At 50.6% G+C, this 54,938-nt stretch carries 62 protein-coding genes and 7 tRNA genes (1 of these 69 cut by a window edge); 52 read left to right on the plus strand and 17 right to left on the minus strand.

Going from position 1 to position 54,938, the window contains the following annotated elements:
- Positions 1 to 19: 19 nt before the first annotated feature.
- From HY455_01305 to HY455_01335, 7 genes are all read right to left on the minus strand, one after another.
- A complete protein-coding gene (locus HY455_01305; protein MBI4118163.1) occupies positions 20 to 463 on the minus strand; it encodes a hypothetical protein in 444 nt (147 codons plus the stop codon).
- A 104-nt stretch (positions 464 to 567) separates the two neighbouring features.
- Positions 568 to 849 carry a hypothetical protein gene (locus tag HY455_01310; protein ID MBI4118164.1) on the minus strand — a complete coding sequence of 94 codons (282 nt, stop codon included), beginning with the start codon at positions 847 to 849 and terminating at the stop codon, positions 568 to 570.
- Between the two features lie 173 nt (positions 850 to 1,022).
- The gene (locus tag HY455_01315) at positions 1,023 to 1,292 is read right to left on the minus strand and encodes a hypothetical protein (GenBank protein MBI4118165.1); all 270 of its coding nucleotides are present in this window, start codon (positions 1,290 to 1,292) and stop codon (positions 1,023 to 1,025) included.
- 389 nt (positions 1,293 to 1,681) lie between these two features.
- A complete protein-coding gene (locus HY455_01320) occupies positions 1,682 to 2,218 on the minus strand; it encodes a hypothetical protein (GenBank protein MBI4118166.1) in 537 nt (178 codons plus the stop codon).
- 49 nt (positions 2,219 to 2,267) lie between these two features.
- Positions 2,268 to 2,783 carry a VOC family protein gene (locus HY455_01325; GenBank protein MBI4118167.1) on the minus strand — a complete coding sequence of 172 codons (516 nt, stop codon included), beginning with the start codon at positions 2,781 to 2,783 and terminating at the stop codon, positions 2,268 to 2,270.
- A gap of 114 nt (positions 2,784 to 2,897) precedes the next feature.
- Positions 2,898 to 3,347, minus strand: coding sequence for an SET domain-containing protein-lysine N-methyltransferase (locus HY455_01330; protein MBI4118168.1), 450 nt, complete (start codon positions 3,345 to 3,347; stop codon positions 2,898 to 2,900).
- A 41-nt stretch (positions 3,348 to 3,388) separates the two neighbouring features.
- Positions 3,389 to 3,480: transfer RNA gene (locus HY455_01335), tRNA-Ser, on the minus strand.
- A 480-nt stretch (positions 3,481 to 3,960) separates the two neighbouring features.
- Between HY455_01335 and HY455_01340 the strand changes: the two genes are divergently transcribed.
- Both HY455_01340 and HY455_01345 read left to right on the plus strand, forming a co-directional pair.
- A complete protein-coding gene (locus HY455_01340) occupies positions 3,961 to 5,043 on the plus strand; it encodes an amidohydrolase family protein (GenBank protein MBI4118169.1) in 1,083 nt (360 codons plus the stop codon).
- Between the two features lie 199 nt (positions 5,044 to 5,242).
- Positions 5,243 to 6,082 (plus strand): AAA family ATPase, encoded by an 840-nt coding sequence (locus HY455_01345; GenBank protein MBI4118170.1) that lies wholly within the window; start codon positions 5,243 to 5,245, stop codon positions 6,080 to 6,082.
- Here the strand turns inward: HY455_01345 and HY455_01350 are convergent.
- Positions 6,079 to 6,738: a ComF family protein gene (locus HY455_01350; GenBank protein ID MBI4118171.1), complete on the minus strand. Its 660-nt coding sequence runs from the start codon at positions 6,736 to 6,738 to the stop codon at positions 6,079 to 6,081. The two genes, HY455_01345 and HY455_01350, sit on opposite strands and share 4 nt — an antisense overlap.
- Positions 6,739 to 6,935: 197 nt before the next feature.
- Between HY455_01350 and pilM the strand changes: the two genes are divergently transcribed.
- The 16 genes from pilM (at position 6,936) to HY455_01430 (ending at position 21,580) form a co-directional block, all read left to right on the plus strand.
- Complete coding sequence (pilM, locus tag HY455_01355; GenBank protein MBI4118172.1) at positions 6,936 to 8,102, plus strand: type IV pilus assembly protein PilM; 1,167 nt, start codon at positions 6,936 to 6,938, stop codon at positions 8,100 to 8,102.
- A gap of 3 nt (positions 8,103 to 8,105) precedes the next feature.
- On the plus strand, positions 8,106 to 8,702 hold the full coding sequence (locus HY455_01360) for a hypothetical protein (GenBank protein ID MBI4118173.1): 597 nt from the start codon (positions 8,106 to 8,108) through the stop codon (positions 8,700 to 8,702).
- Between the two features lie 16 nt (positions 8,703 to 8,718).
- Positions 8,719 to 9,258, plus strand: coding sequence for a hypothetical protein (locus tag HY455_01365; GenBank protein MBI4118174.1), 540 nt, complete (start codon positions 8,719 to 8,721; stop codon positions 9,256 to 9,258).
- 1 nt (position 9,259) lies between these two features.
- A complete protein-coding gene (locus HY455_01370; protein ID MBI4118175.1) occupies positions 9,260 to 9,559 on the plus strand; it encodes a hypothetical protein in 300 nt (99 codons plus the stop codon).
- Between the two features lie 84 nt (positions 9,560 to 9,643).
- Positions 9,644 to 11,353, plus strand: coding sequence for a Flp pilus assembly complex ATPase component TadA (gene tadA, locus HY455_01375; protein MBI4118176.1), 1,710 nt, complete (start codon positions 9,644 to 9,646; stop codon positions 11,351 to 11,353).
- Positions 11,354 to 11,474: 121 nt separating this feature from the next.
- Positions 11,475 to 11,870 (plus strand): response regulator, encoded by a 396-nt coding sequence (locus tag HY455_01380; GenBank protein ID MBI4118177.1) that lies wholly within the window; start codon positions 11,475 to 11,477, stop codon positions 11,868 to 11,870.
- 7 nt (positions 11,871 to 11,877) lie between these two features.
- Entirely contained in the window at positions 11,878 to 12,957 is a 1,080-nt protein-coding gene (locus HY455_01385) for a PilT/PilU family type 4a pilus ATPase (GenBank protein ID MBI4118178.1), read from the plus strand.
- Between the two features lie 4 nt (positions 12,958 to 12,961).
- A complete protein-coding gene (locus HY455_01390) occupies positions 12,962 to 14,167 on the plus strand; it encodes a type II secretion system F family protein (protein MBI4118179.1) in 1,206 nt (401 codons plus the stop codon).
- A 116-nt stretch (positions 14,168 to 14,283) separates the two neighbouring features.
- Positions 14,284 to 14,772 carry a prepilin-type N-terminal cleavage/methylation domain-containing protein gene (locus HY455_01395; GenBank protein ID MBI4118180.1) on the plus strand — a complete coding sequence of 163 codons (489 nt, stop codon included), beginning with the start codon at positions 14,284 to 14,286 and terminating at the stop codon, positions 14,770 to 14,772.
- 67 nt (positions 14,773 to 14,839) lie between these two features.
- Entirely contained in the window at positions 14,840 to 15,682 is an 843-nt protein-coding gene (locus HY455_01400) for a prepilin peptidase (protein MBI4118181.1), read from the plus strand.
- Entirely contained in the window at positions 15,672 to 16,301 is a 630-nt protein-coding gene (locus HY455_01405) for a type II secretion system protein (GenBank protein MBI4118182.1), read from the plus strand. The genes HY455_01400 and HY455_01405 overlap by 11 nt, the downstream gene beginning before the upstream one ends.
- A gap of 14 nt (positions 16,302 to 16,315) precedes the next feature.
- The gene (locus tag HY455_01410; GenBank protein MBI4118183.1) at positions 16,316 to 16,885 is read left to right on the plus strand and encodes a prepilin-type N-terminal cleavage/methylation domain-containing protein; all 570 of its coding nucleotides are present in this window, start codon (positions 16,316 to 16,318) and stop codon (positions 16,883 to 16,885) included.
- An 8-nt stretch (positions 16,886 to 16,893) separates the two neighbouring features.
- Positions 16,894 to 17,412, plus strand: a complete 519-nt coding sequence (locus tag HY455_01415; protein MBI4118184.1) for a hypothetical protein — start codon at positions 16,894 to 16,896, stop codon at positions 17,410 to 17,412.
- Positions 17,413 to 17,469: 57 nt separating this feature from the next.
- Complete coding sequence (locus HY455_01420; protein ID MBI4118185.1) at positions 17,470 to 17,979, plus strand: hypothetical protein; 510 nt, start codon at positions 17,470 to 17,472, stop codon at positions 17,977 to 17,979.
- Positions 17,980 to 17,983: 4 nt separating this feature from the next.
- Entirely contained in the window at positions 17,984 to 20,005 is a 2,022-nt protein-coding gene (gene ligA, locus HY455_01425) for an NAD-dependent DNA ligase LigA (GenBank protein ID MBI4118186.1), read from the plus strand.
- 69 nt (positions 20,006 to 20,074) lie between these two features.
- A complete protein-coding gene (locus HY455_01430; GenBank protein ID MBI4118187.1) occupies positions 20,075 to 21,580 on the plus strand; it encodes an aldehyde dehydrogenase family protein in 1,506 nt (501 codons plus the stop codon).
- Between the two features lie 56 nt (positions 21,581 to 21,636).
- Here HY455_01430 and HY455_01435 read toward each other — a convergent pair whose 3' ends face one another.
- From HY455_01435 to HY455_01445, 3 genes are all read right to left on the minus strand, one after another.
- Entirely contained in the window at positions 21,637 to 22,551 is a 915-nt protein-coding gene (locus HY455_01435; protein ID MBI4118188.1) for a dihydrodipicolinate synthase family protein, read from the minus strand.
- A gap of 83 nt (positions 22,552 to 22,634) precedes the next feature.
- A complete protein-coding gene (locus tag HY455_01440; protein MBI4118189.1) occupies positions 22,635 to 23,504 on the minus strand; it encodes a catechol 1,2-dioxygenase in 870 nt (289 codons plus the stop codon).
- A gap of 72 nt (positions 23,505 to 23,576) precedes the next feature.
- Positions 23,577 to 24,197, minus strand: a complete 621-nt coding sequence (locus HY455_01445; protein ID MBI4118190.1) for a hypothetical protein — start codon at positions 24,195 to 24,197, stop codon at positions 23,577 to 23,579.
- Positions 24,198 to 24,322: 125 nt separating this feature from the next.
- Here HY455_01445 and gatC point away from each other — a divergent pair, with 125 nt between their 5' ends.
- From gatC to HY455_01460, 3 genes are read left to right on the plus strand one after another with little or no spacing between them, the layout of a single operon-like run.
- The gene (gene gatC, locus HY455_01450; GenBank protein MBI4118191.1) at positions 24,323 to 24,604 is read left to right on the plus strand and encodes an Asp-tRNA(Asn)/Glu-tRNA(Gln) amidotransferase subunit GatC; all 282 of its coding nucleotides are present in this window, start codon (positions 24,323 to 24,325) and stop codon (positions 24,602 to 24,604) included.
- 13 nt (positions 24,605 to 24,617) lie between these two features.
- A complete protein-coding gene (gene gatA / locus HY455_01455; protein ID MBI4118192.1) occupies positions 24,618 to 26,060 on the plus strand; it encodes an Asp-tRNA(Asn)/Glu-tRNA(Gln) amidotransferase subunit GatA in 1,443 nt (480 codons plus the stop codon).
- 6 nt (positions 26,061 to 26,066) lie between these two features.
- On the plus strand, positions 26,067 to 26,657 hold the full coding sequence (locus HY455_01460) for a hypothetical protein (protein MBI4118193.1): 591 nt from the start codon (positions 26,067 to 26,069) through the stop codon (positions 26,655 to 26,657).
- Between the two features lie 43 nt (positions 26,658 to 26,700).
- Here the strand turns inward: HY455_01460 and HY455_01465 are convergent, their stop codons facing one another.
- Complete coding sequence (locus HY455_01465) at positions 26,701 to 27,465, minus strand: phosphoribosyltransferase (GenBank protein ID MBI4118194.1); 765 nt, start codon at positions 27,463 to 27,465, stop codon at positions 26,701 to 26,703.
- A gap of 67 nt (positions 27,466 to 27,532) precedes the next feature.
- Positions 27,533 to 27,604, minus strand: a tRNA-Met gene (locus HY455_01470).
- A gap of 124 nt (positions 27,605 to 27,728) precedes the next feature.
- On the opposite strand from HY455_01470, the gene HY455_01475 reads away from it, so the two are divergent.
- The 18 genes from HY455_01475 (at position 27,729) to HY455_01560 (ending at position 41,233) form a co-directional block, all read left to right on the plus strand.
- Positions 27,729 to 29,582, plus strand: coding sequence for a hypothetical protein (locus HY455_01475; GenBank protein ID MBI4118195.1), 1,854 nt, complete (start codon positions 27,729 to 27,731; stop codon positions 29,580 to 29,582).
- 158 nt (positions 29,583 to 29,740) lie between these two features.
- A tRNA-Met gene (locus tag HY455_01480) sits at positions 29,741 to 29,812 on the plus strand.
- Between the two features lie 119 nt (positions 29,813 to 29,931).
- Positions 29,932 to 30,006: transfer RNA gene (locus HY455_01485), tRNA-Asp, on the plus strand.
- A gap of 81 nt (positions 30,007 to 30,087) precedes the next feature.
- Positions 30,088 to 30,159: transfer RNA gene (locus HY455_01490), tRNA-Thr, on the plus strand.
- An 82-nt stretch (positions 30,160 to 30,241) separates the two neighbouring features.
- Complete coding sequence (locus HY455_01495) at positions 30,242 to 30,664, plus strand: HNH endonuclease (protein ID MBI4118196.1); 423 nt, start codon at positions 30,242 to 30,244, stop codon at positions 30,662 to 30,664.
- 52 nt (positions 30,665 to 30,716) lie between these two features.
- Positions 30,717 to 30,789: transfer RNA gene (locus HY455_01500), tRNA-Thr, on the plus strand.
- Positions 30,790 to 30,823: 34 nt separating this feature from the next.
- Positions 30,824 to 31,273, plus strand: coding sequence for a hypothetical protein (locus tag HY455_01505; GenBank protein ID MBI4118197.1), 450 nt, complete (start codon positions 30,824 to 30,826; stop codon positions 31,271 to 31,273).
- A 42-nt stretch (positions 31,274 to 31,315) separates the two neighbouring features.
- The gene (locus tag HY455_01510) at positions 31,316 to 32,197 is read left to right on the plus strand and encodes a PCRF domain-containing protein (protein ID MBI4118198.1); all 882 of its coding nucleotides are present in this window, start codon (positions 31,316 to 31,318) and stop codon (positions 32,195 to 32,197) included.
- A gap of 4 nt (positions 32,198 to 32,201) precedes the next feature.
- A complete protein-coding gene (ftsE, locus tag HY455_01515; protein MBI4118199.1) occupies positions 32,202 to 32,882 on the plus strand; it encodes a cell division ATP-binding protein FtsE in 681 nt (226 codons plus the stop codon).
- A gap of 36 nt (positions 32,883 to 32,918) precedes the next feature.
- Positions 32,919 to 33,857 carry an ABC transporter permease gene (locus HY455_01520; protein ID MBI4118200.1) on the plus strand — a complete coding sequence of 313 codons (939 nt, stop codon included), beginning with the start codon at positions 32,919 to 32,921 and terminating at the stop codon, positions 33,855 to 33,857.
- A gap of 30 nt (positions 33,858 to 33,887) precedes the next feature.
- Positions 33,888 to 35,534 carry a CTP synthase gene (locus HY455_01525; protein ID MBI4118201.1) on the plus strand — a complete coding sequence of 549 codons (1,647 nt, stop codon included), beginning with the start codon at positions 33,888 to 33,890 and terminating at the stop codon, positions 35,532 to 35,534.
- Positions 35,535 to 36,078: 544 nt separating this feature from the next.
- Positions 36,079 to 36,576, plus strand: a complete 498-nt coding sequence (locus HY455_01530) for a tellurite resistance TerB family protein (GenBank protein MBI4118202.1) — start codon at positions 36,079 to 36,081, stop codon at positions 36,574 to 36,576.
- A gap of 218 nt (positions 36,577 to 36,794) precedes the next feature.
- Entirely contained in the window at positions 36,795 to 37,220 is a 426-nt protein-coding gene (locus HY455_01535) for a hypothetical protein (protein MBI4118203.1), read from the plus strand.
- Positions 37,221 to 37,408: 188 nt separating this feature from the next.
- A complete protein-coding gene (locus HY455_01540; protein ID MBI4118204.1) occupies positions 37,409 to 37,804 on the plus strand; it encodes a DUF1523 family protein in 396 nt (131 codons plus the stop codon).
- 217 nt (positions 37,805 to 38,021) lie between these two features.
- Positions 38,022 to 39,050: a TerC/Alx family metal homeostasis membrane protein gene (locus HY455_01545; protein MBI4118205.1), complete on the plus strand. Its 1,029-nt coding sequence runs from the start codon at positions 38,022 to 38,024 to the stop codon at positions 39,048 to 39,050.
- A gap of 385 nt (positions 39,051 to 39,435) precedes the next feature.
- Positions 39,436 to 40,041: a hypothetical protein gene (locus HY455_01550; GenBank protein ID MBI4118206.1), complete on the plus strand. Its 606-nt coding sequence runs from the start codon at positions 39,436 to 39,438 to the stop codon at positions 40,039 to 40,041.
- A 68-nt stretch (positions 40,042 to 40,109) separates the two neighbouring features.
- Positions 40,110 to 40,928, plus strand: coding sequence for a VWA domain-containing protein (locus tag HY455_01555; protein ID MBI4118207.1), 819 nt, complete (start codon positions 40,110 to 40,112; stop codon positions 40,926 to 40,928).
- Positions 40,929 to 41,065: 137 nt separating this feature from the next.
- A complete protein-coding gene (locus HY455_01560) occupies positions 41,066 to 41,233 on the plus strand; it encodes a hypothetical protein (protein MBI4118208.1) in 168 nt (55 codons plus the stop codon).
- 107 nt (positions 41,234 to 41,340) lie between these two features.
- On the opposite strand, the gene HY455_01565 is transcribed toward HY455_01560, so the two are convergent.
- Positions 41,341 to 41,658: a hypothetical protein gene (locus HY455_01565; protein ID MBI4118209.1), complete on the minus strand. Its 318-nt coding sequence runs from the start codon at positions 41,656 to 41,658 to the stop codon at positions 41,341 to 41,343.
- A gap of 118 nt (positions 41,659 to 41,776) precedes the next feature.
- Here HY455_01565 and HY455_01570 point away from each other — a divergent pair.
- The 4 genes from HY455_01570 to HY455_01585 all read left to right on the plus strand — a co-directional run bounded on the left by HY455_01570 (position 41,777) and on the right by HY455_01585 (position 43,819).
- Positions 41,777 to 41,847 (plus strand) — tRNA-Gln (locus tag HY455_01570).
- Positions 41,824 to 42,660, plus strand: coding sequence for a hypothetical protein (locus tag HY455_01575; GenBank protein ID MBI4118210.1), 837 nt, complete (start codon positions 41,824 to 41,826; stop codon positions 42,658 to 42,660). Before HY455_01570 ends, HY455_01575 begins: the two co-directional genes overlap by 24 nt.
- Before the next feature lie 42 nt (positions 42,661 to 42,702).
- On the plus strand, positions 42,703 to 43,149 hold the full coding sequence (locus tag HY455_01580; protein ID MBI4118211.1) for a hypothetical protein: 447 nt from the start codon (positions 42,703 to 42,705) through the stop codon (positions 43,147 to 43,149).
- Between the two features lie 88 nt (positions 43,150 to 43,237).
- Positions 43,238 to 43,819: a hypothetical protein gene (locus HY455_01585; GenBank protein ID MBI4118212.1), complete on the plus strand. Its 582-nt coding sequence runs from the start codon at positions 43,238 to 43,240 to the stop codon at positions 43,817 to 43,819.
- Positions 43,820 to 43,835: 16 nt separating this feature from the next.
- Here the strand turns inward: HY455_01585 and HY455_01590 are convergent, their stop codons facing one another.
- Both HY455_01590 and HY455_01595 read right to left on the minus strand, forming a co-directional pair.
- Positions 43,836 to 44,888 carry an acyl-CoA desaturase gene (locus HY455_01590; GenBank protein MBI4118213.1) on the minus strand — a complete coding sequence of 351 codons (1,053 nt, stop codon included), beginning with the start codon at positions 44,886 to 44,888 and terminating at the stop codon, positions 43,836 to 43,838.
- A 61-nt stretch (positions 44,889 to 44,949) separates the two neighbouring features.
- Positions 44,950 to 45,780 (minus strand): histidine phosphatase family protein, encoded by an 831-nt coding sequence (locus tag HY455_01595; GenBank protein MBI4118214.1) that lies wholly within the window; start codon positions 45,778 to 45,780, stop codon positions 44,950 to 44,952.
- A gap of 67 nt (positions 45,781 to 45,847) precedes the next feature.
- On the opposite strand from HY455_01595, the gene HY455_01600 reads away from it, so the two are divergent.
- The 9 genes from HY455_01600 to HY455_01640 all read left to right on the plus strand — a co-directional run bounded on the left by HY455_01600 (position 45,848) and on the right by HY455_01640 (position 54,478).
- The gene (locus HY455_01600; protein MBI4118215.1) at positions 45,848 to 46,450 is read left to right on the plus strand and encodes an alpha/beta hydrolase; all 603 of its coding nucleotides are present in this window, start codon (positions 45,848 to 45,850) and stop codon (positions 46,448 to 46,450) included.
- A 90-nt stretch (positions 46,451 to 46,540) separates the two neighbouring features.
- Entirely contained in the window at positions 46,541 to 47,083 is a 543-nt protein-coding gene (locus HY455_01605) for a hypothetical protein (protein MBI4118216.1), read from the plus strand.
- Positions 47,073 to 47,750 (plus strand): NUDIX hydrolase, encoded by a 678-nt coding sequence (locus HY455_01610; GenBank protein MBI4118217.1) that lies wholly within the window; start codon positions 47,073 to 47,075, stop codon positions 47,748 to 47,750. The genes HY455_01605 and HY455_01610 overlap by 11 nt, the downstream gene beginning before the upstream one ends.
- A gap of 221 nt (positions 47,751 to 47,971) precedes the next feature.
- Positions 47,972 to 48,529, plus strand: a complete 558-nt coding sequence (locus tag HY455_01615; protein ID MBI4118218.1) for an isochorismatase family protein — start codon at positions 47,972 to 47,974, stop codon at positions 48,527 to 48,529.
- A 205-nt stretch (positions 48,530 to 48,734) separates the two neighbouring features.
- Positions 48,735 to 50,036 carry a nicotinate phosphoribosyltransferase gene (locus HY455_01620; protein MBI4118219.1) on the plus strand — a complete coding sequence of 434 codons (1,302 nt, stop codon included), beginning with the start codon at positions 48,735 to 48,737 and terminating at the stop codon, positions 50,034 to 50,036.
- Between the two features lie 110 nt (positions 50,037 to 50,146).
- Entirely contained in the window at positions 50,147 to 52,105 is a 1,959-nt protein-coding gene (gene nadE, locus HY455_01625; protein ID MBI4118220.1) for an NAD(+) synthase, read from the plus strand.
- 54 nt (positions 52,106 to 52,159) lie between these two features.
- The gene (locus tag HY455_01630) at positions 52,160 to 52,768 is read left to right on the plus strand and encodes a peptidylprolyl isomerase (GenBank protein MBI4118221.1); all 609 of its coding nucleotides are present in this window, start codon (positions 52,160 to 52,162) and stop codon (positions 52,766 to 52,768) included.
- A gap of 160 nt (positions 52,769 to 52,928) precedes the next feature.
- Complete coding sequence (locus HY455_01635) at positions 52,929 to 53,312, plus strand: hypothetical protein (protein MBI4118222.1); 384 nt, start codon at positions 52,929 to 52,931, stop codon at positions 53,310 to 53,312.
- 71 nt (positions 53,313 to 53,383) lie between these two features.
- Complete coding sequence (locus HY455_01640) at positions 53,384 to 54,478, plus strand: hypothetical protein (GenBank protein MBI4118223.1); 1,095 nt, start codon at positions 53,384 to 53,386, stop codon at positions 54,476 to 54,478.
- A 78-nt stretch (positions 54,479 to 54,556) separates the two neighbouring features.
- Here the strand turns inward: HY455_01640 and HY455_01645 are convergent, their stop codons facing one another.
- A protein-coding gene (locus HY455_01645; protein ID MBI4118224.1) for a hypothetical protein crosses the window boundary here: on the minus strand, positions 54,557 to 54,938 show its 3' portion. Its footprint extends 92 nt past the window's final position; only the last 382 of its 474 coding nucleotides appear in the window; the start codon falls outside the window, past its right edge — the gene reads right to left on this strand; it ends in the stop codon at positions 54,557 to 54,559.

Genomic DNA, 54,938 nt, shown 5'->3' on the forward strand with positions numbered 1-54,938 from the left:
TTAGCTAAGTATCGCTGGACTAAGAACCGGGAAGGTTCTTCGATATTTCCTTGTGCTCACTTATTCCCTTGGGTATATAATTACCCACTCTAAGAACATGTCCGACCGCAGAAATGAAATTATATTTTCTTGCATATTTTATAAATTTTTTATTTTCCTCAATCATATTTTGTGCTTCAACGACTTTCCTAAAATTATCAGCACCTTCGCCAAGAGTTTGGGGGGTTATGGATTTTTCAACCAATTGAACCATCTTTTCAAGTAATTTTTCTAGAAGTGGCAACGAGCGTTCTACTTCATCGGCATGTGCATTTAATAATCTTTTTTCTTTCTTTGAAAATATATATATAAGAGTGGCGATTGGTGTTGCGCCACCTACCACAGTAAAAAATGAGAACACGAAAGGTACTGCAATATTATCCGCAACAAACCGTATTAACAGATTTAAGAAATTGGCCAGCATGTTTATAAAATTTGATTAAGTTCACAATTTGCCCGGTCTCTCGGACGAGCGTTCAATCCTGCGGAGCGAGTGGAATTCAATTGCCTTTCGGGAATCCACTGATATTAAGAGAAGTCAATAACCACTAGAACCACAGTGGCAACTGCTAAAATTATAGTGGCAACAGCTAAAGCCCTTGTCCATACCACTAATCTAGAAGATAGCTCAGATGAGGTTTGATTGAATTTTTCCATGTTCTTATTTAGTTGTTTTGCTTGATTTTCAACTTGTTGTATTGAAATAGTAAGAGCTATCATCGCGTTTGTAGTACCCGTTGTATCAGGGTGTGTACGTATATAGTTCCCGGCGGCAGTTATATAATTATCTATTTTCTTTTCCTTATCCATACAAATATAGTTTACTAATTGATTATGACAAAGCAACCCCGGTCTCTCGAGCGCGAAGTTACGATTTGCGGAGACGGGAGGGATAGAACTCTTTGAGAACCCACGGTTCTCAACGTGGGGCTCCAGTCGGAAGATGCCCTCATCAGGTGAGCCCCCCTCTTTATCTGGGCACATCAGGGAGTCTGTAAAATTACATCGCTACAGCTCCTCTCACTAAACCCCACCATTTCCAAATTTGAGGCGATCGTTTTTGAGATGTCGGTGAGGTCTTTGAATACTTGATTTTTTAGTTGGTCTACTGCACGCTGTCCTCCATCAATGCCGACAAAAGGCTCTTGATATTCAAGTCTCCCAAGTATTCTATTTGCGGCCTCCATGTTGTGTATTGTTGCAATTAAACTCTGCCTCGCAGAAACATCTTTCGCGTATTCGTTATTTATCATACTACCCCAATTAGAGAAATATTCATCTGTCCGATATCGCGTGTTCCAATTCCATGTTTGTCCCTCACTTTTTGTAAATAACGTGGCGACTCTGTGATTATAGCAAAATGTGGTTCGCAATGTATCATCGATTAAGTTTTCGTGCCCCAGATATTGCCACAGAGTAAGGGCTATTCCAACGACCACCAGAGTCGGTCCCCAATGTCGGAAGACAGAGTTTAAGTTTTCTGCAATAGAGCCCTCAGAATCAATTGGTTCCATATAGGTTCATGACCTTATTTACAATTTTTGTAGAGACAAAAGAGATAGAACTGAACCACATAATATTTAAGAGTTTCTTGGGCCGCTTGCCATGTCTCGTTTTGGTGCGGCTCACTCGGCTATTTTAGTTACAAGTTTAAATTTAGAAGCGCCTCCTCGATCGTTGGTAATAATTTTAAGAAAGATTGAGGATTATTTGGGTCGACCCCAGACAAACTAATTGCCTGATTAACAGCGCCCTGAATGTTTCCTTGCAATATCGTGTCTGGGTACTTAGACGCAAAATAGACATCGAATAAGCGAAACAACGGGACATTGTGTTTAGTGAGAAGTAGATACATGCGCGTTGAATCCATCATGTAATATTCTGTTGCCCCGAAGTTGAATTTAATTATTCCATCCGGATCTTTATCGGCGTGTTTAAAAAAGTTTTTGGCTGCATTTATTGCTTTGAATACTTCATCCTTTTTTTCTGGCTTTACCCAATCGAGCAACTGGCCATGAACACTCTTTATCTTCTGTTTTTCTCCGATATCGTTCAAAATTTGAAAAGCTGCACCCGCGAGTGTGTGTATCGCAATAGGGTCTCCGCCCCTAAAAAATAAATTTATAGCTGTTTCGAGCTGACGCTTGGCGGCGTCCAATTTTGAAATATGTAATTCCATGATTTTTTTGTAGAAATCTTTGTTTGCGGGGACGTGAGGATGCGAACCTTTAATGTGGGACAGGAAGGAATACGTGCCCCTCTTTTTCAACAACATCTTTCAATGAAAGATCGTAAAACTTGACTCGTTTCCCATTGTCGAAGGTAATAAAGTATGGCTGACAGTACGGACCTTGGTCTTGTCTCCCCGACATCGCATCTTTGTGAATCCGAGCGAATTCTTCGAGCGTATCGCCAATGACGATACCGCAGTGCTCAAGACCGGGAGGGTATGGCACGTTTGGTTTCGGCGGCATGAGTTCGATCAAATCAACCCTGAAGCCGTTGAGCAAAGAAAGAGGTTCTCTGAGTAGCAACTTTGAGATTGGTCGTCCGTTGTGCTCATTTTCTACATATGAAACGCAATGCTTTTTTATATCCTCACGTAGTCGCTCGTATGCTTCAAAGGTTGTGGTACGGACGCCGAGATGACTTATGGCATAGCCGGCAATATCAATCCCAAGCCCTTTGAGTCGACTGACTATATCTTGGAAAAACGATTTGTAGTCTCCGATGAGTTCTTCCATAGTAAGTTTATTCTATCTGCGGTGAGGGTTGGTTTAGAACCTTGCTCGTACAAGTATTGTAAGGGTTTTTTGAGCTTTTTCCTAGAGTGCAGCTTGACTGGAGTCGATCGCAACTTAAAATAAGCGTTTGCATCTTCGAGATCCGCAGCCGCATTTAATCACTCCGCCACCTTTATATGAAAAATCAGCAGTTAGTTCCTCTCCCCCAAGGATTTTCTTCTTTGCGATCATCACTAATTTATCTAGTATCGTACAATTTGGGGTGCATGAATGATTTACAAAATCACCGGAGTCTAACTCCGTTGTACTCTTTTCAGCTAACCAAAAACCTGGGTAAACTTCGATAGCATAATTTGAGGAAATACGTCTGGGTAAACTCTCCAGCTCTTTCGATGTCATCGCGTGGCCACCCCAAACAGCAACTACAGTACCTTTTTGCAACTCACTCGTAGCGAATAAACCTATCCCATGGATCGAGCTCGGTCGAACTTCTGTATTTGGAGATACATAGTTATTTCTTCTGGGCTTTTCATTTATTCGTTTGATAATTCTTTTATAGTCCATGCACGAGAATCACGCTTCGTAGAAGCTTCGAATGTAAAACTTGGCGGAGACGGGAGGATTCGAACCTCCGAGGGGGTTTAATCCCCCTAACTCCTTAGCACGGAGCCGGTTTCAACCACTCACCCACGTCTCCAATCCACACAAAATAGCACATTTTTCTGGCGATTTAAACCTTGCGCCCAGAGCCTGACCGTGTAGAGTGCAAAGTAGAAGGATCGTCACTGTGTACAGGAGATTCGTCGTGACCAAGAGAAACACACCGCTGTTTGCCATGTTTGCCGGATTTACCCCCACAGGTAGCACAGACGGCGTCTCTCATGCGTTACATTCCGGTTCCCCGAATTGTCCGAGTTGTGGCGCTCCACCGAGTGAACATGAAGTGAGGAATCACGATCTTGCGGCTCACGACGGCGATGTACACTGCAAGCGGTGTGGTGCGTACGTGAGGATGTATGACGCTGGCTAGGTTCGATAACGAGGTTTTCGCGCAAAGCGAAGACCTCTTTTAATTAATGCGTCTGTGTACGCCGCCGCTTACTTCGCGCCAACTGTGCAAGAGATGCGGTGAAAGTGGCTATCACAAAAAAATAAGACCTGCGTTATAATAGATTCTATGACCCCGCGTAATGTTTTTGTAGGCGCAGCCCTCATTTTTGTGATTGCAGCAGGAGTTTTGTGGAGTGAAAACTCTGGCACAACGCAAGCGCAGCTTGGAAGTTTGAGCAAAATCAAAGATCACAAGAACTGCGATCTGGTACCGCACAAGAGACAGTTTTCACATCAGCCATATTATACGGGGCCATTGATTGACGCCCACCTGCACATGCCGGTTTCTTCTAAAATTGTAAGCGCTGTAGGGAAAAAGATTGGCTTCAGTCAAATGACAGCTTTTGGCGGCAAGGTGACACTCGATTATATAATGTGTCTCTTTCAGAGCGAGGGGATAACACAGACAATAGGGTTTTTTATGACCACTCCTTTTTCTTCTTCGGCAGAGCTTGGTACGGCAAAAAGAGCGGAAAAAACATATCCCAAGAGAATAGCCGTTTTCTATATGCCGGGGCCATATGAAACGCTTAGGGTAGCTCCCGAGAAAGTGAGAAGTGTCATTGAAAAAAACAAAGCCCTTTTCAGGGGCATCGGTGAGTTAAAGAGTTTTGATGGCTCCTCCCTCGACAATCCCTATTTTTCAGAGATGTTCAAAATTGCAAACGATAACAACTTGGTGATAATGATGCATCCGTATCACAACCACAAGGCAGTTGTGGAAAAGATAGTGAAAGAATATCCAAAGGTTACGTTCCTGTTACATGGCGGGCATGATAGTGAGTGGATCACTGATGTGATGAGGAAGTATAACAATGTGTACTATTCAATCGATGCCGATATCGCTGCTCTTTACGGTTGGGAGCGTCAACACAAGGACAAAGAACCCACCAAAGAAGAATTTCTCGCCTATCTCCATGACAATTTTGATGCACAGCTCAATGAACAAATAAGGTACTGGGGGCCCAAGATTGCGTCTTACCCAGACAAGTTTATGTGGGGGACGGATCGTTGGTACGGCTGGCATTTTGATTATGAGGTTGGGGGGCTTATAGAAGAGTTTGGCAGAACATTTATCGGAAGACTGGATCCTTCTATTCGCGAAAGATTTGCTTATAAAAACGCAGAGAGGTTGTTGCAATCGAGGTAAAATAAGTGTTTAAGGCAATTGCAGATATGTGTTTAGTTGTACATCATTCGTCTTTTGGTATGATTCATGTATGAGTATCGAAAGGCCACGACGTGGAGAAAAAGCGCCGAGTCAGGAAAAGCTTCCCGAAGCGAAGTTTGCTGTCGGCATAGATAAGGGAAAACTTCGCGCCACAGACATTGATGCCATCGTTGCTACGATGCACTTCCCGATGGGAGAAGAAGGTGAGCGCGAAGCGAAAACCCAGGAGTTGCGCAAGCTCGTAGAAACCTTTGCCCAACTACCTGAACATCTGGAGTTTAAACCGGGAACCACAATCATTGTCGGACCAAACGGGGCTGGCAAGACAACACTCGCGAAAGCTGTTCTCTACAGTATTATCATGGAGCAAAGGATTGCACAGGAACAAGATTCTGGCAGACCTTTTACGAGAGCTGACGCAGAGAAGGAGATTTTTGAGCCAAAGGGCATGGCATCTTTGTTTTTTGGGAATAGAGTAAAAAGTGACGGACCAATAGTTGGTCATATTGCCCAAGCGCTCCACACGGAGAAATACAATAATATTTCGGACGGAACCCCACAGTATTGGGATCTTGCGCAAGAAGCGGGAGTGACAGCAATGCTACATAACCACAGGACCTCAAGTCTTCTCGAAGAGAGCGAGGGAGGCTATACCTCGAATTTCAAGGGAGAGATGAAACGTACAAGAGGTACCGGTTCGAAGGCAATACATGTAGCGAGGAACTCAAATCGTCAGACACTCGACAGAGGCATGATGCTTAAAATTCGTTACATGAAAGAACAAGCTGAAGGCAAGCCACAAGTAGGATTCTTTGATGAACCAGAAGCGGGCATGGACCCGCGTCGCCACATGGGGCTGCTTGCAGAAGTCGATGACTTTTCAGGGCCAGAATCTATACGGATCGTCGTCACCAACTCCCCAGTGCTTTTTGCTGACCCAAACGTGGCAAGGATTGACCTCGCCTTTCCAGAGCGCGGCATTTTCTACCCAAGAGATTATCCTGAAGACAAGAACTAGTGCGCCACGGTGTAGGCAAGAACTTTCTTCGCGCCTGCGGCACGAAGGGTTTTTGCCGCTTCCTCGAGTGTTGCGCCGGTGGTGTAGACATCGTCGAGCAGAATGACAGTCTTGCCCGCAACAATCTCCGGGTTTGAAACAAGAAAACAATCTTTGATATTTCGTAGACGCGCAGCGCGTTCTCGCAGCTTTGTCTGCGGGAGGGTAGCCCGCGTCTTTTTCAATACCTTCGGGATATAGACGAACGAAACGCCACGGTCGAGGGCAGAGAGTTCGAGAGCAAGCATCTCTGTTTGGTTAAACCCACGCATGCGTTCGCGCCAGAAGGCGAGTGGTAATGGAACAAGGAGGGGCGATTCACTCCCCGTAAACAACAACTCGTCACCAATGTCTTCAAGGAGGCGGTCATACAGTGCTTGTGCAAAGATTTTTAAAATAGTGCGTCTACCCCTATATTTCCAGAGCCATATACCGCGCCGCACGGTTGGGTCGCGGTAATCAAAGATGGCTTCGATGTGGAGGCCGCTTTGCCGCCGGCTCCACGTTTGCGGGGCCGGCGGCAGTTCTTGCAAGCACCCTTCACAGAACACGGCGCCTTCTTCGTTGCACCGAATGCATTTTTGAGGGAAAAGGAGGTCGAAGAGATAGGAAAACATAGCGTATGTTGCCTGCACCGTTAGAAGTTTCCAAAGAGGATGCTCTGTGCGGTGCCTGCAACGTACGAAGCAGGAAAACCGTGTTTTCCGCAGCTTCGTACGTTGTGGATAAGTATCCCACGCCTTAATACATAAGGCAAAACGGGTGTGATACAATAAGAGGGAAGTAATAATGTTGGGTAACATGGCGCTTGACTATGGCAGAGTCTCTTCCTTTCGGCACATCAAACACGCTTGGACGTGCGAGGGGTTTCGTACTTGATTTTATTGATGACCTCTTAAAGAGGAAAGACAAAAGCGTGGTTGGTGTCGACATCGGCTCTTCGTCAATTAAAGTCGTCCAGCTAAAGAAAAGGGGCGGCAAGGCCGTTCTCGAGACCTATGGTGAACTGTCCCTCGGACCTTACGCGAATCTTGAGGTTGGGCAAGCGACAAAGCTCCCACAGGAGAAGGTGAGCGAGGCTCTTATCGACCTCATGCGCGAAGCAAATGTCGATGCCGTCGCCGGAGGCCTCGCTATACCGCTTTCGCAGAGTCTACTTTCTATCATCGAAATTCCGCTCGTTTCAGAACGGAAGATTGCTGACATGGTCCCACTTGAGGCACGCCGCTATATTCCTGTACCCATTTCTGAAGTCACGCTTGACTGGAGGATTGTACCAGAGCTCGACAGCACGTCGAGGGTGGCGGAGGGCGAAGGGGACAAGGCGGCTCTTAAGAAAGTGAAAGTGCAGATTGCCGCCATTCACAATGAAGTCATCAGCCGCTATTCGAACATTGCAGCGACCAGCGGACTCGCGATTGATTTTCTGGAAATCGAAGCATTCAGTCTGATACGCGCGCTTGATATTCGAGCGCGAGAGGCCGTCCTCATCATTGACATTGGCGCCGGCTCGACAAAGGTGGTCATCGCGGAAGGGGAGTTGCCGTTTCGATCGCACATCATTAATCGCGGCGCGCAAGATATTACACAAGCACTTTCAAAATCCCTTGGCGTCTCGGTCCTTAAGGCCGAGGAGATGAAACGCACGGTCGGGCTTACGGATGGTGTAGAGAATCAGAATACTCGCGACGTGATACGGCTTATCATGCAAGGTATCTTCTCTGAAGCGAATCGGATTCTCCTCGACTATGAGCGTTCATATAGTGTCGCCGTTAGCAAGGTTATCTTGTCCGGAGGAGGAGCACTTCTCCGTGGCACGCTCGAACTCGCAAAAGAGAATTTCGAAGTCGAGGTTGCTTTGGCGCATCCATTTGCAAACATCAACATCCCAGCATTTATGGAGGGGACACTCAAAGAAGCAGGTCCAAGCTTTTCTGTTGCACTTGGCATTGCGATGAGAAAGCTTCAAGAAATCGAATAAATTATGGTAGACGTAAAAACAGCTTTTATACCAAAAAAGACGCTTCCCACAATCGGCACTCGCCGAAGCGAGCCGGTTGGCTTGTTCATGGTCGGCGGTCTTGTCATCTTCTTCTCCTCACTTCTCATTGCCGGAGGGCTGTATTTCTATCGCGCGCTCCTCACCACTCAAATTGAGGATATGAGCGAAGACGTGGTGATCGCAAAAGAAGAAATCCAGCCCAAGCTCATCGAAAGCATCACGCGTTTCGATAAGCGTGTCACCATCGCTGAAACATTGATAGGGAAGCACCTTGTCGCAACCCCCCTCTTCTTCCTTTTGGAGGACGCAACGCTTCCCACGGTTAGGTACGATCGTTTCTCTGCAAATGTTGATGACGACGGCAGCATTCTTCTCACCCTCACGGGCGAGGCGCGCACGTACAAGGATCTTGCGGTACAAGCAGACATCTTTGGTCGCGACGAAAACATTACCGAACCCATTTTTTCGGGGCTCCGTCTCAACAATACAGGAAATGTGGCATTTCAGTTCACAGGGAGACTGAAGCCGGCATTCTTGCTTCTCGAAAGCAACCTAACTCCAACTCCCGCAACCCCCTAGTTGTTAAACAAACTACATGGCACGCTATTTTTTCCCCATCATTCTCGTCTTAATCGCTGTCGGCGTTTATCTCGCCGCCATTGATCCTATGTATACTGATATCAAGGACCTTTCCGAAAAACGACGCCTCCTGAGTGGGGCACTGGCAAACTCTCGGCAGATTGCCGAGAGACGTGACGAGCTTCTCGGAGCGTTTAATAGTGTTGCGTCGGCAGCCATCGAACGCCTTCGTAGAGTTTTGCCCGACAACGTAGATAACGTTCGGCTCATTCTCGAGATAGACAGCATCGCCGCGCGATACGGCATGGCGCTCCAAGATGTTGTTATTGATACAGACACACGAGCGCTTGAGGGGGCGCTTGGGCCCGACATGCATCCCTACGGGACGCTCGGTCTCCACTTCACGGTTACGGGTTCCTATGCCGCGTACATGCAATTCCTCGCGGATTTGGAGCGAAGTTTGCGCTTGGTAGATATCACGGAGCTTTCATTTGTCGCAGGGAGTACCGACTTCCACCAATATGAGGTCGGAGTTAAGACGTATTGGCTTAAATAATATGTCAAAAACAGTCATCAACATTGTCCTCATTGTACTTGTCGCGACGGGGCTTTTCTTTGGTTACAACTTTTTCTTTGGCGGCGAGAGTGAAGGCGCACTCCTGACGACGGTTGGGCAAGCCTCGACCGAACAAAACGCCGCCGGCGAGCTCCTCGCCATATTAAAGACGCTTGAGCAGCTCACACTTGATGCGAGTTTTCTCGAGACAAGTGTTTTTAAAGCACTCCGCGATTTTAGCGTTGCTTTGCCCGAAAGTGTGCCGGGCCGGAGGAATCCGTTTGCTCCGCTAGGGCAATAGGTATAGGCGGGCGACCAGAAGTTATTTGACCAGACACATAACCCCAAGGATGTATGTGTTCGGTGCTTCGAATTTTAAATCACCATGCCATTTTTAGACTATCTCTTACAGAAAGGCGTCATAAAGGCGAAAGAAGTTGAAACCGTACGCAATGAAGCTGGCGAAAACAACGAGGCGCCAGAGAGTGTTTTGATGCGACGCGGCATGGGGAGGGATGAACTCCTGAAACTCAAGTCAGAATACTTTAGCGTGCCCTACAAGTCGGTTGACCCAAGCAAAGTGCCGCTCGATGTCATGAAGCTTATCCCCGAAGAGTCTGCGAAGCATTACAAGTTTGTACCGGTCGGAGTTGAAGAAGGGGTGCTACAAGTTGGAATGGTGGAGCCGGACAACATCGACGCCAAGGATGCGTTGCAGTTTATTTCTGCAAAAGTGGAGATGCCGTACAAGCTTTTCTTGATTGGTGAGGACGATTTTAACGCAGTCTTCGAGAACTATCAGAGCTTATCGGGCGAGGTTACCAAGGCACTCTCGCAGTTGGAGACAGACGAGCCCGTGCTGGGAAGTGTCGCAAAAGAAGAGCCTGAAAAAGCGAAACCAGGAGTCACCATCGTAGAGGAAGCGCCAATCTCGAAGATCGTTGCGGTTATTTTGAAACACGCCGTCGAAGGCGGTGCTTCTGACATTCATATCGAACCTACCGAAGAAAAAGTGCAGGTGCGCTTTCGTGTCGGCGGACTCCTCCAGACAAGCCTCCTCCTTCCTCGAGATGTGCTTCCGGCTGTTGTTGCCCGAATAAAAGTGTTGGCAGGGCTACGCCTCGATGAAAAAAGGAAGCCTCAAGACGGTAGTTTTGGCGCACGCATCGAAAAGAGAAAAATCGACTTCCGTGTTTCGACACTACCCACATACTATGGAGAAAAGGTAGTGATGCGTATTCTCGACCCAGGCATGGGTATTAAGAAACTTGAGGAAACTGGGCTCACTAAGGAGGGGATGGACATGATAAGAGCTGCGCTCCACCTACCTTTCGGACTCATTTTGCTTACTGGTCCCACCGGCTCTGGAAAGACGACCACACTCTACGCCATGTTGAACGAGCTCAATCGCGAGGTAGACAACGTCGTTTCACTCGAAGACCCAGTTGAGTACTTGATTAAGGGGGTTTCGCAGTCACAGGTGCGCCCGGAAATCGGTTACACGTTTGCAACCGGACTCCGATCTATCTTCCGCCAAGACCCAGACATTATTTTGGTTGGTGAGATCCGTGACAAGGAAACAGCAACGCTCGCTATTCAGGCCGCACTCACGGGACACCTCGTCTTGTCGACAATACACACAAACAATGCCGCCGGCGTGGTGCCCCGTCTCGTTGACATGGGGATAGACCCGTATCTCATCGCGCCCACATTGGTGCTTGCCGTTGCACAGCGACTGGTCCCTATACTTTGTGATGAAAAAAAAGCTATTCCCATTGAGGGCGCAATGAAAGAAATGATTGATCGGCAGTTTGCAGAGATTCCCGCAGAGTTTCGCAAGAATCTTCCGCATGGGACCCAAGTGTATGAGGCGGCGCCATCTTCTACGTGTCCGACGGGTACACGAGGGCGAGTGGGTGTCTATGAAATGTTTACCATCAACAAGGAAATGGAGCGCGTGATTCTCGAGAACCCTGTTGAAGAGGCGATTTTGAAAGTCGCGCGAAATAAGGGAATGCTTACCATGAAAGACGATGCGATGATTAAGGCCATTCAAGGTAAGATTTCGTTCCTCGAAGTGAATCGATTTGAGTAGTGTAGTATACTTGTATGTATGGACAAGACAGTTCTCATTGTTGACGACGACCCCGGTACCACGACGCCTCTGGTGTCGGCTACGGGGCGGGATGAAGTATCTCTAACCATGCACGCAGTATATGACCTCCGAAGCTAATTCCAACGTCCTTATAGTAGACGACGATAAATTTCTGCTCGACATGTATTCCCTCAAGTTTAAGGAAGCAGCGTTCCGGGTTGAGACGGCTGATTCGAGCGAGGCTGCGTATGAAGCCGTCAAAAAGGGAGGGCAAGACGTGGTCCTCTTGGACATCCTCATGCCTTCTATGGATGGGTTTGAACTCCTGAAACGTATTAAGGGCGAAGGATTAGGACAAACCACGAAGTTCATTGTACTTTCGAATCTTGGCGAACCGTCTGATATAGAAAAAGCGAGGGAGCTTGGCGCCGACGGCTATATTGTTAAAGCGACAGCAACGCCAACTGAAGTTGTCGAAGTGGTTCGCAAAGTGTTGCTGTCAGAAAACAAGAAATAAAATTTTTATGGATAACGCGCACGTGACAATCGAAAGGCTTGCCGACACTGTCTCCAAAGAGGGTGGTTCCGACCTGCACCTTCATGATGGTGGGCATCCCATTATTCGTGTTGCTGGTTCGCTCATTCCGCTAGTTAAGGAGCCGGTGCTTTCTGTGACGGACATGCAGGGCATCGCAGAGTACCTTTTGGGCAAGGAACGGTACGAACGCTTTCTTCTCGAGCGCGAAATCGACTTTTCCTATACTACGACCAAGGATGGAGGTGGAGAAAAGGCTCGTTTTCGTGGTAATGCCTATTTTGAGCGGGGGAGTATCTCCATCGCTCTTCGGCTTATTCCCGCGAAGATACAGACACTCGATGAATTGAACCTACCGAAGACACTTGAGATATTCGCGCGTCGAGAGCAAGGGTTTTTCTTGGTTGTCGGTCCTGTGGGTCACGGCAAGTCAACAACACTTGCCTCACTTGTCGATACCGTGAACCGCGAACGCGCAGCGCACATCTTGACCATCGAGGATCCGATTGAGTTCACCTACACTCCAGCGCAGTCCTTGATTGATCAGCGAGAGGTTGGTATAGATACGGCCGATTTTGCTACGGCGCTTCGGGCGATGTTTCGTCAAGACATTGACGTCGTCATGATTGGAGAAATGCGCGGACCGGCGACTATTTCTGCCGCGGTTACAGCCGCAGAGACAGGGCATCTTGTTTACTCAACACTTCACACCAACAACGCGGCACAGACAGTAGACCGTATTATCGACTCTTTCCCCGGAGAACAGCAAAACCAGATCAAAAGCCAGCTAGCGCAAAGCTTGGCGGGTATTTTCTCGCAACGCCTGATCCCACGCATTTCAGGCGGACTCATCCCAGCGTATGAGCTTCTCATCAATAACAGCGCGGTCTCAAACCTTATCCGTGAAGGCCGTGTATATGAACTCAATGTCGTTATAGAGACGGGCGCCGGAGAAGGTATGATTGATATGAATCGCACACTAGCCGAACTCGTACGCCGTGGTGAAATTACTGTAGAAAATGCGCAACTGTACTCGCCCAACCCGCAAGGGTTAGGCAGGCTAGTGTAATCCTATGCTTTTCGAATACAAGGCACTAACTAAAGAAGGCGAGGAGAGGGGCGGATCGATTGAAGCCCTGAACCGAGATGTCGCCATTCGCTCGCTACAGGAGCGAGGGCTTACTATTGTTTCTATTTCAGGAGGAGACAAACAACCCTTTTGGCAAATACGCCTTACGTGGTTTGATCGCGTACCCAACCGAGACGTAGTCATTCTCTCTCGCCAGATCGCCACACTTTTTCTTGCCGAAGTGTCTGCGCTTCGGGTGTTTCGCCTTCTTGCCGACGAATCAGAAAACGTACTCTTGCGAAGCATTCTTTCTGATGTTGCCCAAGAAATTCAAGGAGGTTCTGCCATATCCGATGCTATGGCAAAGCACCCGAGTGTCTTCTCGCATTTCTATGTGAACATGGTTCGCGCGGGTGAGGAGGCGGGGAAATTGAACGAAACATTTGCCTATTTGGCAGATTACCTTGACCGTTCCTACGCGCTCACCATAAAGACGAGGAATGCCCTTATCTATCCCGCCTTCGTACTCACAGTTTTTCTTGTCGTCATTGTGCTCCTCCTGACGTTGGTGTTCCCACGCCTCACCTCGATTTTGACCGAGGCAGGACAAGATATTCCTATTTACACGCAAATCGTTATCTCAATCAGCAATTTTCTCGTGAACTACGGCATCTTCCTCCTCGTTCTTTTGGCGGCAGGAGGCATCTGGGCATGGAAGTTTGGTGGGACCGAGCGGGGTAAGATGTATTTCAGTCGCCTTATTATCACGGTGCCTGTTTTGGGCGGCCTCACGCGAAAGCTTTATCTTTCGCGCATAGCTGACAACATGTACACCATGCTTACAAGCGGCATATCGATTGTCCGCGCGCTCGAGGTAACTTCGTCCGTGGTGGGGAACGCGGTCTATCGCGAGCTTCTTATTGAGGCCGCAGAAGGAGTCAAGACAGGGCGCTCGATTTCCGAAATGTTTACGGGACACAGGGAAATCCCGAATATCATGGTTCAGATTTTGAAAGTCGGAGAAGAAACGGGAGAGCTGGGTAATATTTTGAAAACCCTGTCTGGCTTTTACCAACGAGAAGTAAACGATTCGATCGACACCTTCATCGGGCTTATAGAGCCGGCATTAATCGTGGGACTTGCCGCCTGTGCGGGGCTTCTCCTCTCATCCGTCCTTTTGCCGATTTACAATCTCTCTTCAGGAATATAATCAAATGTTTTTCCACATTGCCTTTGCATTGAGAGGGCTCCTTGCTATACTATTACCTAGTGAAGGGATTCTATCTCTTTACCAGAAAACATGTTTTTTGGTCGAGAATGCAATTAATGGATAATTTTTACATTATGTTTTACTCACAACGAAAACAAGGAGAAACTCGCGGTTTTACATTGATTGAACTTTTGGTCGTCATCTCGATTATTGGGCTTCTTTCGGCAGTTGTGTTGGCATCTTTGAACACAGCCCGTCAAAAGTCACGTGACGCAAAGCGCGTTGCTGACATCAAACAGCTTCAATTGGCGCTCGAGCTTTACTTTGATGACGAGGGGAACTACCCGGCAAACATTACAGACGTTGGGAACTTGATAACCCCTGGTTATCTCCCAGCTCTTCCAAAGGATCCGACCGATGACGCTGTGTATCCTTACACCCAACTTTCAAGTGGTGCTGACTACCACCTCGGGGCGAGCTTAGAGGACGACCAGCATGTAGCCCTTGATGCAGATGTCGACGCTGACAGCACCAACGTTGACGGTGCAGACGCCGACGGCTGTGCGGATGAGGCAACTAGGTTTTGCTACGACGTAGCGCCGTAACATTAGCAGTAGTTAGTTTGTACATAACACACGCCCGCTTCAAGCGGGCGTGTGTTATTATAAAGGGATGGATAGCATCGTATTTTTCTATTTTGTACTCGGCCTCTTCGTGGGCAGCTTTCTCAATGTTGTCGTTCTGCGCCTCAACACAGGACGTGACATGGTGCACTCTCGGTCTAGCTGTTTTTCGTGCGGAAAAACACTTTCATGGTATGAGCTCATCCCGCTCGTCAGTTTCTTTGTACAGAACGGCCGCTGTCGGAGATGTAAAAGCAAAATATCATGGCAATACCCCATCGTAGAACTTACGAGTGGGTTCTTATTTGCATCTGTCGCGTGGCACGAGTTTGGGATTTGGAATGGCGATGTTTTAATAGGCCAGATTCTAGATTCTATATTCTACATACTTATTTTCTCTGTGCTTCTTGCCATTACCGTGTATGACGCCCGCCACAAAATCATCCCCAATATACTCGTCTATGTTTTCGATGCGCTCGCGTTCCTCACTGTTTTAGGCTTTGGAAATTGGAGCTTGCTTGGAGATTCGTCATTAAAAATTGAAAATTTCATCACAGGACTTATCTTTTTTTCTTTTTTTGCGGGTATTTGGTTTTTATCGCAAGGGCGGTGGATGGGTTTTGGCGACGCAAAGCTGGCACTAGGACTGGGCTGGCTCCTCGGACCGTCACTCGGCATTGCGGGGCTGGTCCTTTCCTTTTGGATAGGTGCCCTCTTCGGGCTTGCCGCGCTCTCAATCAGACGTTTGTTTTCGAGATGGGGGCGAGATACAATATCATTACAAAGTGAAATTCCGTTTGCGCCATTCCTCGTCGTTGGCGCCTTCCTCGCATTCTTGTTTGATATCGGCTTCTTTGATCTCCAGAATCTCTTTGTCCTGTATGTTTTTTAGTCCACCTACTCATTTTGCCGCAGGTGTGCCCGCACGGGGGCGCAACACACGCCGCTACGCGCAAGGCTTCACGTTGGTGGAACTCATTGTGACAATCTCCATCTTTGTCATCATCTCTGCCATTACCCTCTTCAACTATCCGAGCTTCTCTAGTCGCATTGCGTTGGACAACTTGGCTCACGAGATAGCTCTGACAGTACGTGAGGCGCAGGTGTTTGGCACCAGTGTTCGGGAATTCGGCGCGGGGAGCGGTACGTTCCCTGGACATGGGATTTACTTCGCGACGAGCGACAATACACACTTCACTCTTTTTGCCGATGTCGATTCAGATGGGTTTTACGGGGGGTGTGTAGGTGATGTCTGCGCTGAGCAGGTGGACGAGTACGCCATGCAACAAGGGCACACCCTGTCACAGTTGTGTGTTTACGCCTCTCCGGGAGGGGGGTGTATTTCGGTTCCCGCACTTCACATTACGTATGTGCGTCCCAATCCGGAAGCGCAGATCCGAGATAATGGTGGTTCTCTCTATGCGTATGCCGCGATCGCCGTGTCCTCTTCTCGCGGCGATACGCGAACGGTTGAAGTGTGGTCAAACGGGCAGATAACTGTCCGTCGATAGCTTTTTCTAACCAGATGCTAAAGTCTAAAAGTCAAAAGTCGCAAAAGGGGTTCACGGTGCTTGAGATGATCGTTGCGCTCGGGCTTTTTACCGTTGTCGTCACGGTCGCCGTCGGTGCATTAACTGCACTCGGTACCGCCTCAGGAAAGGCGCAGTCATCCCGCATCGTTATGGATAACTTGAATTTCACCGTTGAGAACATTGCGCGAAGTATGCGCGTGGGTACGAAGTATCATTGCGGATCAGGAGGAACTCTTACGGACCCACTACCTTGCCAGGTTAATGGAGAACAGTTCATAGCATTTTTGGATTCTCAATCAAGGACGGTCGCCTTCCGCCTCAACGCAGGTCGCATTGAGAAATCGACAAATTGTAGCCCTTTTTTGTGCAGTGACTGGCTCGGCATTACCGACCCTGCACTCACCATTACGGAATTTCGTTTCTTTGTCACTGGGGCATTCTCGGGGGACGGTGTTCAGCCGAAGGCGCTTTTAGTGGTAGTGGGCACTGCTGGCAGAAAAGACATTGAGGAGGCGACATTTAATCTGCAAACACTCATTACTCAGCGTCTCTTAGATTCATAACGTAACGTATGGCATACAGACAGGATCTAAAACTGCATGAAGGGTTCTCGCTTATCGAGGCGCTCGTTGCCATATCGGTTCTTGTGCTTGCGTTGACGGGTACCATGACCGTGGCGTCGAAGGGGCTAGTTTCCTCTGATGTCGCGCGTGACCAAATTGTGGCGTTCTATCTTGCCCAAGAAGCTGTGGAGTTTGTCCGCAACACTCGGGACAACAACTCTCTTGCGGAGAACGATTGGCTGAGCCGCCTTGAGCCAGCATGTACGGCTACAGATTGTCGCATTGACGTGAATGCCACTCCACCTAATGACATTGTTGGTTGCCCAACGACATGCCCTGTCCTAAGACTTTCGGCAAGTGGCATCTACAACCACGGGAGTGGTAATGATACGGTGTTTCGAAGGTCGGTGCGCATAGCCGAGACGGTTGCGGATCGTGAAGCAACTATTGATGTCACTATTGCGTGGGATCGTCGTGGGCACCCGCGCGACTTCACTATTCGCGAGCATATCTTTCATTGGAAATGATTCCGGTTGTTAACTTTCAGTTTTTAGCTGTTAGCAAAGCCTGTTCAATTTAAACGCATGAAACTTCTAAAAGCCATAAGCCATAAGCGACAAGCTAAGGAAGGGTACACGCTTTTGTTGGCGGTGCTTTTGTCGAGCATTCTTCTCACGGTTGCTCTCGGCCTCCTCTCAATCATTGAAAAGGGCATTACTCTTTCTTCCGCAGGACGAGATTCGCAGTTCGCCTTCTATGCCGCTGATGGGGGCGGCGAGTGCGCCCTTTTGTGGGACATTCGATACCCTGGTTTTGGAGAGAGTGTCTTTGCCACATCAACACTCTCGAGCCCACCATCTTCGGGGGTGCTTTGTAACGGGCAGGATATTGCGAGCTCTTGGACTATCTATGACGAGACAGCCAACTCCGCAAAGACACGGTTTAACCTAACACTCACAAATGATGCTTGTGCGATAGTTCTTGTCGAAAAGGAGGCGGAGGGGGCAGTGACGCAGATCACCACAAGCGGATTCAATACATGCGATGAGAACTATCCGCGCAGAGTGGAGAGAACGATACGGATTACATACTAATCTTATGGCAAAGCAGTTGAACAAAGAGATCAAAGAACGTGCGGCGTTGCTTAGGGAAACAATCCAGAAGCACCGATACGCGTATCACGTGCTCGACAAGGAGACGATTTCTCAATCTGCACTTGATTCACTCAAACATGAGCTCCGGAAGCTTGAAGAAGAATATCCGGAACTCGTAACACCCGACTCGCCGACCCAGCGTGTCGCAGGCAAGCCACTCCAGGGGTTTAAAAAGATTACGCACCAAGTGCGGCAATGGTCATTCCATGACGCGTTTTCTGAAGAGGAGATAAGGAGCTTTGATGAGCGAGTCAAGCGTCTTCTCAAGGAAGAGTATGGTCGCTCTATTGCGCCTAAGTATACCGCCGAGCTCAAAATTGACGGCCTCAAAATCATCCTGACGTATAAGAAGGGAGTTTTGGAGACAGCCGCAACGCGCGGCGACGGGAAGGTGGGCGAAGATGTCACCACAAATGTACGCACGATCGAATCGGTCCCGCTTAAGTTGCGCGAAGACATCGATCTTGTTGCCGAAGGAGAGGTGTGGCTCCCTTCGAAAGAGCTGAAACGTATTAACGAAAAACGCGAAAAAGCTGGGGAAGAAGTGTTCGCGAACCCAAGAAATGCCGCGGCGGGAGCCATTCGCCAGCTCGACCCCAAAGTCGTCGCCGAACGCAAACTCGACAATTTTATTTATGATCTCTCGCATACAGAGGGACATTTCCCAGAAACACAAGAAGAAGAGTTGCGGAGGCTTGCAGAGTTGGGGTTCAAGGTAAACAAGCATTTCGAGAAGTGCGCCGACATAGAGGGGGTGATTGCATTTTGGAAGAGATGGCAGAAACGCGCCGCAAAAGAGGCGTATTGGCTCGATGGGGTGGTCGTGAAGGTAAACAAAAAAGAATACCAAGACCGCCTTGGGTACACAGGGAAAGGCCCCCGATGGGCGATTGCCTTCAAGTTTCCTGCTGAACAGGTCACAACAATCGTCAATGATATTGTGCTTCAGGTTGGCCGGACTGGGGTGTTGACGCCCGTAGCAGAGCTCGAGCCTGTGCAAGTAGCTGGCACAACTGTCTCGCGGGCAACACTCCACAACGAAGATGAGATCAAACGTCTCGATGTGCGTATTGGAGACACGGTAATCCTCCAAAAAGCAGGCGACGTGATCCCAGATATTGTCCAAGTTGTCACGGATATGCGACCAAGGGGGGCAAGGGCCTATGAGTTTCCGAAACGCGTCGCCGAATGTGGCGGCGACGGCGCGGTTGAGCGTGTCCCCGGTGAGGCGGCGTGGCGTTGCGTCAACAAGAACTCATTCGCACAGAAGCAACGCAAGTTTTATTACTTTGTTTCCAAAAGAGCTTTTGATATCGGAGGCCTCGGTCCGAAGATTATTGATCTCTTGCTAGATCAGAGTCTTGTCTCGGACTACGATGACATCTTTACCCTTGAGAGGGGTGATCTTGAAGTACTCCCTGGTTTTGCAGAAAAGAAGGCAGAAAAGCTCTTTCTTGCCATTGAGAAGGCGCGGGTCATTGAGTTGCCAAAGTTTTTGGTTGCCCTTTCTATTCCACACGTAGGTGAGGAGACCGCCGAGGACGTTGCCTCCGAGTTTGAAACATTGGAGAACGTGCGCAAAGCAACGATAGGGCAAGCACAAAAAATCGAGGGTGTTGGCAGTATTGTCGGCGAGTCGCTCGTTCACTGGTTCGGTAAAGCAGAGAACAGAGAGCAAGTCACCCGCCTCTTGAAGTACGTCACCGTAAAGCCGTATCAGGTGCGTCGTCGTAAGGACACGCCGTTTTCGGGGAAGAATGTTGTATTAACCGGAGCGCTCCAGGCGCTCTCGCGCGATGAAGCTAAAGAAAAAATTAAACTGTTGGGGGGGCATGTCTCGAGCGCCGTTTCAAAAGAAACCGATTTCGTTATTGCCGGGGCAGATCCTGGTTCCAAGTTTGAAAAAGCAGAAAAACTCGGAGTAAAGGTTCTCACTGAAAAAGAGTTTCTAGCAATGACCAACTAATGCCACTTTGATTTGCAGGGGGCATTTTTTTGTTGTATAAGCTGGGGAGACTTGAGTGGAGAAAAACCAATGGATTGGCGGACGATTGTCGATCCCATGGCGTATCATACCCCGTCTTTTTTCCGAGAAGGTGTCTATGCTCACCCTTCGGGAGAGCGGTTCACTATTGTCCACCCTGCTACAGGTGAGCGAGTCTGCACCTTCCACGTCGGAGATGCCCACAATACGACATTTGCTGTGTCCGTTGCAGATCGTGCTTTTCGTGAAAGCGGGTGGGCAAAGGCATCGCGCTTCGAACGCGCGGGGGCACTGATTAAGCTAGCCCAGTTGCTACGAGCAAACAAGGAACGTCTCGGAACACTTGAGGCGCTCCAAACAGGCAAACTTCTTTCGGAGTGTGTTGGTCACGACGCAGATCGTGCGGCGCAGAACTTCGAGATGTTTGCTAAAGCAGTCGGAGGTGGCGACCTCAAGGAAGAAGTTCTCGAGCAAGAAACAGCATTTCTAGATCGGAAAGGTCGCGCTTCGACAACGGTCTACCGCAATGCGGTTGGAGTCGTGGGCATCATCATTCCATGGAATAGCCCGCTCATGCTTTCCTCATGGCATGTGGCGCCAGCTCTTGCTGTAGGAAACACGGTGGTCTTGAAACTTCCGTTGTGGGCGCCTCTCGCGGTGCTTGAGCTTGGTAAGCTAGCCAACGAGGCGGGGATTCCTCCTGGGGTCTTCAACATCATTGTCGGAGACAAAGAAGCAGGCGAAGCACTAGTTGCTGATCCGCGTGTAAAGCGCATCTCGTTTACCGGCAGCGTCCCTGTTGGGAAGGCGATCAATGTCGCAAACGCGAAAGTGCGCCTTACTCCGCCAATGCTCGAGCTGGGCGGCAAGGGAGCGAACATTGTCTTCAGCGATGCATCTCTCGACGCGGTCAAGGGTGTCGCGCGAAGCATCTGGAGAAGCCAAGGGCAGTCCTGTGTTGCGGGTTCTCGTCTCTTGCTCCAAGAAGGCATCTATGATGATTTTATGCAGCGACTTAAGGATTACACCGCAAGTCTTCGCATTGGCAATCACATGGAGCACGGCACTGAGATTGGCCCGGTCATTACAAGGAAACACCGCGATCGGGTAATGGAGATGATTGAGATGGCAAAAGGGGAGGGTGCGCGCCTCTCTCATGGCGGCACGGTCCTTGTAGGAGAAGGGTGCGCAAACGGAAACTTCGTTGTGCCAACGATCTTTGAAGAAGTAACGCCAGAGATGCGGATTTTCCAAGAAGAAGTGTTTGGTCCGGTGCTTACCGTAACGCCGTTTGCTGATGCGAATGATGCCATCACGCTCGCGAATGCGACGCCATTCGGTCTTTCCTCGAACGTGTGGTCAAGCGATGTGGGTTTCGCACATGGCGTTGCCCAGAGCATTGAGGCGGGCATGGTGTGGGTCAACTCCCATTTTGTCCGCGATCTCCGAGCGCCTTTTGGTGGGGTTAAGGACAGCGGCACTGGTCGCGCAGGTGGAAAGTGGAGCTTGGAATATTTTACCGAGCCGCAGATGATCTGCGATTTCGTGCCAAACTAAAGTAAAAGAAAATACCCTCCGATTAGAATCGGAGGGCTTTTATTTTATGCGATGTCTTATGCTGCGATAGTCTCGCGCAATATTGCTAGATTCTTCCGTAACTGCGGCTCGAAGTCGTTTTTGGGTAGCATATACGGTGCGCGTGGCTTCCCCATGTCGATACCCGTGACAATGGATGCAGCGAGCTTTGTCGACCCGACATGTCGCTGGTTGTCCTCTCCACCGCGGGGGAAGGTGATATTGGTCTGGTTCTGGATATCCTCGATTTTGCGGTGGACAACAGATCTCCCCGTCTTGTCGAAGATGCGCCACATGGCGACCACGGCCTCAAGTGCAAAGATGTTCACGAAGCCGCCACCAGAACCAAGGACCAGTCCTGTGGAAAATGCTCGGAATGTCGTGAAAATTGGAACGACCCCACCCACCTCAATGAACAAAGGCTCGAGATGCGATTGCCGATCAGTCTTTACTTCTTTCATTCCCACAACACCGGGGATGCGCACGAGCCTACCAGCAAATTCTGGAGAAATACTCACTTTGGAGAGCTTTGGATTATGGTACACCACAACGGGGAGGCCTAAGGCCGCCACCTCGCTGAAGTGTTGGAACACTTCGTCTTTGTCGGGCACCCAATAATATGGGGGAACGACCTGCGCCGCCATGTACCCGAGATCTCTTGCCCTTTTCGTGTGGGTGCGGATCTTCCAAAGGCATGTGTCAGCAGTGGTCGCGATAAGGCGAAGCCGTGGGTGGTATTTTGCGACATGGTTGGCGCAAACGCCGAAGCATGCCCACCGCTCGATGTCATCGAGACAAGCGAATTCACCAATACTTGGTGTTACCACAATTCCATCGGCACCGTGTGTTGCGCACCAGTCGATCTCTGCGCGAAGGGCGCCGTAATCGATGCGCCCCTCTTCATCCATGGGCGTGACAAGCATCGCGTAGATGCCATGAGGAAGGCGATTCATACGTTTCCTCTACCACATCTTTCTGTCTGAAATGTGTTCTTTTTTGATCTGTTTGTCAAGAAAAAACCACCAGTGTGGTGGTATCAATGCGGTACATCGAACCAAAGATTCACTTGGCCCGTGCCGACAGCGGCCTCGTATTCGCCCAACTGCTCGGCCTTAAGTGTGCAATACTGCCCGCCGAGCGTACCTACCATGCGGAGGTAGTGCGAGAAGCGACCCTCTGGTGAGGCAACGCGGCGATATGCGGGGGCAAGGTCAATGACCCTCTCATGTCGCCCGGCTTTCAGAAGTTCAATAATCTGTTCATCCATCGCTCTATTCTCGGGAGGAATGTTTGCCAAGTCAGGTGAAGCTTTTTGGAAAAGCTCATCAAATGGATGGAATTTATGGGAGAGGCCTCCAGACGCGACCAATACGACACGGCGACCACTTTTCCCGATGGCTTCGCGGATGGCAGCCCCGAGATCGAGATCGTTTTGCACCGACGTCGTGAAGTTGTTGCTAATGGGGAGAACTCGTCGTTTCTTCCTCGTGTTTAGGAAGTGCATCGGCACAAGTGTTGGATAGTGGTATGGCAGGTGTTTCTCTGTCGACCGCATGACTCGGATCAAAAACCGCATGTCGTTAGCCGTGTACCCGATTTCCTCTGCAAGCTCTGGGTCACCAGGGTAGTCGAAGCGGAGATCGTGTATCATAGTGGGCACTTCTTCCGAGGTGTAGATTCCTCGGTGGCGTGCCCGACCGTCAACCACAATGTGCGTGAGTGCATTCCAGTGCGTATCAAAGACGATGAAGGTGTCGAACTCTAGCGCCGCAAGCTTCTCTTTAATGCGCGCGTAAGCGTCGAAAAAAGTAGTACCCTTGCCTTGCGTGTATCTCGCTCGCTCCTCCGCCGACATCATAAGTCGTGGAATATGCGAAAGAAGCACGGCACCTACGATTTCGCCCATTGTGTTTTTGCCCCGCTCTCTGCCGTCAGACTAACTGTTTTCCAAGGTGGCGTCAAACAAAAAGCGCAAAGATTACTTTGCGCTAGTCTTCAAACTATCCAATATGCGACGGGGGATGAAGACTCCATGGTGTTCTTCTCGCGCCGCCTCCTCGACGTCGTGGTAGAGATCCCGGGCGAAATCGGAGGAGAAACTGTCGCCTGAAGAAAAAGTACTACCCACTTGTGGTCGCTCTACGAATTCAAAAAATGGGGCTTCGTCTGACGGCAGTCTTTCGTCAAAGGGATATCCAAAAATCTGTTTTATTTCGCCACCCCACGGATCCTGACGTTGCAGAAGTTCACCCAGGAAACCGACACCCCTCTCCCTTGATTCATCGAGGAATGCCGCAATGTTCTTTATTGCCACAGCGATATGCTGGATGCTGTGATCCCCATGTCGTTCGACATACTTTGTGACCTGAGATTTTTCTTCACGGTCGATTCCTGCGATGAGAGCAATGGATAGATTGCCTGCCTTGATGCCGCAGAGCCGCATACTTGAACTGCCGCCAGGGTTTGCATCCGCAATGTCATAGAATACTCGCCCGCCGAAGATTTTTGTCCAAACCCCCTTCCATGAGTCGAATGTCTCTTGCATTACCGCAATAGCGACGTGGTCCACCCCAAGGATTTCCCAATTGCGAGAGGACATTCGTCTCTCCGCGCGAAGGATTCTTCCTGTGTTGTATCACGGGGTCGTAGACTGTACACTTGACAGGCGTCCGTTTTGTCTTCCTCTCTGATGTTTTTTTTGTTACTATAAGAGATATATCGTGTATGGAAAAGACTGAAATCCAACATCTCGCAGAACTTGCGCGAGTAAAGATTACCGACACACAACTAGAAGCGCTTCGAGGGGACCTAGGAGCGATTTTGAACTATGTCTCGAAGATAAAAGAGGTGAGCGGAGACACCTCTGGGGTAAGTGATCTGGGTCTTGTGCGCAACGTAATGCGTGAAGACGGAGAGCCGCACGAGAGCGGAGTCTATTCTGAAGACTTGCTTGCCGAGGTGCCACAGCGTGAGGGGCAGTATATCAAAGTCAAAAAGATTCTTTAAGCTCTTATTTCTGATGAAGATCGCATTACAAGAACTCACAATTTCAAAAGCGCGCGAGGGGCTACTAAGGGGCGAGTTTAGCGCTCGCGATTTAACCACGGCCTATCTGAAGCGCGTCGAGGAGGGGAATGGCGAGATTAACGCATACCTCGAGGTTTTTGACGACGCTGAATCACAAGCGAAGGAGGCGGACAAAGTCATAAAGGCAAAAGGCGCCGAAAGCCCGATGCTTTGCGGCATCCCACTCGCAATCAAGGACAATATTCTCATCAAAGGGCGAAAAGTGTCAGCCGCTTCAAAGATTTTGGAAGGGTATCGTGCGACGTATGATGCGACCGCAATAATGCGACTTAAGAAACACCATTCCGTTTTTCTTGGTCGTGCGAATATGGACGAGTTTGCGATGGGCGCCTCAACCGAAAACTCCGCTTTCGGTGTAGTAAGGAACCCGCATGACCAAACACGTGTCGCGGGCGGTTCCTCGGGTGGGTCAGCAGCGGCTGTTGCCGCAGATTTCGCCCTCGCGGCACTTGGATCTGACACTGCAGGTTCTGTACGCCAACCCTCTGCCTTTTGTGGCACAGTGGGCCTCAAGCCGACGTACGGAAGCGTTTCCCGCTCCGGCCTCATCGCCATGGGCTCATCGCTCGATGTCATCGGCCCCATCGGCAAGACAGTCGAAGATTGTAAACTCATTTTCAAAGCAATAGCCGGTCAAGACCCGCTCGACAGCACCTCTATTGAGGCCTCGCCAGCGACTGATGAATTGCGCCGCCCCCTTGTCATAGGAGTTCCGGGGGATTTCGTGAAGAACGGAGTTGACGAAGACATTTCGGCGAACTTCTTGGAAATAGTCGCCAAACTTGAACGTGCCGGTATCGCAAAGGTAAAAGAAATCAGCCTTCCGCTCCTGCCGTATTCTTTGCCCGCGTATTACACGATCATTCCTGCAGAAGTGTCCACCAACCTTGCACGTTTTGATGGTGTAAAGTACGGAGCGTACAAGGGCGGGAGCTCTCTCCTCGCAGACTACCTGGAGACGCGTGCTCTGTTTGGCCACGAAGCACATCGGAGGATTTTGCTCGGCACGTATGTGCTCTCTGCGGGGCATGCCGATGCGTATTACAACAAAGCAACCGCTGTGCGCGCGCTTGTGCGCAAGGAGTTGTGCGCCGTGTTTGCGGGAGAAGAAGCGGTTGACGTTATCATGACCCCCACGACTCCGACACCCGCTTTCTCCATAGGAGAGAAGTCGCAGGACCCGCTCTCTATGTATCTCGCAGATATTTTTACCGTCATTGCGAACATTGCCGGCGTTCCTGCTTTGTCAGTCCCATCGGGCACGACACTTCGAGACGGAAAGAAGCTTCCGCTAGGCATACAGTTTATGGCGGCCCACAGGAACGAAGCCGCCCTGTTCGCTGCTGGAGTCGCAATCGAGCAAATCAGATCGTAATTGTTTATGGCGCCATTTGAACCAAACTATTTAAACGTCGAATATTTCTTCAACCTGTTGCTCTACCTCTTGGGAAGGGCGTACCTCTTTCTTCTGTGGCTCCTCGATTGGCTTGCACGTACCGACTTCACCATTTGGAAAATTCTCTTTTGGATACTAACGTTTATCATCCTCGGCCTTATCGTATACGCGGTAGTAAAGCACAGGAAGTTGGACAAAGCGATGGAGGAGAAATATGGCGAAGTGCAGATTAAGTATCTCGAGCGCCAGTCGCTTGCAGACCGCAACCTCAAATGGCAGCGCGTGCTCGATTATATTGATTCACAAAATGAGTCCGACTGGCGCTTCGCCATCATGGAGGCAGACTCAATGCTTGACGAAGTACTCGACGCTGCCGGGTATGTCGGCGATACGTTAGGGGAGAAGTTAAAGGGCGCGGTAATCGGTGACTTCAAAACTTTGAACGAAGCGTGGGAGGCGCACAAAATTCGAAACCAAATTGCGCACGAAGGAACAAACTTCTATCTTTCAAAACGCGAAACAGAGCGTATCATTAACCTCTATCGCAAAGTGTTTGAAGAGTTTCACTTTGTGTAAACAAAACGTCCGCGGAAGCGGACGTTTTGTTTTGTCTCACGCATCAGTTTTTAGTGTGTTTCTGTACAAGATTGTTAACTAATGCATCAATGTGTTCTCTGCCGAGGCGAAACACATCTGCATCCTGAATGTCCCTTTCGCTAATCGGCGAGGGGGTGGGGTCAAGATCAGCTATCACCATCCTAGGGAAGCGGCGCACGCCCAACAAATCTTTTCTTTTTTCAATGGGGCGGGGCACAGCCGCATCATCCATTTCGTCCGTGTACACGGTAAAATCACCGACATAAAAGGCGCTCGCCTCGAGGAAGCCCTTCATGTGTTCGACATCCTCGGGATTCTTGTTGATTGCTAAGAAGATTCCAATATCGAAAGGAATGCCGTATTTCCGTAATTCTCGCGTCGCATCAATGAGGCTGTCACCCTTAAACAATGTGTCGTCAATAATAAGTACTCTTTTACCCTCACTTTTTATTTTTTCTGCGTCATCAAACAGGGCCTTGAGTTGAGGGGTTGAGGTTGCTTCATAGTGCGGAGCCACAAACAGACGTTGAGGAGGTGGCTGGCCACCTCGCTTGTATAGTTCTGAAATATATTTACCCACAATGAGTGCTGGAATGCGCCCCGATGCCTCAAGGCCAATCACGTACGGATACTCACCCCTCCTGATGCTTGCGTCTAGTTGCAGAAGGAGCAGGTCTGCCGGCTCCTCAAAAGAGCGGATATATCGTTCGATTCGTTCCTGCTCTGATAAATGATCCAGGGATCCCGCAGGCTCGGCTTCGTACATTTTGGGCGGTTTTTCTGCCATTACTTTCAGTATAGCAAAAGCAAAAGTAAAAACGCGCACCTAACGGCACGCGTTTTTACTGTACTTGTTGCGGGGACGGGAGTCGAACCCGCTACCTCAAGGTTATGAGCCTCGTGTGCAACCGTTACACTTCCCCGCGATCAATGTCTTTTTATACCATAATTGTACGTCGTTTGCAATTGCTCGTGTTTATCAAGGCTCGGGCATGCTGACCAGGCATCTTGACTTTTCTCGTTTATTCCACTATAGTTTTTTGGGGCAACATGCTCCAGAGAGGAGTATACGGAATGTACTTTTGGATCTACGGCGTTCTCGCTGCAGTTCTCACATTCGTAGGGTTCGCACTTGCTGACCCTGAATCAAAGTCTGATAGAGTCTGGATTCCTATTGTTGCTGGTATTTTCTTTGGCTTGCTTGGCTGGCTCTTTATGCCAGTCTTCGCCTGGAACTTCTACGAGAATTGGATCTTGCTCCTACTTCTCGGCGTCTGTCTTGTTGTCGGAGTGTATGGGAGACGCGGTAGTTATGAGGAGGAAGTCTCTAAGTTTGCACTTGTGCTGATTGGCTTAGCCGCCATGGGGATTATGGTGATAATGCCACTCACGACTTGGAGCTTGCTACATGCTGATAGCTATCGCAAACTCCTCGGTACGCCTGTCGAAAGCCAGTTCAGTGCAGATGTTTCCCCGGTCGACAGCACCCAGTATCGCATTGTCGATGCCGGGTATGCTCTCCAGATTGGCAACAAACGCGTCGAAGGAGTTCCTGGACTAGGTTCACGTGTCGACCTCGACACGCTGACCATCCAAAGAGTCAACGGCTGCTTCAGTGTACTTGATGATGAGGGCGTTGAGGAAGAGCTCTGCTTCAACGATAAGCTCGTTTGGGTAGGTCCTCTTGCACACTCAGGGTTCTTCAAGTGGTGGGCGAACAATGTCACCCCTGGCTATGTCATGGTGAGTGCGACTGATCCATCAAACGTCCATCTGGTTACGGCGATTAAGCCGCATACTTCTATGGTCGCCAGTGGGCGTACAGAGCCGGCAAGGATGGGCACTCCCGTCACTCGTCCGAATGGATACACCGATCTTGCCATTCGCTACTTCCACAAGGGTGGATACTTTGGTGACTATATCGTTCGGCACTTGCGCACGAATGGCTACGCATCGATGGGGTTGATAGACTATGTTTTCGAGATTGATGACAATGGTCGCCCATACTGGGTCGTCACCAAGTTCGAGCGGAGAGTTGGATTCAGCGGCGAGGATACGGTCGGCGTCGTCGTGATTGACGCCCAAACGGGTGAGATCAGCGATTATTCTCTCGCAAATACGCCTGCGTGGGTTGATCGCATGCAGCCGGAAGACATCGTGACCGCGCAGCTCGACAATTGGGGAGACTTTGTCCATGGCTTTTGGAATGCCCTCTTCGCGAAACGTGACGTGGTAGAGACTACTCCTGGTATGGAGTTGGTCTACGGCGCCGATGGCAAAGCCTACTGGTATTCGGGCATACAGTCGGGGTCTGGTTCTGCCCAAGCGACGAACAGCTTTGTGATGGTGAATGCTCGTACAAAAGAAGTTCGCCGTTACATGGTTGCTGGCGCAAGCGAGCAGGCAGCGCAGGCTTCGGCACAGAACGCAAAGGGCGTTCGCGAGGCTGGGTTTACGGCCTCATCCCCGATTCTCTACAATGTTGGCGGCGAGCCCACGTATTTCATGCCCCTAAAGGGTGGTGATGGGCTCGTGAAGATGTTTGCGTTCGTAAGTGTTGCAAACTATGAAGTGACGGGTGTCGGCCGCACTGTCCCAGAAGCGCTTCGGGATTACCAAGTTGCGCTCGTGAACCGCGGCAGAAATGTCCGCATTGATGATGTAGTGCAGCGTAAGCGCATCGAGACGTTTGTGGTAGCGGTCGCCAAAGAGGGTGACTTCTATTACCTTCGCCTTGAGGGTCAAGTTGGCCAGGAGTTCTTCGCGTCATCCAACGTGAGCCCGGAGCTCAAGTGGACGATGGTTGGTCACGCTGTGGTGATTGAGGTTGATGTCGGAGAATCGCCCAGTGTTCCCATTGTGCGATTCGACAACAAAGATCTTGCCATCTCGACCTTTAATTAAGTTTTTGACTATCGCTAGCCGTTCGGGTTATCCCGGCGGCTTTTTTATGCACACATAGTTGACCCTTGGGGAGACGTGTGTAGAATTGTATACTGATACGAGGGCAGGGGGTCCGATTCAAACCGGACAGGTCGCGGGCACACCCCCCACCAAAACAGCCCGGAGTAGCTCAGTGGTAGAGCATCTCACTCATAAAGAGAAGGTCGTGAGTTCGATCCTCACCTCCGGGACAAGAAGAAGATGTTATTTGGTGTGGGGGGTGTGAAATCCCCGTCACCGTCATAAAAAAGAACGCTGGACGAGTCTATGAAATCAGAGTAAGCTATGTAAACGTGTAAAGTGTAGTCATGCGGGTGTGGTGTAGCCTGGTTAACACATCCCCCTGTCACGGGGAAGATCGTGGGTTCAAATCCCATCGCCCGCGCATAGACAAAAACCGCCCCGACGTTACGTCGGGGCGGTTTTTGCGTAATCGCTGAAAATCGCATATTATGATGAGGTCGCCGCCGGAGTAGTTCAGTGGTAGAACGCCATCTTGGTAAGATGGAGGTCGAGGGTTCGATTCCCTCCTCCGGCTTTGATTGAAAGGGTATTCCATCCCAAAATGACGACCACTTTTAGAGTTTGATATTGGTCGCCGATTCGGGTATAATGAGGAGATGCCAAACCCAAAGAAACCCAGGGAAGACTGTTTAAACTGCGGAGAAGAGACTGCTCGTGCAGGATATAAGTACTGCAGCAATAAATGTCAGCATGCGTATCAGTATGAAAAATATATCAAAAAATGGAAGGCTGGAGAGGTGGGTGGTTTAATTAACATCGGAGTAGTTTCCACTCATGTAAAAAAGTACTTGCGGAAAAAGTTTGGAAATAAGTGTTGCTTGTGCGGATGGGCAAAAGTTAATCCAAAAAGCAGGCTAGTTCCCCTGGTTGCTGATCATATAGATGGCAATTGGCGGAACAATAAAGAGACCAACTTGCGTCTTTTGTGCCCCAATTGTGATTCTCTAACTCCAACGTATGCTGCACTAAACATAGGGCGTGGAAGGAATGGCCGAGCGTTGAGTAAGCGCGCAAAATAAGCCCGTAAACTGCTTTCCCGTAATAGATAAAGTAGGCTATAATGCAAGTTGCGCCAGAGTAGCTCAGTTGGTAGAGCGGACGCTTCGTAAGCGTCAGGCCGTCGGTTCAATCCCGACCTCTGGCTTCAGGGTTTAAAAAGTAACCAACGCCCAACAATCATGAGAAACATCATAGTTATCGGGGGGATTATCGTACTGCTTGTCGCAGGAGTGTGGTGGTCGCGTTCGGCGTCTACAGACAAGGGGGAGGTTATCTCGAAGAGCGGTATCCACTGGCACTCGACTCTCCATGTCTACAACAAGGGAGAAAAGATGGCCATCCCGGCGGACATAGGAGTTGGTCCACAGTACGCCAGCGTGAGAACTTTTGACACGCAAATGGGTATGGCCGCAGTACACACGCATGCTGCAGACGGTGTCATTCACCTTGAGTTCCCAGGCATGGTGCTAGAGGAAGACACAACACTCGGCAACTTCTTTGCTATATGGGGTAGGGACAGTATGGATTTCGGTTCCTCCGTACGCATGACGGTAAACGGAGAGGAGAGCGAAGAACTCCTTAATTATCGGATGAGAGACGGAGACGTTATAGAATTGCGATATGAGTAACGGTTCGTTCTCAAAGAACAATTTTTAGAGTATAATAGTACAATGAAAGGGAGGGAACAGATTGAAAAACGTCTTGCCGAGATTGAGAAAGAGATGGGGGCAAGCGATTTCTGGCAAGACAAGGATCGTGCTCAGAAAGTCGTCAAAGAGTACAATGAACTGAAAGAAGGAGCTCTAGGTGTCGGTAAGCATGATAAAGGCAATGCAATCCTAACCATTTTCGCAGGCGCGGGAGGGGATGATGCGGAAGACTTTGCTCGCATGCTTTTCCAAATGTACCGCGTTTTTATTGAAAACAGCGGATGGGAGCTCTTTATACTTCATAAAAACGAGAATGACCACAACGGGTTTAGAAATATCACCTTCGATGTTCGTGGTAAGGGGGCATATGGTATATTAAAAAACGAAGCAGGGGTACACCGACTGGTTCGCATTTCACCTTTTTCGGCAAAAAAGCAAAGGCACACGTCATTTGCCATGGTTGACGTCATTCCAGAAATTCCCAAAGCAGAGGCGGTGGAGATTCCGGAGGGGGACATACGTGTTGAGTTCGCGCGCTCAAGCGGGCCCGGCGGACAAAACGTCAATAAACGTGAGACAGCAGTCAGGATTGTGCACCTTCCCACCAACATTGCGGTTCATGTCGAGTCCGAGCGGTCGCAAGAGCGCAACCGAGATAGGGCGCTCGAGATCCTCCGTGGTAAACTCTACCGTAGGAAAGAAGAAGAGGCGGCGAGCGAGGAGGCGAAGTACCACGTCTCGAAGACCACCGAGGCAGAATGGGGGAGTCAGATGCGCTCCTACGTTCTTCACCCATACAAATTGGTCAAAGATCATCGCACTGACGTCGAGGTCCGGGATACAGAGGCGGTGCTTGAGCGAGGTGAGTTAGGACCATTTATTGAAGCAGAGAAAGATTTGTAATGAAATGATCCACTTCGATAACGTTTCAAAAGTATACTCTGATAATGCAAAAGCGCTCGACAGCGTCACTTTTTCGGTCGCCCCCGGGGAGTTTGTCTCCGTTGTGGGTCATTCCGGCGCAGGCAAATCAACACTCCTCAAAATGCTTTTGCTCGAAGAATGGCCAAGTTCTGGCACAGTCTTTTTTGAGTCGAATGATGTACACGGACTTCATTCTCGGGACATCCCCGCGTATCGTCGAAAGATTGGCGTCGTGTTTCAGGACTTTCGTCTCCTTCCGCACAAAACAGCATATGAAAATATTGCATTTGCCATGGAGGTTGCTGGTCGCACTGATGAAGAAATCGCATCTGATGTTCCAGAGGTTCTTAAGCTTGTTGATTTAGGAGACAAGATGTGGAACTTCCCGGATGAACTTTCAGGAGGCGAGAAACAGCGCGTTGCCATTGCGCGGGCAATTATCAATCAACCGGACGTCATTTTGGCCGATGAGCCAACAGGCAACCTAGATCCAAAGAATACCAAAGAGATCGTAGAGATACTTCAGCACATTAACGAGCTTGGCACGACTATCGTTTTGACTACGCACAACAAGGGCGTCATTGATTCGCTCGGCAAACGCGTGATTACTATGGAGCGAGGCAAAATCGTTCGGGACGACAAAAAGGGGAGATACGTTTTGTAATGACTAATTCCTAATTTCTAATTATTAACGAAGCCTATGTTCACTGATTTTAAGCGCGTCATTAGAGCGGGTATACTCAACTTCTTTCGCAATGGATTTGTTTCCCTTGCGTCGGTTTTGGTTTTGACGATTACACTCTTCATGATCGGTTCACTCGTTTTCTTCAGTGCAATAATGGAGACGGCCCTCGCGCAAATCAAAGACAAGGTAGACGTTAACGTGTATTTCTTGACCGGCGCCGAAGAGGCAGCAATCCTCGCTTTGCAAAAAGAACTCTCCACACTCCCCGAGATCGAAAAGGTGACCTACACCTCGAAGGAGGATGCCCTCGCGCTATTTAAAGACCGACACTCAAACGACATTTTGACCCTCCAAGCCTTGGAGGAGCTTGGTGAGAACCCGCTGGGTGCGAGTCTGAATATTAAAGCCAAAGACGCAGAGCAGTACGCGTCTATCGCGCGTTTCCTGGAAAACAAAAATACCGAAGCACCCGCAGGCGAGCGCATTATCGACAAGGTCAACTACTACCAAAACAAAGTGGTCATCGACCGCCTTGCTCGCGTCATCGACAGCGCAGAGACTCTGGGCATCGCAATCGTCGCCATCCTCGCCTTCATATCCCTCATCATCACCTTTAATACCATTCGTCTCGCTATCTACACGGCGCGCGAAGAGATTTCTGTCATGCGCCTTGTCGGTGCAGAGAAACGCTACATTCGAGGGCCTTTTCTTGTCGAAGGGTTTCTCCATGGGGTCATTTCTGCGGTTATCGTCCTCGTCCTCTTCTTTCCGCTTACCTACTATCTTGGAGGACCGACTGCGCGCTTTTTTGGCGGCGTCAATGTATACGAGTACTACCTTGGAAACTTTGGCGAACTCTTCCTCATCGTCGTTCTCTCCGGCATCGCACTTGGTATTGGTTCAAGCTTCATCGCAGTTCGCAGATACATCACCAAGAAATATTTGAAACACTAAGCATTAAAGCGCAGCACTGTACAAAGCCACATGTCTTCTAAAAAACATAAATATATCTTCGTAATCGGCGGTGTCATGTCCGGCGTCGGCAAGGGTATTGCCGCTGCTTCAATGGGGCGGATTCTTCAGGGCAAAGGGTTCAAGGTCAACGCCATCAAGATCGACCCGTATTTGAATGTGGACGCGGGGACGATGAACCCAACTGAACACGGCGAAGTGTTCGTGCTTGGTTCCGGGCTTGAGTGCGACCAGGACATGGGCAACTACGAGCGTTTTCTCGACACGAGCCTTACCGACGATTCGTATGTTACGAGCGGTATGGTCTACAAGTACGTTATCGATCGTGAGAGGAACTTGAGCTACCGAGGCAAGTGCGTAGAGGCAATCCCGCACATTCGCGATGAGATTATCCGTCGCATCGAGCGTTCCGGAGAAGTGTCAAAGGCAGATATCACGTTGGTAGAAATCGGGGGCACGGTGGGCGACTACCAGAACACCCTTTTTATCGAGGCGGCGCGTGTCATGCACTTGAACCACCCCGGTGATGTCATTTTCATCATGCTCTCGTACCTCCCTATACCAAAAGTCACGGGGGAGATGAAGACGCGTCCGACGCAAAACGCGGTGCGTCAGCTCAACTCCTACGGCGTCCAGCCGGACATCATCATTGCGCGTAGTGAGGTGCCGCTCGACAAACGAAGGAAGGAGAAGATTGCTGTGACGTGCAACATCTTGTGGGAGAACGTTATCTCTGCGCCGGATATCGAGAGCATTTACGACGTTCCGATCAACTTCGAAAAGGACAAGATAAGCGAAAAGCTCTTAAACGCACTCTCGCTCAAGGCAAAGCGGGGGAGCGACCTTAAGCGGTGGCGCGCTTTTGTTGCAAAGACAAAGACGGCGCAAACGCCGGTCAACATCGCAGTTGTCGGCAAGTACTTCGACACGGGCGACTTCACGCTCTCGGATTCGTACATCTCTGTCATCGAGGCGCTCAAGATTTCCGCCTATCACGCCGGGAGAAAGCCCCGTATCACATGGCTCAATGCCATAGACTACGAGAAGGACCCGCGCAAACTCCGCGAGCTCAAAAAGTATGATGGGGTTTTGATCCCTGGTGGCTTTGGCGACCGTGGAGTAGAGGGCAAGATGCGCGCCATCAAATTCGTCCGTGAAAACAAAATCCCGTATTTTGGCCTCTGTTACGGCATGCAACTCGCTATCATTGAATACGCACGCAATGTCGCCGGGTTAAAGGGGGCACACACTACGGAAGTAAATCTCGACACCTCTCACCCGGTTATCGACATTATGCCGGAGCAAAAGAAACTTTTGGAACGACAGGAGTATGGTGGGACCATGCGGCTCGGCGAGTACCCAGCGCTTTTGAAGAAGCAAACAATTGCACGGAGGGCGTACGGGGCGGAGGTCGCGCGAGAGCGACACCGTCATCGGTACGAAGTGAATCCGGGATACATTGAACGCTTGGAGGAGACAGGTCTTGTTTTTTCCGGCACTTCGCCTGATGGGAAACTGATGGAGATAGTGGAGCTTCCAGAAAAGGTGCACCCCTTCTTCCTCGGTACGCAGTTCCACCCAGAATTTCACGCTCGACCCCTAAGCCCGCATCCGCTTTTTAACGCGTTCATTAAAGCGGCCTTGCGCGCGCGACATTAGCGTGTTTGTTGAGTTGCGTTTTGATAGTGAATACGGTAGTGTGGAGAGTATTGTTTTAAAAATTTAGTCTTGTTTTTAAGAGTATGCATCAAGGGAATTGGACATGTAGTTCGTGCGGAGGATCGATAACAGAGCTTCCATTTGAACCACGAAGCACTACTAACTTATTGTGCCGAGCGTGCCACGCCTCGAAAGGGGGAACGCGTCGCGGGAATGGGAATGGAAATGGTGAGCGCAAGATGTTTGAGGGCAACTGGCAGTGCGCAGATTGTGGTAATGCAATCACGAAGCTTCCATTTGAGCCACGTGAGACAGGCAATCTCCGCTGTCTCGTTTGCTTTAAGAAATAGTTTTTAGCTTGAAAACAGGGCACACCGCCGTACGGCGGTGTGCCCTGTTTTCGTTCTGTAATAAGCTTTTTTAGCGACCCATCGGCACCGTTGGAGAGGGGGCTTGACAGGTCATTACTAGTATGCTAAGTTAGGCACGGAACGCGCTCCTGCGTTCGAACCCCGAAACCACAACCACGAGAGGAACTACTCCGATGCGCATGCTCATCTCTGGCTTCGCCGCCATGGTCAACAGCGCGATGCAGCAGGGTCTGTCCGAGTTCAAGCGCTACACCGACAAGGACACCCTTCGTGCGGCAGTCGCGTCCGCCACTCTGACCGGCTGGGCCGACGGCAGCTTCGACCCCAACGAGAAGCGCAAGGCGATGACGGTGCTGACGAAGCACCCGGCCATGGCGCACTTCAAGATGGCCGATATCACGACCACCTGGGGCGAGCTCGACGGCGTCTACATGATCGATCCCACCATGGGCGACGACCAGGCCCTCCAGTGGATCAACGCCGCCCGCGCCAAGCCCGAACCGGTCCGTCGCGTCATCGGTATGATCGGCTGCGCTGTGGCCGGTGCCGACGACAACTTCGACGCCAACGAGGTCAACAAGGTGAAGGCGACGTGCATTGCCCTTGGCCTCGCACCCTCGACCGTTGCGCCGCTCGTCACCGCCGCCGGCAAGCACGGCATCGCACTCTAAGCTCTTTCATCTCAACATTTTTTATCTTCAGGCACCCGCAAGGTGCCTTTTTCGTTGTTTCTTAAAGGTCTTTGAGATCACCCCACCATCCCAACCCAATAGTGGGCTTGACATATTTGGTGGGTATGCTAACATGTTCCTTGGATCCAATGCTGGATTCACCTGGGAAGTCCACCGGAAACCCAGGTACAACCCTGCAGGAAAAAGGACACAACCCAATGAAGACGTACACCGGACTCACTGCCATTGCCGTTGCTGCCGCCGTCCTCGCCGATGGTGTCGTCGACACCGCCGAAGTCGCCGCGCTCCGCAAGTACATCTTCGCCGACGGCAAGGTCGACGCGGATGAATTCCACCTCGTGACCGTCATCAACAACGCCGTCGCCAAGAGCGAGAACGCCGGCCACGACATGCCCGGCTGGACCGCGCTCTACACCGACGTCGTCGCCGCCTACGTGCTCGAGGACGAGTCGTCCCCGGGCGAGGTGAGCGAAGCCGAGGCCACGGAGCTCGTGCGCGCCTGGTCGGGTGACAGCACGTTCGATGCTCGCGAGAGCTCGGCTGCCCGGACCATCGCCACGCGTGCGACCAAGATGCCGGAGGGCTTCCGCGCCTTCCTCACCGGCCGCGGCATCAGCGCCTAACGTCGGCGAGTCCAATACGAGTAGTACCTTCGCCGCAGAGTAGTAAACGCATTCGCGCCCAGCTGGACCACCGGCTGGGCGTTTTAATTTTACGAAACGAAGGAATAGTTGACATGCATGGTTCTGTATGGTAGTCTCTCCTGGTACCAGTACCAACCGAGTACCAGGAGCAGAGGAGCAAACGCGCAATGACGTGGAAGGGAAAGTTCATCGGACTTGTGCTTGCGTTGACGGTTGTCGTCGGCGGCCCCTACATGATGTGGGCTTGGCCGACCGTTGATGAGGCGAAGATCGTCGACGCCTCGAACAAGATCATCACTGGCACGACGAATGACCAGTTCCGCATCGAAACCGTGCGCGCAGACACCGGCAAGGTGTACGTGTATCGGAACGATGATGCGCCGTACGTGTTCCCGTTCTTCTTCTACTTGAAGTGGGACAGCCAGGACCTGAACACTCGTGCCAAGTCGTATGCCGGCAAGGACGTCATTGTCTGCGTCCGGTCGTATGGTTGGCGTGTCCCGTTCATGAGCTGGTTCCCCAACGCGACAAGCTTGTGGGCCAAAGAGGGCGATAGCTGCTAACGCAGTTCTACGCCGACGCCGTCCTTTATGGGCGGCTTTTTAGTTGTTTTTTTGTCTATTTAAAATTATCCTTAGAACGATTAGGGTGTTTCCAAACTATTTGGACCATGAAAGGGGTTGACTTCTATCCCCAATTATGGTATACAATCTCTGGACATGTGCGTCCAGAGGACAACGAAAAGGAGTCCTTATGAACACAATTAATTTATTGCTTGGGATGGAGGTGTGGGGCTACAGCCTCCTTAGCGTCCTGCTCTTCTGCACCGCCATTGTGGGCATGCTGGTCATCGACTTGTACGCCCACCGTGGCGACAAGGCAGTGACGTTCAAGAATGCAGCCTTGTGGAGCGTGGTGTGGGTTTCAATCTCGCTCCTCTTCGCATGGCACATCTTGCTTACACGCGGAGGTGAGGACGCCTCGCTCTTCATGGCGGGGTACCTGCTCGAGCAGTCACTCGCCGTCGACAACCTCTTCGTCTTCATGGCGGTCTTCGCAAGCTTCGGCATCATTGGCGGTCTGCAACACCGTATTCTCTACTACGGCATTCTCGGCGCCATTGTCTTGCGGCTCCTCTTCATCGGTGCGGGTACTTCGCTCCTGGTTGCGGGCGATTTCTTCGCCGCGGGCGAGTGGGTGCTCGTCGGCTTTGGCGCGATCGTCCTCTGGTCTGCATGGAAGATGCTCCAGGGGATGCGCGAGAAGGATGACACCGACGAGATCGAGGACTACTCGAACCACTGGTCCATTCGCGGCGTCAAGCGCTTCATCCCGGTGTGGCCGCGGCTTGTGGGGCACAACTTCTTCACGTGGCAGAACGGCATGCTCTATGCCACACCGCTTCTCCTGTGCTTGGTCTGCATCGAGTTCTCGGATGTGATGTTCGCATTCGACTCGGTCCCGGCGGTCATCGCGGTGACACAGGACCCGTTCCTGATCTACACCTCGAACATCTTTGCCGTCTTGGGGCTTCGGTCCATGTACTTCCTCCTCGCGGCAGCGAAGCGATTCCTCTGCCACCTCGAGAAGGCGGTCATCGCGATCTTGGCCTTCATCGGTTTCAAGATGTTGATTCCGCTCTTCGACTTGGTCTCCGTACCCATTACCGGACAGCCGTTCCTCGACCTCTTCGGGATCGAGCACATCTCTGCGATGGCAAGCCTCGCCGTCGTCGGGACACTGCTCGCGACTGGCATTCTCGCTTCAGTCGTCTTCCCCGAACGCGAAGGTGACGAGGCAAAGGCCTAATTTCATAGTGATGCACCCGTCGCGCAAGCGGCGGGTTTTTTGTTTTTCACCCGCACAAATCGAGTCTTTTGACGAGATTTTGCGGCGTGTGAAAAACAAACCCCGTACCAATTTTGCCCCGGGAGCCATGCGATGCGCGTGCGCCGAATAGGCGCACCCCTCATTGGGCGAAGCGCATCGCCGCCTGGATATTTGGAAGACACATAGCATGACTCACACCTCATTTGTGCAGAGCAAAATTGGTATCGGGGTAGTTAATTTGCACCAAACATCCAAGCGACCGAATTATTGACATAGACGCGTAATAATGCTAGCGTGTTTTTGGCAACACAGGCCCGAAAAGGCTTGAGATGTTGTCTGACAACCAACACACGAGGCACAACCAATGGATCTCGCACGCAAGGGCGCGGAAGCGCCAGTCGACCCCTTCAAGTCGCTCGCTGTCACCATGAGATGGACGGCCGCAACCGACCTCGACCTCGCGGTGCTCGCCGAGCCCAAGGGCGGCGGCGCGCCGAAGATGTTCTACTTCGGCAACATCAACAAGGATGACGGCCAAGGCGTCGTCCAGGCGCTCGATGCGCCGCCCTATATCAAGCTGTCGGGCGACGCCGGCGTCGGCGACACCAAGGCCGCGGACGGCAAGGGCAACTGCGAAGAGCTCAAGATCACGAGTCTCGCTCCGTGGGGCAAGCTCCACATCATGACGTGGGACTACGGCGCCATCGGCAAGGGCGAGGGCGCTCGCTTCCAGTCGAGCGGCGTGACGCTCGAAGTCAAGGACGACAAGGGCACCGCCCACAAGGTGGCGCTCTCGCTCGTCGGCGATGGCCTCGCCGTCAAGGAGAACGTGTGCGTCATCGCGACGATCGACAACACGGGCGCCTATCCGAGGCTCGTGAACTCGAGCGCGGCGGCCCTCTTCGGCGGCGCGAGCGGCAAGAAGCTGAACGTGAACGATCTCACCGCTCTCGTTCGTTCGGCGGCCTAGACTTCCACCCAGGCAAAGGCGGGAACGGCATCGTGCCGTTCCCGCCACGGCCCAACCAAGGAGGACCGATGGATCTCGCGACGAAGGACAGGGAACTTCAGGCGAAGGACCCGGCAATGTTCGATCTGGTGAAGAAGCTCGATCCGCATTTGGAGCGGCATGGCCTCGTGGGCCACGTCGCCCGGGTGGCACTCGTGCTCGACGTCAGTCGTTCGATGGAACGCCTCTATCAGAGAGGATTAATCCAAGGACTTGTCGATCGTTTCCTCCCGCTCGGTCACCGCTTCGATGACAACGGGGCAATCGACGTCTTCACTTTTGGCATCAAGGCCCACGACATCGGCGAGGTTTCAACAAGTGACCACAATGGGTTTGTCGCGCGCCATATCAACGTAAACGATCTGGAGGGTGGCACACAATACGCGCAGGCCATCCGGGCAGTGCGTCGTCACTACTTCAACTACGACGACTCTCGGCGTGCTCCGCATACCGACGGTGGTCCGCCGATCTATGTCGCATTTGTGACCGACGGTGAGACGTACGACGAATCGGAGACCGTTGATCAGGTTCGGTCTGCGTCGCATGAGCCGATCTTCTGGCAGTTCATTGCTCTTGGCGCAGACTATGTGCCGGGACAGATGACCACCGGAAAAGGTCTCTTTGGTGGGTCGAAGCAAGTCCCCGTGCAGCCTCCAGAGCAATTCCGCTTCCTGGCAGAGCTCGACACACGTGTGCGTGGTCGGTTCGTGGACAACGCAGGCCTCTTCGCAATTCGGTCGCCAGCACCCGAAGACATCTCGGACGAAGAGCTCTTCGCGCGCCTAATGAGTGAGTATCCCCAATGGCTGGAGCGTCCGGAAGTCAAACTGCACCTTTTGATGAAGTAATAGGAAGCAGACGCCGCATTCCCCTCGGGAATCGGCGTTTTTTTATTTTCTCACCACGCTATGTGGAAGGACTGGACAAGTTTATATAAGTATGCTAAAAGATATTTAGTAACCGCTTCAGGACGAGGAGAACGAACATGCTGTGGTTGATCATTGCGTTGGGTTGGCTCGTTGTCGGCCTTTGGACCGCCATCTTTTTCCACAAGAGAATTCCTTGGCATCTCAAGGTTTTGGCCGTTGCATTTTGGCCCATGGCACTCGTCTTGATTGGTCTCCTCTCCCCAGGGGAAAAGAAGGCCTCCTAATTTTTTACCACACCCGTCCTTTCGACGGGTTTTTACATGGCAGAAATTAGGGACACTAAAAAACTCCCACAGGGGGAGTGCTTACATGATATTGTTTTCTGCGCGTATTACCGAGGAGGGTTGGGGCCGAGGACTTCTTCTGCTGGTCTCTCCCAACCTATGGTGTCGAGAGAAATTGCTCCTGGCGCGTGCCGTGCCAACTCACTTCCGGCAAAGGCAAGCCAGAGCAACGCGTCGGCGACGTCCTTGCCGTTACGAGCGGCGCGGCGAAGGTCGTAAAGGCTCTGTTCCCAGTCTCCGATTTCTTTTTCATACGTCTTTCCATCCAGCACGACAGTAACTTTGCCGACGACTTTGTAAGGTTTTCCATCAAGCGGTATGACGACCTTTTCTACGAATGGTTCTGTGGTCGCTGGCTTATTCATTGTGATTTCACTCACGGAATCTTCCGTACTTATATCACGGCGATTGTCGTGGAGCAACGCCGCTTGAATAGGGAGTCTTTTTGCGATATTCTCAAAAGGCGCGTAAGCACTTTTTCTTTGCGGGATCGTCTAATGGTAGGACATCGCCCTCTGGAGGCGAGTATCTTGGTTCGAGTCCAAGTCCCGCAGTTCGAAGAGAGCAAGAACTGGTCAGCTTCAAAAATTATGTCACTAGAGAAACCACAACAAGAACCTAAAAACCCGCTTACGTCAGAACACTTGAAAGAAGGCGTGCGCCCAATCATTGCTGCAGTTGGTACCAGAGAACAATTTGAAAATCACCCCGGTGCCGGAAGGGACCTTTTCAATGCTACCTTGAGGGCCTTGGGGAACACCCCAACAAGAAATGTAAATTATTACGGAAACCCAGCAGAGTTAACAAGCGAAAGCTTTAAAAATGCTGGGATGCATTCCTATGTGATATCCACCATAGACAATGCCAACAAGTTTTCTGAAGGATACGCGGATTGTACTGGCCTGGTTGTTGCCGGACAGGACAAAGAAACGGGCGAGAATGTATCATTTTTGAGTCACCAAGATCCTTCTTATTTTTTGACACTTGTGGGACTTGAAGCTAATTTTAAAAGAGATTTAAAAGAACGCCTCGAGGAGTTTAAAAGGAGGTGTAAAGAAGGAACTATTGATGCGGTGATTGTCGGTGGGAATTATTTTATAGATAAGTTTCCCGAGCACGATCATGAGTACCGAGCGAAGTACTTGCAATCAATCAATCTCCTGAAGGGTGAGGTGTCTCAAGTTTTTGGGTTTGAACCCGTAGTGATGACGGGCCCCAAAATAGTGTCAGGCAAAGACAATATTTTTTACGACAATGAGCGCCGGAGATTATATGTCGTGAGGCCCGAGGTCGGTGATGCCTCTACTGAAAGTTTTGCGCCAGGAACGGTAAAAGAACAGGAGAAGAAATGGGGACAGCAAATGTAGATATCCTCTTCTCTTGCGGCAGTGCGTTGCTATACTATAGGTATGTCACTTATAGACCTCGATGCGTTTAGTCTCGATGCGCACAAGAAGAAAAGCCTACTCCACTATTACGGAGACAACGTGCGCACGGTGTTTTTAATCGGAAGCGCTACCGTGCTGTTGTCTCTCCCGATTTTTGCGCGCGTCATTGCGGACTCAATCATTTACCCCGTAACAGCAATCGCAGTGTTTGTTATCGCCGCGGGCCTTGCGAATCCAGCCCAACGATGGACGATGGTCCTGAATACAATAGTTGCGGCTGGAGCCGTCGCATTCTTTGAATACCAAGCACTTTTGGTCTCAGGCCTCCCAGCCACCACAGACTGGCAACAGAGCTTCTTGTTTTTCGAAAACCACGCGCTCGCGCTGTTGTTTCTTGTCGCGCTCTACTACAGCATCAAGACGACGCGCGGACGATTGCTCAAGAAGAATGTTACTGACCAAGAATGAGCGGCAAGAAACCGAATCAGCACAGTAGCAGAAAAGACACCTTAGCCCGAAGGGTGTTTTTTGTTTGCCGTAGTATATACTTACTGTTATGAACAAAGTACTTGTGTGGATAGTGGCCGCCCTCGCCGTGATCGCGGGTGGTTTTTGGGTCTTGAACGCATATATCTATGATGAGAAACAAGTTGTTGCCGCAGCCAATTACAAAGATGCGGAGTATGTCATTGAAGGTGAGCGCGTGACACTCAAGGATGGCGTTTCGGAAACCGATATTGAGATAGGCTCGGCTTCGGCGACGGTTACTACCAAGTACTTTGGCAATGAATTAAAAACCGATCTGGACGGAGATGGCCGCGAGGATGTCGTATTCCTCCTTACACAGAATCGTAGCGGCTCCGGCACCTTCTTTTACGTCGTTGCCGCGCGCAACACCGAAGAGGGGTACGTCGGCTCTGATGGGTATTTCCTAGGGGACAGGATAGCCCCCCAGACTACTGAAGTGAGTCGGAATCCACGACATAAGTACGTCATTGTCGTAAATTACGCGGATCGTGCAGCTGGGGAACCAATGACCGCCCGACCTTCTCTAGGTAAGAGTGCTTACATCAAACTCGACCCAGTATCTATGCAATGGGGCATCGTGGAGCCAAACTTCGAAGGTGAGTCTCGATAGGCAATCCTAAAGAACCTTAAGCGCGCCCAGTCCACATCCGCGCTTCCTCCTTGAGCGAACGGTGTATTTCCACCATTGATCCAAGCCACGACGTGGTGTGGTAGCGCAGGCCGTGCTTTACGCAAAACTCCCGCACTATTGTTTGTGCTTCCCCGTAGTTGAAGCGCGGCATTGTCGGGAACAAATGATGTTCGATTTGAAAGTTTAGTCCGCCAAATACATACGATGCAAGCCATGATGAGTGTAGGTTGCGCGTTAGCGTGATCTGGTGCGCCCAATTGAATGTCTCGTCTTCGTCGAGCATCGCTTCCCCTTTGTGATTGGGTGCAAAAACTACCCCGAGATATGCGCCGATAATGACAAACGCGGTAGTGAGGAAGAGGAGTGCGATGGGAAGCGGTAGGAAATAGAATGGTAGTCCTATTGTTATGATAAAGTGCGCGGCCATTAACAGAAGCTCGATGATGGATCGAATTGTCATGTTGCTGAAGATAAACTTCATACTGTAGGCGATGTTGTAGGGGTATACAAATGCGAGTGCGGGCCAAAACATGATGTGTTGGTAGGGGAATACCCATTTTTTGTAAAAAGGAGAGCGTCGTGCCGCTTGTGCCCCAGAAAAGACAAACGGGATCTCCAGATCGGGGTCATGGCCAATGTGATTTGGATTTTTGTGGTGAGCGTTGTGCTTAGAAAACCACCGACTTTCGCTCAGTCCGCCCAAGAGCCCCCATGCAAGCATCCCCCAGAAACGATTTCTCTTGTTGGATGTGAACACTTCCTCGTGTGAGAGATCGTGCCCAATCATACCAATTTGCACAGAAAAAAAGGAAAACACGAGAGCGTTCACTATTTGGAATACTGCATTGTCGCTCGCTGTAAGAGCGAACAAGCTCGCCCCGACGCCGAGAATACTGACTCCGCCCGTCAGAGCATAGTGCCAGTAGGTCCGTTTAAACAGACCCCGTTCAGTAACCTCCACAAGGAGCGACTGGTAGAGTTCTATAGGAAGAGCCATTTTGTGAGCAGGGGTCGACGGATCGCCTGTTTTAAGGGCTTTTTCACTCATTGCCCGTATTCTACCGCAATCATTAGTATATAAAAACACCGTCATGGGACGGCGCTTACGTTTAGGTCACATCAGGTGTGACGGTTTCGACTAGGCGAAGCAAGTCGTCGTTTGAATACTTCGGGCGTTCAATAGTTTGCCAGCCAGTATCCCAGACAGGATTCTCTGCAGGACGTACCATACGGAGCCAGTTTGCGCGCGGTGCGAGTTCTCCAGTGAAGGGGTTTCTGCGAGTGTAATGTAGTACCTGGCAGTTTTTGATCCTATCATCAGGATCTTTTGAAAGATGGAGATCCCTAAAACGCTGTTGGGAAATTCGCTCGATTCTGACGCGAATAGCCCACGTTGTTTCGCCGTGACAAGCCATGAGCACACTCATGTCTCGGCATTCACGATCAAGTGTGTCCAAGACGCGGTCAACGTGCAAACATTTTTCTGCAAGCGATTGCCCATTAGGGGGTCTCCAAAAGAATGGTTCTTGCTCCTTCATACGGAGCGCCTCACCGAACTTTGCTTGTCGCTCGTCCTCCGGGAGAGCGTGAATATCGCCCCAGTCACGTTCAGTTAGATACATGTCGCAATGCCACCGAGCGTTCGGGAGTTGGAAAAGGCCACCTGTTTCCATTGCACGGAGGTAATCTGACGTATAGCAACGATCAAATCCCCAACCTCTCCACCGCTGTATCTCATTTCCGTAAAATTCTTTGCGGAGCCATTCCCCCGTGACACGCGCTTGCTCTTTCCCTCGATCTGTCAGTCGAAAGCTCGCAGTGTGGCGTCCCCGTAGCTTATTTGCCGCTTCATTGTCACCCTTTTTCGAGCGGCGTTTTGCTGCATTGCTTTCAGACTCGGCATGTCGAATAACGACGAGATTCACTGGCAACATATCCATTTCTCCTTCCTCTACCCCGATTGAACTATAAAGGAGATAGAAAGGTCAAGTGTGGTATACTTCAGCCATGAAAAAGCAGGTCGTTTTTATCCACGGCGGGGACGCATTTAGTTCCTACGAGAAATATCTTGAGGCGCTTCGCAGTGCCGAGTATGACCCCGTCGTGTACGGGCAGAAGCGTTGGAAACATACGCTTGCCGAACGACTGGGTCCGGATTTTGAAGTATTGGCTCCCGCAATGCCATGCAAGGATAACGCAAAGTATGTTGAGTGGAAGATTTGGTTTGAGAAAGTACTTCCGTATATCCACGATGGGGTCATCCTCATCGGGCACTCGTTAGGGGGACTCTTCCTTGCGAAATATCTTTCAGAAAACGAGTTTCCAAAAGAAGTGCGCGCGACATTTCTTGTTGGCGCGGTGTACGACGAAGACAGCGACACGCACTCGGTAGGGGACTTCGAGCTTCCGGCATCACTTGAGCATTTTGCAAAACATGGTGGCGACATTTTCCTCTACCACAGTGAAGATGACTTCGTCGTGCCTGTCTCTGCGATTGAGAAGTATGGCAAAGCGCTTCCAGACGCTGAGGAGCATATCTTTATCGACCGCGGTCATTTTCTCCAAGAAGAATTTCCCGAGCTCATCGAGAAAATCAAAAGTCTCTCCTAAAAGTATTCTCGTATTCTCGGGAATATGAGAATACTTTTATTATTTCTTGTTGTTTGACATGTCCTGATAAAGTGTATATAATACACTAACATGATAAATACGCAGGGGAAAAAATACGGTGTTTTCGTGGGGCGCATAAGCCCTCTTCACCACGGTCATGCGCAAGCCATAGAGGCGATGCTCCAAGACTTTGGGCATGAATGTTCAACTATTGTTATTGGAAGCACCAATGCTCCGATCGCCGAAAAGACCCCTTTTACCTTTGATGAGCGGAAGAGCTTTTGCGAGGCGATCTTTCCCGAGGTACGCGTGCTTGGATTGCCCGACTTCCACAATAATGAAGCGTGGCTTGCTGCTCTCGATCGGCTCCTAGAAGAACAGGGCATAGACCCCAGCTCAACCGTTTTTTATGGAGGGTCAGGACCAGATATCGCTTTTTTCGAGGCTGATGGGAGAAGTGTGGAGATCGTAGACAGATATGGCGACTCCTCACTTTCTATCTCTGCTACCGACATACGCCAGTTTTTGCGCAGAAAAGAATATGAGAAACTTGATGGACGTGTCGACCCAAGAATTAGAGAACAGGTAATAGAACTTTTTGAAAAGCGTCGACACGAAATCTATGGGAAATAAAACGTACAAAAAATATGATTTTGCTGTGATCGCGACTGATGTGGCGCTTTTCACCGTACGTGACAATCTTCTTCAGGTGCTTCTTATTAAGATGAAAAAAGAGCCATACACAGGCAAATGGGCAATGCCCGGCGGCTTGGTGAAGCCGGACGAATCAGTAGACAGCGCTGCTGAACGTGTTTTGCAAGAAAAAGGCGGCATACAGAACGTCTACCTGGAGCAACTGCACACCTTTGGTCGTGTTGATCGTGACCCCTTTGGCCGCGTGGTGTCTGTGGCATACACCGCTCTTGTGCCAAGCGCGAAGCTTTCGCTAAAAACGACGGAAGAATATTCAAACATCGCGTGGTTTCCCGTGAAGAGCGCCCCAGTGCTTGCATATGACCACAAAGAAGTACTTGCGACTGCAGTCGAACGGCTTCGAGCGAAGCTCGGGTATACAACTATTGCACAAAACCTTTTGCCGAAGGAGTTTACGTTAAGCGAACTCCAAAACATATACGAAGTGGTTTTAGGAAAGAAACTCGATAAGCGTAACTTTAGGAAGAAGATACTTGCCGTTGGACTCGTGAAGAGCACAGGAAAAGAGAGGAGGGGAGGGGCAAACCGCCCTGCGGAGCTCTATACGTTTCAAGCGAAGCAGTTGAAAACGGTTGAGATTCTCTAGCCACCCTTGACTTCAATGTAAAAGTGTCCCACAATCAGGCAAGAAACTTGTATTATTTTTTTGAACATGGTAAGTGTAACTTATACACAAACTAATCAGTTAGATAAGAAGTGCGGACGATTGAGCCAGTGAAGCATTGTCTCAATCGCCCGGACTGCTTAAGGCGTCCGGTCGTGAGGTAGCTCACGAGCCCATTCACACACAACCTAGGGAGACCTCCCATGGCGGACAAGGCACTCATACTTGTCGATGTGCAGAACGATTTTTGCCCAGGTGGCTCACTTGCTGTTCCTCGTGGCGATGAAGTGGTTCCGCCGCTCAATCGCATGATTATGTTCGCGGTTGCGCAGGGTTGGGATATCGTCGCCTCCCGCGATTGGCATCCGAGGCAGACCAAGCACTTTGCGGAGTTTGGCGGCATCTGGCCGGTACACTGCGTGCAGGGAACACCTGGTGCTGAATTCCATTCTGGTCTACACCTGTCCATGAGCTACTCGCAGTTCCAAGTTGTTTCCAAGGGACTTGGTGATGCGGACGATTATTCTGCCTTTGACAGCGGCATGAAGCCAGAAGCGAAGCATCTCTACGTTGGCGGACTAGCCACTGACTATTGTGTTCTCGCTACGGTGAGAAGGGCGCTCGAGCTCGGGTATGAAGTGACCTTGCTCACTGATGCGTCTCGGGCTGTGGACCTGAAGCCCGGTGATGGTGAGCGTGCTATTGCGGAGATGCAGGCTGCCGGAGCCGTGCTCGCGACTACCGAAGAAGTGATGGCTTGATCTTTGAAGAGCGTAATTTCGTGGAGGATTTCTTCCTCCACTTTTCTATAGAGCACCCGAATCATCGGATGTCCTTAGAGAAAGATTTTGGCAGAAAGTGTTAGTTGACTACGCGGACTTTTTGTGGTAGTTTTCTACGCAGTCAACTGTCTCTTTTGAGACAGTAAGGCAAGCACTTCACACAACCCAAAGAGAAGGGGCGAGCATGAACCTACGGCTCGAATATTTTGAGACAGCGGATCAGGAACTTGCTCTTCGGCGTGAGTCACTGGCGGACATCGATTTTTACAAATACACGATGGGCCAGTGGATCCTTGAAAATGGCCTCGGCGGGACCGAAGTAACGTTTGAGCTTATTGTCCGCGATCCCAATATCAAGCTTGCCCAAGTCATTCCCGAAAACGAGCTCCGTGAAGCTCTTGATCGCAAACGTGATCTTCGGCACTTGCCCGTTGAGATCAAGTTTCTCCGCGACATGCAGGCAGATGGCAAAAACGTTTTTGGGGAGAGATATCTCCAATTCCTTGAACGGTTCCAGCTCCCACCCTATGAGCTAAAGAGGGAAGGAGATCAGTATCACCTCACTTTCACCGGCAAGTGGATTGAGGTCACCATGTGGGAAACGATTGCGCTCGCAGTTATCTCTGAGCTTTACTACACAAAGTTGGGAGAGGGGCATCTCACTACCGATGAATATGTGGCGATGCTCAAGAAAGCGAGCGACAAGTTGTATCGGAAATTAGACAGGATTGCACAGTACCCAGGCATACGCTTCAGTGATTTTTGCCAGCGTCGTCGGAATAGCTTTATGTGGCAGAAGTTTGCAGTGGGAGTCGCGAAAAGCGCTCTCCCGAAGCAGTTTATCGGGACTTCAAACACCTGGATGGCGATGCATCATAACGTTCCAGTAGTGGGAACCATGGCTCACGAAATATTCATGGTGCTTGCTGCTCTCGCGCGCTCTGGCGGAGACCTCCGCGACTCACAATACCGAGTATTGGCGCGTTGGATGGAACTTTATGGACCCAAATTCCGCGTATTCCTGGCGGACACGTATAGAACACCTGAATTTTTGAAGCACGCCCCAGCTTGGATTGCCCACCATTATAGCGGCATGCGCCTCGATTCGGGTAATCTGGCACACAATGGGCATCTCTATATCGATTGGCTTAAGGGGCATGGAGTCGACCCTATGGAGCGATTTGTTGTTCCCTCTGACGGCCTCGATGACGAGGACATGATTCGACTGCACCTGGAGTTTCAGGACAAAATAGACCACTTCTTTGGCTGGGGCACGCTTTTCGGAAACGATTTTCGTGATTGCGCACCGCCGTCACTCATCGGGTTCAGACCGTTCTCGGTGGTCTGCAAGGTGACCAGAGTTGCTGGTAGGCATGCAGTCAAACTCTCCGACAATAGGGGCAAGGAGACAGGCCCCAAGATAGAGGTCGACCGTTACAAAGGGACTTTCGGTATCCAGGACGTAAATACACAACCGATTGTGTGAAGATTCAAATCAAAATCGGGGAAGCCAAGTGTTTCCCCATCTTATAGAGTACCCGAAGCGATTCGGATGCTCTTAAAGATTCGCACCTCTCACAACCAAAAGGGCGCGCTATGCGACTCATCAAAATCGGCATCGGAAACATAAATACCACCGTAGGAGCGTTCGTGTCGAATACCGACCTGCTCCTACAAAGGGGGAGGGAGATGGCAGAGGCGGAATGCACCGTCGGGTGCTTCCAGGAGCTCTCCATCGGTGGTTATCCGGCCGAGGATTTGGTGCAGTGGCGGCATTTTGTCTCTGGACAATGGGAAGCCCTCAATAGATTTGCCAAAGCAACGACGAGTTTTGGTTTGGGGTTTCCCACCGTGTTCGTCATCGGCGTGGTTGTCTCTTTCGAGGGGCAGCTCTACAACGCTGCGGCAGTCGTTTCCCGCGGGAAGATATGGGGCATTGTCCCGAAAGAAAAGCTTCCCACCTATGGGGTGTTCTACGAGGGCAGAGTGTTTGCACCGGGGACACCGCATCTTTCGGGCAAAGTCGACTGGATTCCTTTTGGCGACCTCATCTTCAAAACCTCCTTTGGCACATTTGCCGTCGAGGTGTGCGAGGATATGTGGTCTCCTGATGGCCCCATGCGTCGGCGTTCGATGTCGGGCGCAGAGCTTGTCGTCAATATTTCCGCATCCCCGTTTCGCGTTGGTGTACTCGAAACACGCCGCGAGATGATCGCGACGCGTGCCGCGGACAACCAAGTGACCGTGGTGTATGCGAACCACATTGGCGGCAACGACGCGCTTGTCTTTGACGGTGGTGGTTTTGTAAACCAAAACGGGACTATGCTCTGCGAGGTGCCGCGATGGAAAGAGGGGGTTACGACCCAGGTTGTTGACCTCGACAGGACAGCACGTCTACGCACCGAGAATACGACATGGCGCACTGACCGAGAGCACTACTTCAAGACGAATCAGAGGGTCAAAGAAGTAGAGATCCTCGGTGCTCCGCAGCCGAACCAACCTTTGTACCAGTATCCTGTACCCAAAAGCAAGAATTTCTTCATCCCTGATTTTGATTCGGAAAATCGTCGCGAAAGACATTTCGAAGATTTGATCCAGGCGATGATCATGGGTCTCGATTATTTCGACAAGACGAAGGCGTTTCAGAGGATTGGCATTGCGCTCTCCGGTGGCAAGGATTCTGCGTTGACGCTCATCATCGCATGGCTCTATGCCCTTAAGAAATTTGGTGGCGACAGAGAACGTGCACGCGCGTTCATTCACTGTTTTAGCATGCCCACACGGTTTAATTCGGAGGGCACGAAGACGATCGCCTCTGAACTTGCGCGAGAGCTCGATGTGACATTCAAGGAAGTTTCCATTGCCGAAGCATTTGAGCGCGAGTGTGAGGCGGCAAAGGCGATGCTTGCTGAAGGAGAGGAACTCTCTCCCACAACAATCCAAAACATCCAGGCAAGAATTCGTGCCACGAGGATGTGGAATTGGGCAAACAGTGTAGGCGGTCTCTTTCTTCAGACGGGGAATATGTCAGAGAAGGCGGTCGGGTACACCACGATTGGAGGGGATCTTTCGGGTGGGTATTCTCTCATCGGGAACCTCCCAAAGACGGTGGTCATCGAACTTCTTCGCTATATGAAAGAGAGCTTCGGTCTCGTCTCGCTCGGAGCACTCCTTGAGACGAAGGCCTCTGCCGAGCTTGCTCCTAATCAATTCGACGAAGATGATTTGATGCCATTCCCAGTTCTCGATGCGTGTTTCGCGCTCTTTGCGGGGGAAAAGCTTTCACCGAAAGAGCTTTATCTCGTACTTCGCTCCATGTGGAGTGATGAAGAGTTGGAGGCGATGGCTCCGCGCTACAAAGAGGGCATGCTTAAGGAGTGGGTCAAGCGGTTTGTAAAGCTCTTTAGCCAGTCGATCTTCAAGTGGGTGCAAGCACCACAGGCGGTGCACCTTGGCACGCTTGACCTCGATCGCGAACGTGCGCTCCAGCTCCCCGTAGTGCATTCAAACGAATGGCTCGAGGAGTCGCTTAAAGAGATTGATGTTCTTTTGTAAATTGTGTGTGGCGGTCGCGCTTGTGCGCACCGCCACTTTTTGTTATAGTGGGACATGCTTAATACAACAACCTTGAGCATCGCGGGTTTTGTCGCCGTTGTCTTTGTTGCCGCAGGGTTTCTCTTCTTTTCTCAAGAAAAGACCCCCGGAAACGAAGCGACACCCGTCACTATTGCTCCTATGACTACAAACGTTATCATGAAGACAAATAAAGGCGAGATTGAACTCGAGCTTTTGAGCGATCTTGCTCCCAAGACCGTCGAGAACTTTCTTACGCTTGCGAAAAGCGGCTTTTACAATGGAGTGAAATTCCACCGCGTCATACAGGGCTTCATGATCCAAGGGGGAGACCCTCTTTCCAAGGATGATGCACAAAAAGGTGGGTGGGGAACTGGTGGCCCGGGCTATGCGTTTGAGGACGAGATCCATGCCGAGAACAAGAATCTCACGGGTACAATCGCTATGGCCAATGCTGGTCCAAATACGAACGGTAGCCAATTTTTCATCAACACGGCTGACAATGTCTTTCTTAACGACAAGCACACTGTTTTTGGTAAAGTAGTTAGGGGTCTTGATGTGGTGCGCCTCATCGAAGATACCCCGACTGATGGAAACGATCGACCAGTTTCGAGCGTCGTAATTGAAGGCATCATCGTGAAATAACCCTGGCTATATCCCTTGAACTCAAGAAAAAATTACTGCTGTACGGCAGTAATTTTTTTAAATGTTTGCACGAAGGGGAAGTGCGTGGTGTGGAAAACGTAGGCGAGACAAGGTGCTATACTAATTACATATACTAATTACTAACAAGTAATCATTACTTATGCAGCTTTCCCCAGTAGATATTTTTGCAACAGTGTTCGCTGTGCTCGTGTTGGTCAAGCTCGTGGTTGTGCTCATCGACGCAAAGGCGTGGATGAAATATGTCGCAGACCCGATTTACAAAAACCCCAATATCGCGATGGGTGTGTATCTCGCCCTCCTCGCGCTTGCCGCCTATTACCTCCGACCGATTATTTCGGCCGCAGAGTTTGGGTCAGTCTTGTTTATTGCTGCGTTTCTCTTTGGTATTGCATTTCTCCCGTATGCGAAAGAGACACTCAAATTTCGTGATGCCATTATAGCAAAAGGGCTTGGCAAGGCGTGGTTCCCAGTGCTTCTCTGGGCACTCCTCGCGGTGGCTGTTCTCTACGGCGTGTACAATTAGTTTGAGGGTTAGTATACGGTTTGACCACATTTGAAAAATGCGGCGTACTGTTCTAGTATGCTTTGTATAGTATGAGACGTCGACGCGTTCCCAGGAAAACGAGTTTGCTCCTCGCCCGTGTAGTAGTCGGGGCGACTTTTGCGTTACATGCTGGGATCATCATTCCAGCCCCTGTTCTACCTGCCCAAATGGTGGCAATGGAGAGCGGAAGGATGTCGCTCTACGTACCCCCCTTTCTTTCGTATGAAGATGTCTTCGGAGCGAGGGTCGCCCCTAAGGTGGTGGCTGCTACGCAAGAAGAGAGTGAGGACGCTTCAGAAACGGTTTCAAAAAAGACACCAGAAAAGCCCTCTGTCGTCGCCGAGAAACCAAAGCCAAAGGTCGTCCCTCTTGTGAATCTTGCGGCGCCGCAGGCAATAGAGGTGGTAGCCCCACCTCCGCCGCAAGCAGTAGCTCTTCCAACGGATGAAAACGGCCCCGACTTCGTTCTCTCGGCATTTTCGCACTACGGCGCGCCCATTGACGAAGGGCAAGCACCATCCTTGTCAGTCATTGTAACGAACAAGGGAAAAAGTAAAACCGAAGAAAAAATCCGCGTTCAGTTTTTTGTGGACAAGGACAGCAACGGCACGCGCGATGTCGCTTTTTCTGCGCAGGAAAGTCGCCCCTTAGATATAAACGATCAAGAGACGCTCATATGGAAAAACGCGTGGACCCTCGTCTCCGGTACACATCGCCTTGAGGTATGTGCGGATGTGCTTAATCTCGTCGTCGAAATCAACGAAGACAACAACTGCGTCTCGATGATTCTTGAGGTCGGCTCAAAGATGGACAACGCCGATCTTGTCGTCTCTGCGGCCTCGTATGCGCCGACGAATCCAACCCCCGGGATGTCCGTGTCGTTCTTTGCAGAAATTGCGAACCAGGGAAAGAAGACGTCAACAACACAGTATGTTTCTCTCCTGATCAATGGCGTTATAACAGGGAGGACGGGCATTGCTTCGATACCAGTAGGAGGAGAAGGGAAGACGGTTGAATGGAAGACGGTTTGGAAAGCAGTGGCCGGTACCCACACCTATGATATTTGCGCCGACAGCACCAATCGAATCCATGAGCCAAATGAAGACAATAACTGCGCGAAGGGAACGTTCGTTGTAACTCCGTAGGAGAGCTGATATGTAAAATGATATGTAAAACCCCCGGACAGGTCCGGGGGGTACTATGCGTACTATCGTGGCGATACTTCAGGCGGTGGCTCTCGCCGCCGCCGCCCTTGTGGCGCGGTTAGCGTAGATCTTCTCTAACATCTTCCCAATCGGGATGACGTAGTCGACGAGCGTTCCATCGGCGTCGCGGAAGTTCCCATTGACTTTGATGTATCCCTCGTCGATAAGCATTCTCATCGCCAAAGCGAGTGACTGGGGGATGCCGTTCACGCGCGTCGCCTCGAAGATGCGTAGGCTGCGACGGCCCACATGTGCGTATTCAGTCGGCTGTTTGTCCTGCTCCCGAATCTGCGTGACGCGGTTGAGGGCCGCTGCATACGCGAGGTAGCTGGAGAGGCTGCCGTCATAGGCGAATGCGTGCTTGATGCGCGCCCGCCTCGATTGCCTAGAGTAGGCACCC

The sequence above is a fragment of the Parcubacteria group bacterium genome (genome assembly GCA_016204045.1).
GTDB lineage: Bacteria > Patescibacteriota > Minisyncoccia > Phycocordibacterales > UBA2135 > JACQLQ01.

Coding starts and splice junctions, on each gene's coding strand:
- HY455_01305 (MBI4118163.1), bottom strand. CDS start 463: ATGCTGGCCAATTTCTTAAATCTGTTAATACGGTTTGTTGCGGATAAT.
- HY455_01310 (MBI4118164.1), bottom strand. CDS start 849: ATGGATAAGGAAAAGAAAATAGATAATTATATAACTGCCGCCGGGAAC.
- HY455_01315 (MBI4118165.1), bottom strand. CDS start 1,292: ATGATAAATAACGAATACGCGAAAGATGTTTCTGCGAGGCAGAGTTTA.
- HY455_01320 (MBI4118166.1), bottom strand. CDS start 2,218: ATGGAATTACATATTTCAAAATTGGACGCCGCCAAGCGTCAGCTCGAA.
- HY455_01325 (MBI4118167.1), bottom strand. CDS start 2,783: ATGGAAGAACTCATCGGAGACTACAAATCGTTTTTCCAAGATATAGTC.
- HY455_01330 (MBI4118168.1), bottom strand. CDS start 3,347: ATGGACTATAAAAGAATTATCAAACGAATAAATGAAAAGCCCAGAAGA.
- HY455_01340 (MBI4118169.1), top strand. CDS start 3,961: ATGACCCCGCGTAATGTTTTTGTAGGCGCAGCCCTCATTTTTGTGATT.
- HY455_01345 (MBI4118170.1), top strand. CDS start 5,243: ATGCACTTCCCGATGGGAGAAGAAGGTGAGCGCGAAGCGAAAACCCAG.
- HY455_01350 (MBI4118171.1), bottom strand. CDS start 6,738: ATGTTTTCCTATCTCTTCGACCTCCTTTTCCCTCAAAAATGCATTCGG.
- pilM (MBI4118172.1), top strand. CDS start 6,936: ATGGCAGAGTCTCTTCCTTTCGGCACATCAAACACGCTTGGACGTGCG.
- HY455_01360 (MBI4118173.1), top strand. CDS start 8,106: ATGGTAGACGTAAAAACAGCTTTTATACCAAAAAAGACGCTTCCCACA.
- HY455_01365 (MBI4118174.1), top strand. CDS start 8,719: ATGGCACGCTATTTTTTCCCCATCATTCTCGTCTTAATCGCTGTCGGC.
- HY455_01370 (MBI4118175.1), top strand. CDS start 9,260: ATGTCAAAAACAGTCATCAACATTGTCCTCATTGTACTTGTCGCGACG.
- tadA (MBI4118176.1), top strand. CDS start 9,644: ATGCCATTTTTAGACTATCTCTTACAGAAAGGCGTCATAAAGGCGAAA.
- HY455_01380 (MBI4118177.1), top strand. CDS start 11,475: ATGACCTCCGAAGCTAATTCCAACGTCCTTATAGTAGACGACGATAAA.
- HY455_01385 (MBI4118178.1), top strand. CDS start 11,878: ATGGATAACGCGCACGTGACAATCGAAAGGCTTGCCGACACTGTCTCC.
- HY455_01390 (MBI4118179.1), top strand. CDS start 12,962: ATGCTTTTCGAATACAAGGCACTAACTAAAGAAGGCGAGGAGAGGGGC.
- HY455_01395 (MBI4118180.1), top strand. CDS start 14,284: ATGGATAATTTTTACATTATGTTTTACTCACAACGAAAACAAGGAGAA.
- HY455_01400 (MBI4118181.1), top strand. CDS start 14,840: ATGGATAGCATCGTATTTTTCTATTTTGTACTCGGCCTCTTCGTGGGC.
- HY455_01405 (MBI4118182.1), top strand. CDS start 15,672: ATGTTTTTTAGTCCACCTACTCATTTTGCCGCAGGTGTGCCCGCACGG.
- HY455_01410 (MBI4118183.1), top strand. CDS start 16,316: ATGCTAAAGTCTAAAAGTCAAAAGTCGCAAAAGGGGTTCACGGTGCTT.
- HY455_01415 (MBI4118184.1), top strand. CDS start 16,894: ATGGCATACAGACAGGATCTAAAACTGCATGAAGGGTTCTCGCTTATC.
- HY455_01420 (MBI4118185.1), top strand. CDS start 17,470: ATGAAACTTCTAAAAGCCATAAGCCATAAGCGACAAGCTAAGGAAGGG.
- ligA (MBI4118186.1), top strand. CDS start 17,984: ATGGCAAAGCAGTTGAACAAAGAGATCAAAGAACGTGCGGCGTTGCTT.
- HY455_01430 (MBI4118187.1), top strand. CDS start 20,075: ATGGATTGGCGGACGATTGTCGATCCCATGGCGTATCATACCCCGTCT.
- HY455_01435 (MBI4118188.1), bottom strand. CDS start 22,551: ATGAATCGCCTTCCTCATGGCATCTACGCGATGCTTGTCACGCCCATG.
- HY455_01440 (MBI4118189.1), bottom strand. CDS start 23,504: ATGGGCGAAATCGTAGGTGCCGTGCTTCTTTCGCATATTCCACGACTT.
- HY455_01445 (MBI4118190.1), bottom strand. CDS start 24,197: ATGTCCTCTCGCAATTGGGAAATCCTTGGGGTGGACCACGTCGCTATT.
- gatC (MBI4118191.1), top strand. CDS start 24,323: ATGGAAAAGACTGAAATCCAACATCTCGCAGAACTTGCGCGAGTAAAG.
- gatA (MBI4118192.1), top strand. CDS start 24,618: ATGAAGATCGCATTACAAGAACTCACAATTTCAAAAGCGCGCGAGGGG.
- HY455_01460 (MBI4118193.1), top strand. CDS start 26,067: ATGGCGCCATTTGAACCAAACTATTTAAACGTCGAATATTTCTTCAAC.
- HY455_01465 (MBI4118194.1), bottom strand. CDS start 27,465: ATGGCAGAAAAACCGCCCAAAATGTACGAAGCCGAGCCTGCGGGATCC.
- HY455_01475 (MBI4118195.1), top strand. CDS start 27,729: ATGCTCCAGAGAGGAGTATACGGAATGTACTTTTGGATCTACGGCGTT.
- HY455_01495 (MBI4118196.1), top strand. CDS start 30,242: ATGCCAAACCCAAAGAAACCCAGGGAAGACTGTTTAAACTGCGGAGAA.
- HY455_01505 (MBI4118197.1), top strand. CDS start 30,824: ATGAGAAACATCATAGTTATCGGGGGGATTATCGTACTGCTTGTCGCA.
- HY455_01510 (MBI4118198.1), top strand. CDS start 31,316: ATGAAAGGGAGGGAACAGATTGAAAAACGTCTTGCCGAGATTGAGAAA.
- ftsE (MBI4118199.1), top strand. CDS start 32,202: ATGATCCACTTCGATAACGTTTCAAAAGTATACTCTGATAATGCAAAA.
- HY455_01520 (MBI4118200.1), top strand. CDS start 32,919: ATGTTCACTGATTTTAAGCGCGTCATTAGAGCGGGTATACTCAACTTC.
- HY455_01525 (MBI4118201.1), top strand. CDS start 33,888: ATGTCTTCTAAAAAACATAAATATATCTTCGTAATCGGCGGTGTCATG.
- HY455_01530 (MBI4118202.1), top strand. CDS start 36,079: ATGCGCATGCTCATCTCTGGCTTCGCCGCCATGGTCAACAGCGCGATG.
- HY455_01535 (MBI4118203.1), top strand. CDS start 36,795: ATGAAGACGTACACCGGACTCACTGCCATTGCCGTTGCTGCCGCCGTC.
- HY455_01540 (MBI4118204.1), top strand. CDS start 37,409: ATGACGTGGAAGGGAAAGTTCATCGGACTTGTGCTTGCGTTGACGGTT.
- HY455_01545 (MBI4118205.1), top strand. CDS start 38,022: ATGGAGGTGTGGGGCTACAGCCTCCTTAGCGTCCTGCTCTTCTGCACC.
- HY455_01550 (MBI4118206.1), top strand. CDS start 39,436: ATGGATCTCGCACGCAAGGGCGCGGAAGCGCCAGTCGACCCCTTCAAG.
- HY455_01555 (MBI4118207.1), top strand. CDS start 40,110: ATGGATCTCGCGACGAAGGACAGGGAACTTCAGGCGAAGGACCCGGCA.
- HY455_01560 (MBI4118208.1), top strand. CDS start 41,066: ATGCTGTGGTTGATCATTGCGTTGGGTTGGCTCGTTGTCGGCCTTTGG.
- HY455_01565 (MBI4118209.1), bottom strand. CDS start 41,658: ATGAATAAGCCAGCGACCACAGAACCATTCGTAGAAAAGGTCGTCATA.
- HY455_01580 (MBI4118211.1), top strand. CDS start 42,703: ATGTCACTTATAGACCTCGATGCGTTTAGTCTCGATGCGCACAAGAAG.
- HY455_01585 (MBI4118212.1), top strand. CDS start 43,238: ATGAACAAAGTACTTGTGTGGATAGTGGCCGCCCTCGCCGTGATCGCG.
- HY455_01590 (MBI4118213.1), bottom strand. CDS start 44,888: ATGAGTGAAAAAGCCCTTAAAACAGGCGATCCGTCGACCCCTGCTCAC.
- HY455_01595 (MBI4118214.1), bottom strand. CDS start 45,780: ATGGATATGTTGCCAGTGAATCTCGTCGTTATTCGACATGCCGAGTCT.
- HY455_01600 (MBI4118215.1), top strand. CDS start 45,848: ATGAAAAAGCAGGTCGTTTTTATCCACGGCGGGGACGCATTTAGTTCC.
- HY455_01605 (MBI4118216.1), top strand. CDS start 46,541: ATGATAAATACGCAGGGGAAAAAATACGGTGTTTTCGTGGGGCGCATA.
- HY455_01610 (MBI4118217.1), top strand. CDS start 47,073: ATGGGAAATAAAACGTACAAAAAATATGATTTTGCTGTGATCGCGACT.
- HY455_01615 (MBI4118218.1), top strand. CDS start 47,972: ATGGCGGACAAGGCACTCATACTTGTCGATGTGCAGAACGATTTTTGC.
- HY455_01620 (MBI4118219.1), top strand. CDS start 48,735: ATGAACCTACGGCTCGAATATTTTGAGACAGCGGATCAGGAACTTGCT.
- nadE (MBI4118220.1), top strand. CDS start 50,147: ATGCGACTCATCAAAATCGGCATCGGAAACATAAATACCACCGTAGGA.
- HY455_01630 (MBI4118221.1), top strand. CDS start 52,160: ATGCTTAATACAACAACCTTGAGCATCGCGGGTTTTGTCGCCGTTGTC.
- HY455_01635 (MBI4118222.1), top strand. CDS start 52,929: ATGCAGCTTTCCCCAGTAGATATTTTTGCAACAGTGTTCGCTGTGCTC.
- HY455_01640 (MBI4118223.1), top strand. CDS start 53,384: ATGAGACGTCGACGCGTTCCCAGGAAAACGAGTTTGCTCCTCGCCCGT.